The organism is Stenotrophomonas sp. 21LCFQ19 (assembly GCF_056861425.1).
In genome coordinates, this window is record NZ_JBSPUF010000007.1 from 57,672 (window position 1) to 110,671 (window position 53,000).

42 protein-coding genes are annotated in these 53,000 nt (G+C 65.1%); 30 read left to right on the forward strand and 12 right to left on the reverse strand.

What is annotated here, in order from left to right; all coding sequences use genetic code 11:
* Window positions 1-38 precede the first annotated feature (38 nt).
* Both AC13FW_RS09530 and AC13FW_RS09535 read right to left on the reverse strand, forming a co-directional pair.
* Window positions 39-1,370 (reverse strand): OmpA family protein, encoded by a 1,332-nt coding sequence (locus AC13FW_RS09530; RefSeq protein ID WP_482988898.1) that lies wholly within the window; start codon window positions 1,368-1,370, stop codon window positions 39-41.
* Between the two features lie 260 nt (window positions 1,371-1,630).
* Window positions 1,631-4,063, reverse strand: coding sequence for a TonB-dependent receptor plug domain-containing protein (locus tag AC13FW_RS09535; RefSeq protein WP_482988899.1), 2,433 nt, complete (start codon window positions 4,061-4,063; stop codon window positions 1,631-1,633).
* A 219-nt stretch (window positions 4,064-4,282) separates the two neighbouring features.
* Between AC13FW_RS09535 and AC13FW_RS09540 the strand changes: the two genes are divergently transcribed.
* The 6 genes from AC13FW_RS09540 to AC13FW_RS09565 all read left to right on the forward strand — a co-directional run bounded on the left by AC13FW_RS09540 (window position 4,283) and on the right by AC13FW_RS09565 (window position 12,591).
* The gene (locus tag AC13FW_RS09540; RefSeq protein ID WP_296252667.1) at window positions 4,283-4,756 is read left to right on the forward strand and encodes a DUF3574 domain-containing protein; all 474 of its coding nucleotides are present in this window, start codon (window positions 4,283-4,285) and stop codon (window positions 4,754-4,756) included.
* Window positions 4,757-4,811: 55 nt separating this feature from the next.
* Window positions 4,812-5,705 (forward strand): XAC2610-related protein, encoded by an 894-nt coding sequence (locus AC13FW_RS09545; protein ID WP_482988900.1) that lies wholly within the window; start codon window positions 4,812-4,814, stop codon window positions 5,703-5,705.
* Between the two features lie 63 nt (window positions 5,706-5,768).
* Window positions 5,769-7,346 carry a hypothetical protein gene (locus AC13FW_RS09550; protein WP_482988901.1) on the forward strand — a complete coding sequence of 526 codons (1,578 nt, stop codon included), beginning with the start codon at window positions 5,769-5,771 and terminating at the stop codon, window positions 7,344-7,346.
* 77 nt (window positions 7,347-7,423) lie between these two features.
* Window positions 7,424-8,236 (forward strand): DUF3014 domain-containing protein, encoded by an 813-nt coding sequence (locus AC13FW_RS09555; protein WP_482988902.1) that lies wholly within the window; start codon window positions 7,424-7,426, stop codon window positions 8,234-8,236.
* Between the two features lie 177 nt (window positions 8,237-8,413).
* Window positions 8,414-11,002, forward strand: a complete 2,589-nt coding sequence (gene clpB, locus AC13FW_RS09560) for an ATP-dependent chaperone ClpB (RefSeq protein ID WP_282269276.1) — start codon at window positions 8,414-8,416, stop codon at window positions 11,000-11,002.
* A gap of 302 nt (window positions 11,003-11,304) precedes the next feature.
* Window positions 11,305-12,591, forward strand: a complete 1,287-nt coding sequence (locus AC13FW_RS09565) for an O-acetylhomoserine aminocarboxypropyltransferase/cysteine synthase family protein (RefSeq protein ID WP_481533548.1) — start codon at window positions 11,305-11,307, stop codon at window positions 12,589-12,591.
* Between the two features lie 162 nt (window positions 12,592-12,753).
* Here AC13FW_RS09565 and AC13FW_RS09570 read toward each other — a convergent pair whose 3' ends face one another.
* Window positions 12,754-13,404: an NAD(P)-dependent oxidoreductase gene (locus tag AC13FW_RS09570; protein ID WP_482988903.1), complete on the reverse strand. Its 651-nt coding sequence runs from the start codon at window positions 13,402-13,404 to the stop codon at window positions 12,754-12,756.
* A 120-nt stretch (window positions 13,405-13,524) separates the two neighbouring features.
* Here AC13FW_RS09570 and AC13FW_RS09575 point away from each other — a divergent pair, with 120 nt between their 5' ends.
* Together AC13FW_RS09575 and AC13FW_RS09580 are read left to right on the forward strand one after the other, a co-directional pair.
* The gene (locus tag AC13FW_RS09575; RefSeq protein WP_482988904.1) at window positions 13,525-14,451 is read left to right on the forward strand and encodes a LysR family transcriptional regulator; all 927 of its coding nucleotides are present in this window, start codon (window positions 13,525-13,527) and stop codon (window positions 14,449-14,451) included.
* A gap of 44 nt (window positions 14,452-14,495) precedes the next feature.
* Window positions 14,496-15,374 (forward strand): AraC family transcriptional regulator, encoded by an 879-nt coding sequence (locus tag AC13FW_RS09580; RefSeq protein ID WP_482988905.1) that lies wholly within the window; start codon window positions 14,496-14,498, stop codon window positions 15,372-15,374.
* Here AC13FW_RS09580 and ybaL read toward each other — a convergent pair.
* The 4 genes from ybaL to AC13FW_RS09600 all read right to left on the reverse strand — a co-directional run bounded on the left by ybaL (window position 15,350) and on the right by AC13FW_RS09600 (window position 20,874).
* Window positions 15,350-17,062, reverse strand: a complete 1,713-nt coding sequence (ybaL, locus tag AC13FW_RS09585) for a YbaL family putative K(+) efflux transporter (protein ID WP_482988906.1) — start codon at window positions 17,060-17,062, stop codon at window positions 15,350-15,352. The two genes, AC13FW_RS09580 and ybaL, sit on opposite strands and share 25 nt — an antisense overlap.
* A gap of 331 nt (window positions 17,063-17,393) precedes the next feature.
* The gene (locus AC13FW_RS09590; protein WP_482988907.1) at window positions 17,394-18,614 is read right to left on the reverse strand and encodes an MFS transporter; all 1,221 of its coding nucleotides are present in this window, start codon (window positions 18,612-18,614) and stop codon (window positions 17,394-17,396) included.
* Window positions 18,611-19,663, reverse strand: coding sequence for a zinc-binding alcohol dehydrogenase family protein (locus tag AC13FW_RS09595; RefSeq protein WP_482988975.1), 1,053 nt, complete (start codon window positions 19,661-19,663; stop codon window positions 18,611-18,613). The genes AC13FW_RS09590 and AC13FW_RS09595 overlap by 4 nt, the downstream gene beginning before the upstream one ends.
* Before the next feature lie 20 nt (window positions 19,664-19,683).
* A complete protein-coding gene (locus AC13FW_RS09600) occupies window positions 19,684-20,874 on the reverse strand; it encodes a serine hydrolase domain-containing protein (protein WP_482988908.1) in 1,191 nt (396 codons plus the stop codon).
* Between the two features lie 121 nt (window positions 20,875-20,995).
* On the opposite strand from AC13FW_RS09600, the gene AC13FW_RS09605 reads away from it, so the two are divergent.
* Window positions 20,996-21,889 carry a LysR family transcriptional regulator gene (locus AC13FW_RS09605; RefSeq protein ID WP_482988909.1) on the forward strand — a complete coding sequence of 298 codons (894 nt, stop codon included), beginning with the start codon at window positions 20,996-20,998 and terminating at the stop codon, window positions 21,887-21,889.
* Between the two features lie 124 nt (window positions 21,890-22,013).
* Here AC13FW_RS09605 and AC13FW_RS09610 read toward each other — a convergent pair whose 3' ends face one another.
* Window positions 22,014-24,392, reverse strand: coding sequence for a TonB-dependent receptor plug domain-containing protein (locus tag AC13FW_RS09610; protein WP_482988910.1), 2,379 nt, complete (start codon window positions 24,390-24,392; stop codon window positions 22,014-22,016).
* Window positions 24,393-24,704: 312 nt separating this feature from the next.
* On the opposite strand from AC13FW_RS09610, the gene AC13FW_RS09615 reads away from it, so the two are divergent.
* Window positions 24,705-26,579, forward strand: a complete 1,875-nt coding sequence (locus AC13FW_RS09615; RefSeq protein ID WP_482988911.1) for an ABC-F family ATP-binding cassette domain-containing protein — start codon at window positions 24,705-24,707, stop codon at window positions 26,577-26,579.
* 267 nt (window positions 26,580-26,846) lie between these two features.
* Here AC13FW_RS09615 and AC13FW_RS09620 read toward each other — a convergent pair whose 3' ends face one another.
* Window positions 26,847-27,722, reverse strand: a complete 876-nt coding sequence (locus AC13FW_RS09620; RefSeq protein ID WP_482988976.1) for a LysR family transcriptional regulator — start codon at window positions 27,720-27,722, stop codon at window positions 26,847-26,849.
* Between the two features lie 167 nt (window positions 27,723-27,889).
* Between AC13FW_RS09620 and blaCESS the strand changes: the two genes are divergently transcribed.
* The 4 genes from blaCESS (at window position 27,890) to AC13FW_RS09640 (ending at window position 33,485) form a co-directional block, all read left to right on the forward strand.
* Window positions 27,890-28,789: a CESS family extended-spectrum class A beta-lactamase gene (gene blaCESS / locus AC13FW_RS09625; protein WP_482988912.1), complete on the forward strand. Its 900-nt coding sequence runs from the start codon at window positions 27,890-27,892 to the stop codon at window positions 28,787-28,789.
* A 71-nt stretch (window positions 28,790-28,860) separates the two neighbouring features.
* On the forward strand, window positions 28,861-30,093 hold the full coding sequence (locus AC13FW_RS09630; RefSeq protein WP_481533538.1) for a cation:proton antiporter: 1,233 nt from the start codon (window positions 28,861-28,863) through the stop codon (window positions 30,091-30,093).
* A gap of 69 nt (window positions 30,094-30,162) precedes the next feature.
* Window positions 30,163-32,811 carry a serine/threonine-protein kinase gene (locus tag AC13FW_RS09635; protein WP_482988913.1) on the forward strand — a complete coding sequence of 883 codons (2,649 nt, stop codon included), beginning with the start codon at window positions 30,163-30,165 and terminating at the stop codon, window positions 32,809-32,811.
* 26 nt (window positions 32,812-32,837) lie between these two features.
* A complete protein-coding gene (locus AC13FW_RS09640; protein WP_481533536.1) occupies window positions 32,838-33,485 on the forward strand; it encodes a hypothetical protein in 648 nt (215 codons plus the stop codon).
* Between the two features lie 50 nt (window positions 33,486-33,535).
* On the opposite strand, the gene AC13FW_RS09645 is transcribed toward AC13FW_RS09640, so the two are convergent.
* Entirely contained in the window at window positions 33,536-34,483 is a 948-nt protein-coding gene (locus AC13FW_RS09645; RefSeq protein WP_482988914.1) for a DUF3011 domain-containing protein, read from the reverse strand.
* Between the two features lie 155 nt (window positions 34,484-34,638).
* On the opposite strand from AC13FW_RS09645, the gene aspS reads away from it, so the two are divergent.
* The 3 genes from aspS to AC13FW_RS09660 all read left to right on the forward strand — a co-directional run bounded on the left by aspS (window position 34,639) and on the right by AC13FW_RS09660 (window position 37,544).
* Window positions 34,639-36,396: an aspartate--tRNA ligase gene (gene aspS / locus AC13FW_RS09650; protein WP_482986579.1), complete on the forward strand. Its 1,758-nt coding sequence runs from the start codon at window positions 34,639-34,641 to the stop codon at window positions 36,394-36,396.
* A gap of 3 nt (window positions 36,397-36,399) precedes the next feature.
* The gene (locus tag AC13FW_RS09655) at window positions 36,400-36,921 is read left to right on the forward strand and encodes a GNAT family N-acetyltransferase (protein ID WP_296251762.1); all 522 of its coding nucleotides are present in this window, start codon (window positions 36,400-36,402) and stop codon (window positions 36,919-36,921) included.
* 359 nt (window positions 36,922-37,280) lie between these two features.
* Window positions 37,281-37,544, forward strand: coding sequence for a transposase (locus AC13FW_RS09660; protein WP_296251760.1), 264 nt, complete (start codon window positions 37,281-37,283; stop codon window positions 37,542-37,544).
* A gap of 30 nt (window positions 37,545-37,574) precedes the next feature.
* On the opposite strand, the gene AC13FW_RS09665 is transcribed toward AC13FW_RS09660, so the two are convergent.
* Together AC13FW_RS09665 and AC13FW_RS09670 are read right to left on the reverse strand one after the other, a co-directional pair.
* The gene (locus AC13FW_RS09665; protein ID WP_482988915.1) at window positions 37,575-38,588 is read right to left on the reverse strand and encodes a FecR family protein; all 1,014 of its coding nucleotides are present in this window, start codon (window positions 38,586-38,588) and stop codon (window positions 37,575-37,577) included.
* Window positions 38,585-39,067 carry an RNA polymerase sigma factor gene (locus tag AC13FW_RS09670; protein ID WP_282269170.1) on the reverse strand — a complete coding sequence of 161 codons (483 nt, stop codon included), beginning with the start codon at window positions 39,065-39,067 and terminating at the stop codon, window positions 38,585-38,587. The genes AC13FW_RS09665 and AC13FW_RS09670 overlap by 4 nt, the downstream gene beginning before the upstream one ends.
* Window positions 39,068-39,322: 255 nt before the next feature.
* Here AC13FW_RS09670 and AC13FW_RS09675 point away from each other — a divergent pair, with 255 nt between their 5' ends.
* From AC13FW_RS09675 to pal, 13 genes are all read left to right on the forward strand, one after another.
* Window positions 39,323-42,346, forward strand: a complete 3,024-nt coding sequence (locus AC13FW_RS09675) for a TonB-dependent receptor domain-containing protein (RefSeq protein WP_482988916.1) — start codon at window positions 39,323-39,325, stop codon at window positions 42,344-42,346.
* A gap of 54 nt (window positions 42,347-42,400) precedes the next feature.
* The gene (locus tag AC13FW_RS09680) at window positions 42,401-43,048 is read left to right on the forward strand and encodes an esterase/lipase family protein (RefSeq protein WP_481509970.1); all 648 of its coding nucleotides are present in this window, start codon (window positions 42,401-42,403) and stop codon (window positions 43,046-43,048) included.
* Window positions 43,049-43,115: 67 nt separating this feature from the next.
* Complete coding sequence (locus AC13FW_RS09685; RefSeq protein ID WP_296251750.1) at window positions 43,116-43,847, forward strand: YebC/PmpR family DNA-binding transcriptional regulator; 732 nt, start codon at window positions 43,116-43,118, stop codon at window positions 43,845-43,847.
* 73 nt (window positions 43,848-43,920) lie between these two features.
* Window positions 43,921-44,442: a crossover junction endodeoxyribonuclease RuvC gene (ruvC, locus tag AC13FW_RS09690; RefSeq protein ID WP_282269162.1), complete on the forward strand. Its 522-nt coding sequence runs from the start codon at window positions 43,921-43,923 to the stop codon at window positions 44,440-44,442.
* Between the two features lie 10 nt (window positions 44,443-44,452).
* Window positions 44,453-45,040 carry a Holliday junction branch migration protein RuvA gene (gene ruvA / locus AC13FW_RS09695; protein WP_282269160.1) on the forward strand — a complete coding sequence of 196 codons (588 nt, stop codon included), beginning with the start codon at window positions 44,453-44,455 and terminating at the stop codon, window positions 45,038-45,040.
* 35 nt (window positions 45,041-45,075) lie between these two features.
* Window positions 45,076-47,001, forward strand: a complete 1,926-nt coding sequence (locus AC13FW_RS09700) for a potassium transporter Kup (protein WP_296251745.1) — start codon at window positions 45,076-45,078, stop codon at window positions 46,999-47,001.
* A 33-nt stretch (window positions 47,002-47,034) separates the two neighbouring features.
* Entirely contained in the window at window positions 47,035-48,081 is a 1,047-nt protein-coding gene (ruvB, locus tag AC13FW_RS09705; RefSeq protein WP_282269156.1) for a Holliday junction branch migration DNA helicase RuvB, read from the forward strand.
* Complete coding sequence (gene ybgC / locus AC13FW_RS09710; RefSeq protein WP_282269154.1) at window positions 48,071-48,496, forward strand: tol-pal system-associated acyl-CoA thioesterase; 426 nt, start codon at window positions 48,071-48,073, stop codon at window positions 48,494-48,496. The genes ruvB and ybgC overlap by 11 nt, the downstream gene beginning before the upstream one ends.
* Before the next feature lie 20 nt (window positions 48,497-48,516).
* The gene (tolQ, locus tag AC13FW_RS09715) at window positions 48,517-49,299 is read left to right on the forward strand and encodes a protein TolQ (RefSeq protein WP_296251744.1); all 783 of its coding nucleotides are present in this window, start codon (window positions 48,517-48,519) and stop codon (window positions 49,297-49,299) included.
* 38 nt (window positions 49,300-49,337) lie between these two features.
* Window positions 49,338-49,766, forward strand: coding sequence for a protein TolR (tolR, locus tag AC13FW_RS09720; protein WP_481532361.1), 429 nt, complete (start codon window positions 49,338-49,340; stop codon window positions 49,764-49,766).
* Complete coding sequence (gene tolA / locus AC13FW_RS09725) at window positions 49,756-50,823, forward strand: cell envelope integrity protein TolA (protein WP_482988917.1); 1,068 nt, start codon at window positions 49,756-49,758, stop codon at window positions 50,821-50,823. Before tolR ends, tolA begins: the two co-directional genes overlap by 11 nt.
* 155 nt (window positions 50,824-50,978) lie before the next feature.
* Window positions 50,979-52,298, forward strand: a complete 1,320-nt coding sequence (gene tolB, locus AC13FW_RS09730; protein ID WP_482988918.1) for a Tol-Pal system beta propeller repeat protein TolB — start codon at window positions 50,979-50,981, stop codon at window positions 52,296-52,298.
* A 62-nt stretch (window positions 52,299-52,360) separates the two neighbouring features.
* Window positions 52,361-52,879 carry a peptidoglycan-associated lipoprotein Pal gene (gene pal, locus AC13FW_RS09735; protein WP_282269147.1) on the forward strand — a complete coding sequence of 173 codons (519 nt, stop codon included), beginning with the start codon at window positions 52,361-52,363 and terminating at the stop codon, window positions 52,877-52,879.
* Window positions 52,880-53,000 lie beyond the last annotated feature (121 nt).

Genomic DNA, 53,000 nt, shown 5'->3' on the forward strand with positions numbered 1-53,000 from the left:
GTGAGGGCAAGCTTCTGCTCTTCACCCAATCCACAACATCACTTGGTAACCGCAAACTCGATCCGGCGGTTCTGCGCACGCCCTTCCTCGGTGTCGTTGCCGGCACGCGGCTTTTCCTGGCCGTAGCCCTTGGCGGTGAGCGTATCGGCAGCAACACCGAGTTCGGCCAACTTGGCAGCCACCGCGTCCGCGCGTTGTTGGCTCAAGGTGACGTTGGCAGCAGCATCACCGGTGTTATCGGTATGGCCGCCGACTTCGATCTTCGTGCCTGCAGGTGCCTGCTTGATCGCATTGGCCGCGCTGGTCAGTGTCTCCAGACTATCGCGGGTGATGGTGGCCGAACCTGTGTCGAAATAGATGTTCATCAGGTTCAGCGCTTTGACCAGCTCATCGCCGCTGAAGCCGGCTTTGAGTTCTGACAATGCCGCTGCCGCACGGTCCCACAAGCCACTGATCTCGAAGCCGCCGAACAGGCTGCGCAGCTTGTCACTCACCGTGAAACGATCGGCTTCGGACATGCCGCTGGTATCGATGCTGAGCTTGTCACCATCGAAGCCGAACTTCAGGCCCTTGGCTTTCAGCTCTGGCAACGCGGCGATCAGCTTGTCCAACCAACCCGCTGGCAGGGTTGCTGGATCAACGCTGATGTTGCCGGCAAGATTGCCTTCACCGAAGTTGGCTTTCAACGCATCCCACAAGCGGGTCTTGTCGGCCTCGCTGGCGAGCTGGCCACTGACCGTGATCTTGCCGTCGGTGTTGTCGAAACTGAAGCGTGTATTGGCCTGGACTACGGGGGCTGCGGGCTGTGTGCTTGCAACCGATTCGACCGGCGCTGGCGCAACCACTTCTTCTTTCTTGCAGCTGCGGAACAGCAAGAAGGCTACAAGCAGGAGAATCAGCGGGATCAACCATTTCCAGAAGCCGCCCGATGCCTTGGCGGGTACCGTGCCGCCACCGCTGTAGCCAGCGGCAGGCGTGGTGGTGCCGAACCAGCGGTCGTAATCCGCTGGACGGGAACTGGGGATGCTGCCGCCGGGCGTCAATTGACCAACGATCTTGGGGAGGAGCCATGCGCCGGCCATGTTGACTGCTGCGGCAGGAATGCCGAGTTTGCTGGCAATACCGCCGGCAAGGTTCTGGCCGAAGCCGGCGCTGAACTGGTCCGGTTGCAGGACGTTGTCGCCTGGCGTGGTGCCTATCCACGACGAGAACAGGCTGTCGAGGCCTGCGTCGGTAAAGCGTTTCTGCAGTCCGGCGAAGCCGCCGTTGGCTGGATCGAAAATAACATCGACAAGCTGGCGCACGAGGCGCCCTGCATTGTCGCCGAGATGAAAGCGGCTGGCCGCTTCGCGAATCAACGACTCGAACATATACGCCTCCGCAAGGGATGAACCGGGCTGGAATGTGCCGGCAGGCGTAAGGAGCGCCCAGCGCTGTTAAAGCTGGATGAATTCGCGGGCTTTGGGGTTCTTTAGCTAGAAGCTTCCCCTCACCCCAACCCCTCTCCCGCGCGCGGGAGAGGGGCTCAGAACGCTTGAGCTCGTAGTGCACTAGCCCCTCTCCCGCGCGCGGGAGAGGGGTTGGGGTGAGGGGAAGCTCTAAGCAAGCAATCCCGCACTAAACACCCAAATCAGAACGTAAACCGCACCCGCCCATACCAATAAGCACCATTGCTGCCAATCGGCGACAACACGTCATACGGAAGGTTGCCGAAGTAGTAGATGTCTTCGTTCGACTTGTCCGGGTAGTTGTCGGTGAGGTTCTGCCCGCCGATCGCCACGCTCCACTGCGGCGTGATGCGGTACTCGACTTCCGCATCCAACTGCCATTCGGCCTGGTAGGTCTGGGTCGGGACGTAGCCGCCACCAAAATCGAACACGCGCTTGGCGCTGCCATGACGGCTGACGCGGCTGCTCAGCGACCAGCTGTCATTGGCCCAGCTGGCGGCAAACTGCGCGCGGGTACGCGGTGCGGCGTCAGTCAGCGTATTGCTCTCCTCCACGCCGAACAGCACGTAGTCCGGGTTCAGTGCCAGCAGCTGCGAGGGCGTGGCGACGACGTTCTTCAGCTCGGTCTTGGCGTAACTCCAGGTGCCGGTCAACAGCAGCTCGCCGTCACCCAGTGATTGCCGCCAGTTGCCGACGAACTCGGCGCCGCGGGTGCGGGTATCTGCGGAGTTGACGAAGTAATGCGCGCTTTCCAGCCCACCGATGCCGAACTGCTGCTGCACGAAATCGGTCAGTGCATCGCCGGTGATGCTTTCCGACAGTGCGATACGGTCATCGATATCGATCTGGAACAGGTCCAGCGACAGGTCGAAGTGGCTGCCGATCTGGCTGGTGAAGCCCAGACTGTAGTTGATCGACTTTTCCGGCTTCAGGTCAGTAGCGCCCAAGGCACGTGCGATCGGATTGTTCACCGACAACAGGCGGCCCTGCACCAGCTGGCCACCGGCGGTGTAACCGGTCGAGGTGGACTCGTAGCCGATCTGGCTCAGCGACGGCGCGTGGAAGTTGTTGGAGACCGAACCACGCAGCGCGAATGCCGGTGCGAAGGCATAGCGCGCACCGATCTTGCCGGTCAGTTCGCCGCCGAAATCTTCGTAATGCTCATAGCGGGCGGCGATATCGGTGGAGAACTTCTCGCCGAAGGTCGAGGACAGGCTGGTGTAGGCACTGATCACATCGCGCGACAGATCGGCCTCGTCCTGCGGGGTCAGGCCGCCGCCGGCCTGCGAGCCGGTCGGGCGGTCGGTGTACGGACCGGCTGCATAACTGGCCGGATCGCCGGCGCCGGTTTCATAGCGCTCGTGACGGCCTTCGATGCCGAAGCCGAGGCTGTGGGTGTCATTGCTGCGTACGAAGAGGCGACCGAAATCGAGGTTGGCCACGGTCTGGGCGAAGCTGAAATCGGCGGTCTTGAAGCTGGTCGGGCTGGTCGGGCCGAGCGAGGCGTTGAGCGAGTTGCGCAGGCGATAGGTGAACTCGTTGCGGCCGTGGTCAAGGCTGGCGTCGTAGTTCCATTCGCCCAGCTCGCCGCGAGCACCGGCCACCAGCTGCACATCCAGGTTCTCGCCTTCGGAGATCGGGCGGTAGCCGTTCGGGTACAGCTCCTTCCAGTTGGCCTCGCCATCCGGGTAACGGAAGTAATTGGCGCCTTCGGTATCGCGCTGGTTGTAGGTGCCGAAGGCGTAGGCCTTGGAGGCGGCGCCGAACGGGATCTCGGCATTGAACCAGGCATTGAGGTCCTTGCTGGCGCCATCGCCCAGGGAGTAATTGCGCTTGCCGGCCAGGGCCAGATTGTCCGGGGTCTGCGCTTCCCACGGCGGGATCTGGTCGAAACCGGCGCGGTTGGTGGCTTCGCGGTTCTTCAATTCCAGGCCGACGCGCAGGAAGCCGCCGTCGTCCGTCAGCGCGGTGCCGACCTTGGCGCTGAAGTAGCTGGTCTGGCCATCGGTCAGGGTGCGGTCGATCGGCTTCAGGTCGGTGTGGTGCGCGCCGAAGCTGGCTTCGATGGCGCCGCCTTCCGGCGCGTCGTCGAGGATAACGTTGATCACGCCGGCCACCGCATCGGAGCCATACAGCGCGCCGGCGCCGTCACGCAGCACCTCGATGCGCTTGATTGCGCTGACCGGGATGGCATTGAAGTCGACCGGCGTGGTGCCCTTGCCGATCTTGCTGTCGGTGTTGACCAGGGCGCTGTTATGACGGCGCTTGCCGTTGATCAGCACCAGCACATGGTCGGGTGACAGGCCGCGCAGCTGGGCGGCGCGGATGTGGTCGGCACCGCCGGAGTTGGACTGGCGCGGGAAGTTGAACGAGGGCAGCAGCGCCTGCAGCGCGCTGCCCAGCTCACCGTTGACCACGCCGGCCTTGCGGATGTCCTCGGCGCTGAGCACGTCCACCGGCGAGGTGGATTCCAGCACGGTGCGGTCCACGGCGCGGGTGCCGGTGACGATCACCGTATCCAGATTGGTCGCCTGCTGGGCGTCCTGGGCAAAAGCGGGGGAAGACAGCGCCAGCGCGATGGCCAGGCCGAGCGGGGCCGAGGTGGGGCGGGACATGGGAACTCCGGAAACTGTGGGGAAAGCGGGACGTGGGGGAAGCGCGGATGGTGGAAAGGTTTCAGATAACACTTACATCCATCCGGATGAAGCGATATATTATCTTCGCGTTAACAGCGGCCGCGATGCAAGTCCTGCTGGCAATTGGCTGATAACCAAACGCGATATCCCCTGCGGTGCCTTGGATGCCACCGTGTCGTTCCTGTCCGGAGGTTTTCCATGAAGTTGCACGCTGTCCTGTTGCCCCTGCTGCTTGCCGTCGCCGCAAGTGCCCACGCCGCGCCGCCTGCTGCCGAGCCTGCACCCAGTGCCCAATTGCACGGCGATGCCGCGCGACCGGCCGAAGCCGGTGGCTGGGTGCGCAGCGAGCTGTATTTCGGCGTCGGCGAGGAAACCGGGCCATCGGCACGGGAGCAGACCGATGTGATCAGCGATGCGCAGTGGCGCGCCTTCCTCGACAAGGAAGTCACCCCGCGCTTTCCCGATGGCCTGACCGTGTTCGATGCCTACGGCCAGTGGCTGTTCCGCGGCGCCCCCGAGCCCAACCGACTGCGCACCAAGGTGCTGGTGATCCTGCATGAGGACAGCCCGCAGCGCCGCAACGACATCGAAGCCATCCGGCTGGCATGGAAGCAGGCCACCAGGCACCAGTCGGTGCTGTGGTCGCGGCAGCCGGTCGAGGTTTCGTTCTGACCGGCACTGGATCGGCTAGCCTGCGGGCAGCCTCCAACCGCAGATGAGCTTCTCGATGATGTCCCTGATATCCACGTCCCGCTGCCGTTTTGCCGCGCGCGGCTTGCTGATTGCAGCGGTTTCGCTGCTGGCCGCGCCGGCATTCGCGGCAGATGACAGCCAGATCCGCTTCGAGGTCGCAGCCGGCGTCAGCGCGCATGCGCGCTTGCTCGGCGACGGCAGCGTGGAGGTGGGCACCAGCCGCTCACCGGCCCGGCAGGTGCTGCCGGCGTCCACGGACGAGGAAGGCGGCGGCACGCGGCTGGGCCACGCCGACTACAACTTCGACGGTTACCAGGATCTGGACACCAGTGCGACGCTGGGCCAGGTCAACGAATCGGCCACGGTTTACCTGTACGAGCCGGCCAGTGGCCAGTTCCGCGCATTGGCAGCACCCGAGGGCCAGGAGATCAGCTGCGAAGGCTTCTGGTCGCTGACCCCGGACCCGGCCACACGCACGTTGAGCAGCAGCTGCCGCAGTGGGCCGATGTGGTACAGCGATATCTACCGCTTTGCGGGCGACAAGGTCTACCTGTACCGCTCGATGCGCAACGCCTTCCTCGACACCGAAGCGCTCGCGCAGGTGTTGGCGCTGGCCGAAGTGGAAGATGCGGAGATCCTCACGGTGTGGAGCACCTGGGATGCCGCAGGCAAGCGGCTCGAAACCGCCATCTGGAATGCCTTCGATCCGCCGCTGAAGGACGCCCCGATGCCGGGCCGCAGCGCATCGGTGGTGCCGGACAAGCTGCTGCTGTACAGCCGGGCCGGTGACACCTCGACCAAGCGCTACCTGCTCAAGGGCGACCGCGTCGAGCTGCTGGACGAAGCCGATGGCTGGTTGCAGCTGCGCTACCGCAATCCCAGCCGTGGCCCGGTGCTGGGCTGGGTGAAACTGCCCACGAACGAATGATCTGTTCCACTCGCACGCATTTTCCCGGCGTTACCATCGCTCCGCATTCCTGACGATATCCCCATGAATTCTTCTGCATCCGCATCCCGTCCACGTTGGTTCGTCGCCGGCGATCTCAATGGCTTCTTCGGCCTGGTGGTCGACAACCTGTCAATCCTCGGCTTCATCGCGATGGCGCTGGTCGGCATCTTCCAGTTCCCGGCCGATGTGGTGTTCGGCCGCATGTTCCCGGGCACCGCCTTCGGCGTGTTGATCGGCAACCTGATGTACACGGTGATGGCGCGCCGTCTGGCTGCCCGCACTGGCCGTGATGACGTCACCGCGATGCCGCTTGGCCTGGATGCACCGACCAGCATCGGCATGGCGCTGCTGGTGCTGGGCCCGGCCTTCGTCGGCTTCAAGCAGCTGGGCATGGACCCGCAGGCCGCGGCGATGGCGACCTGGAAGCTGGGCATGGCCTCGCTGGTGGTGATGGGCCTGCTCAAGCTGGTGCTGTCCTTCGTTGGTGATGCGGTCACCCGGCACGTGCCACGTGCGGCGCTGCTCGGTTCGATCGGTGGTGCGGCGCTGACCCTGCTTGGCTTCCTGCCGCTGATCGAGAGCATGCGCCAGCCGTTGGTTGGTCTGGTCACGCTGGGTGTGTTGCTTTATGTGCTGGTTGCGCGTGGCGTGGTGCCGCTGCGTTTGCCGGGCGTGCTGTTCGCGCTGTTGGTTGGTGTGGTGCTGTATTACGGGCTGGGCGCGGCGGGCGCACTGACCGGCTTCCAGTGGCCGCCGGCCATCTCCTTCGCCGTGGCCTTGCCGCTGCCGACGCTGGGCTTCGTCGAAGGCCTGCCGTTGACCGTGCCGTACCTGTCGCTGCTGCTGCCGTTCGGCCTGCTGATGGTGGTGGGTGGTATCAACGTGGCGGAGAGTGCACGCGCTGCCGGTGACGACTACCGCACCCGCGACATCCTGCTGGTCGAGGCCATTGCCACGCTGGTCGCCGGCGTCTGCGGCGGTGTCGCACAGACCACGCCATACATCGGCCAGCCGGCCTACAAGCGCCTGGGTGCACGCACCGGCTACACGCTGTTGACCGGCCTGTTCATCGGTATCGGCGGCATGCTCGGCGTGGTTGCCGGGTTGGTGCAGTGGCTGCCGGTGGCGGTGTTGGCACCAATCATCGTCTTCGTCGGCCTGGACATCACCGTGCAGGCCTTCCAGCAGACCAAGCGTGAGCATGCGATTGCGGTCGCGCTGGCCTTCCTGCCGGCGATTGCCTACCTGATCAACATCAAGTTCGGCACCTGGGTGGCGCCCGATGCGGCGGCTGCGCTGTATGCAGCGGTCGACGGCCATGGCCTGTCGGATGTGGCTACGCTGCAGTTGCTGGGCAATGGTTTCATCATCTCCGCGATGATCTGGGCGGCAGCACTGGTGGCCTTGATCGAGCGGCGCGCTGGCGTGGCGGTAAGCCTGCTGTTCGTGGCTGCCGCGCTGAGTGCGTTCGGCGTGATCCATTCCACCGATCCACGCGGCGGCATCTACCTGCCGTGGCAGCTGGAAGGCCTGCGCCAGGCCATCACCTTGCAGGTGAGCGCTGCCTACGCGGTGCTGGCGGTCGTTATCGGCCTGATGTCGCTGCAGAAACAGCGTTGATGCATGAGGCTTGAACCGCAGGGGAACCCGGCGGGATAAACAGGGTCACACCATCACATGCAATAAAGGTGCAAGTGATGCAGAAGCGCAAAGCAGTGTGGCCCTGGGCAGTGGTTGGCGTCGTCGCGGTTGGCGGCATTGGCTGGTGGTTGTTCCGTGATGACGTGGCGCAGCTGCGGCAGGCAACGCCAACCGTTGCTCCGCTGGTGGATAGCCCGCCTACACCGGCCATCCAACCGCCGGCTACGCCCGAGCCAGCGGCTGAGCCGAAATATCCGCTTGACGTGGCGGCCGACCCGGCCTTGCCGGCCCTGGCCGACAGCGATGCCTCCGGCTGGCAGGCCTTGAACGGTTTGTTCCCCGCAGATGCCTTGGCCGTGCTGCTGCGTGAGCAGCTGATCCAGCGCGTGGTGGTGCACGTGGACAACCTGACCCAGCCCAGTCTGCCCGGTGCGGCGATGGCCGTGCGGCCGTTGCCAGGCGCGCTGCAGGTGGAGCAGGGCAGTGCTGGCGGTGAGCAGTTGGCAGCCGCCAATGCCGCGCGCTACGCGCCTTACGTGGATGCCTTTACCTGTGCCGATGCGGGCGCGGTCGCGGCTGCTTACAAACGCTTCTATCCCTTGCTGCAGCAGGCCTACCGCGATATCGGTCATCCCGATGGCCATTTCAACGACAGGCTGGTGGTGGTGATCGACCACCTGTTGCAGACCCCCGAGCCGGCCCGCCCGCTGGCGGTGGAGCCTGACGGCAAGGGCCGCTATCGCTTCGTCGATCCGGCCCTGCAGTCGCTGTCGATCGGGCAAAAAGCCTTGCTGCGCATGGATGCCAGCCAGCAACAGGCGGTGAAGCAGCAGCTGCGGGCGCTGCGCGCGGCGATCACGCGCGGCTGAGCCGCGCTGCCGCTTGCGTTGGATCAAGGTTGCGGTGACGGCAGCTGGTGATACTGGAGCGGGATTGCGATTGCAGCTGAACAAGGGCGCTATTCACCCTTGAATCACGCCGTTGCAACCGCATCTGAATCAGTATCGCCAGCACTGCTGGCCTCCCAACTTTGAGGAAGAAGACCCATGCGGATGGACAAGCTCACCTCCAATTTCCAGAAAGCCTTGGCGGATGCCCAGTCGCTGGCGGTTGGCCGTGATAACAACATCATCGAGCCGGTGCATGTGCTCAGCGCGCTGCTCGATCAGCCCGGTGGCAGCAGCCGGCCCTTGCTGGCCCAGGCCGGCGTCAACGTGCCGGTGCTGCGCGAGCGGCTGACCGAGGCGCTCGATGCACTGCCCAAGGTGTCCGGCCAGGCCGGCAGCCTGTCGATGGGCAACGATCTCAATCGCCTGCTCAACAACACCGACAAGCTGGCCCAGCAGCACAACGACCAGTTCATCGCCAGCGAGTGGTTCCTGCTGGCGGCGGTGGACGATGGCGGCCCGGCCGGCATGGCCCTGCGTGCTGCGGGCGCTGACAAGAACAAAGTAAAAGCCGCGATCGACAAGCTGCGCGGCGGAGAAACCGTGCAAAGCGAAAACGCCGAAGAGCAGCGCCAGGCGCTGGAAAAGTACACCATCGACCTGACCGCACGTGCCGAGAGCGGCAAGCTCGACCCGGTGATTGGCCGCGACGAGGAAATCCGCCGCACCATCCAGGTGCTGCAGCGCCGTACCAAGAACAACCCGGTGTTGATCGGTGAACCCGGCGTGGGCAAGACCGCGATTGTCGAAGGTCTGGCCCAGCGCATCATCAACGACGAAGTGCCCGAGGGCCTGCGCGGCAAGCGCGTGCTCTCGCTGGACATGGGCGCGCTGATTGCCGGTGCCAAGTTCCGCGGCGAGTTCGAAGAGCGCTTGAAGGCCGTGCTCAATGACCTGTCCAAGAATGAAGGCCAGATCATCCTGTTCATCGACGAACTGCACACCATGGTCGGCGCCGGCAAGGGCGACGGTGCGATGGATGCGGGCAACATGCTCAAGCCCGCGCTTGCGCGTGGCGAACTGCATTGCATCGGCGCCACCACGCTGGATGAATACCGCCAGTACATCGAGAAGGACGCCGCGCTTGAGCGTCGCTTCCAGAAGGTATTTGTCGGTGAGCCGACGGTCGAGGACACCATCGCCATCCTGCGTGGCTTGAAAGAACGCTACGCGGTGCACCACGGCGTGGAGATCACCGACCCGGCCGTGGTTGCGGCGGCAACCTTGTCGAACCGCTACATCACCGATCGGCAGCTGCCGGACAAGGCCATCGACCTGATGGACGAGGCGGCATCGCGTATCCGCATGGAGATCGACTCCAAGCCGGAAGAGCTTGATCGTCTGGAACGTCGTCTGATCCAGCTCAAGATCCAGCGCGAAATGCTGAAGAAGGAGAAGGATGACGCCTCGCGCAAGCGCCTGGCCGATCTGGAAGCCGACATCGACACATTGGAGCGCGAGTTCTCCGACCTCAACGAAATCTGGAAGTCGGAGAAGGCCGCGCTGCAGGGCGCAACCAAGATCAAGGAGCAGGTCGAGAAGGCCAAGCTGGATCTGGAAGCCGCACAGCGTCGCCAGGACTTCGCCAAGATGAGCGAGATCCAGTACGGTCTGCTGCCGAACCTGGAGAAGCAGCTGCAGGCCGCGCAGGAGATGGAGCGCAAGGACTTCAAGCTGGTGCAGGACAAGGTGACCGACGAGGAAATCGCCGAGGTCGTCTCGCGCTGGACCGGTATCCCGGTCAGCAAGATGCTCGAAGGCGAGCGCGACAAGTTGCTGCGCATGGAAGACATGCTGCACAACCGCGTGGTTGGGCAGGAAGAAGCGATCCGCGTGGTCTCCGACGCGGTGCGGCGTTCGCGCGCCGGCCTGTCGGACCCGAATCGTCCGAGTGGCTCGTTCCTGTTCCTGGGCCCGACCGGCGTCGGCAAGACCGAGCTGACCAAGGCGCTGGCCGACTTCCTGTTCGACTCGCCCGACGCGATGGTGCGTATCGACATGAGTGAGTTCATGGAGAAGCACAGCGTGTCGCGCCTGATCGGTGCGCCTCCGGGTTATGTGGGCTACGAAGAAGGTGGCTATTTGACCGAGGCGGTGCGGCGTCGCCCGTACAGCGTGATCCTGCTGGACGAAGTGGAGAAGGCGCATCCGGATGTGTTCAACATCCTGCTGCAGGTGCTGGATGACGGTCGTCTGACCGACGGCCAGGGCCGCACCGTGGACTTTCGCAACACCGTCATCGTGATGACCTCGAACCTGGGCTCGCACCAGATCCAGGACATGAGCGGCGACGACAGCCCGGAAGCCTATACGCAGATGAAGGCGGCGGTGATGGGCGTGGTGCAGGCGCACTTCCGTCCGGAGTTCATCAACCGCCTGGACGACATCGTCGTGTTCCACCCGCTGGACAAGCAGCAGATCAAGCAGATCGCACGCATCCAGATGCGTGGACTGGAGAAGCGGCTGGGCGAGCGTGGTTTGCGCCTGGAGGTGTCGGATTCGGCCTTCGATGTGCTGGGCAATGTCGGCTTCGACCCGATCTATGGCGCGCGTCCATTGAAGCGTGCGATCCAGGCCCAGCTGGAAAATCCGCTGGCGCAGAAGATCCTGGCCGGCGAGTTCGCCAGCGGCGACACCATCAAGGTGGAAGCTGGCGGTGGCGGCCAGTTGCAGTTTGGCAAGGGCTGAGAGTCCAAAGCTTCAAAAGCTTCAAAAGCTTCAAAAGCTGTAAAAGCTGTAAAAGCTGCCCTCACCCCAACCCCTCTCCCGTAAACGGGAGAGGGGCTAGTGCACGGGCAGCTGACGCTATCTGAGCCCCTCTCCCGCCTGCGGGAGAGGGGTTGGGGTGAGGGGAAGCTTCTAGCCAGAGATGCACGCTTCAAAAAAAGCATCAGCACATAACGCCCCCTCACAAGTAACCCCTGCAACCGTCCACCGGTTGCCATCCATCCTCGGCTATCGTCAGCGGTCACTCCTTGGCGAGCACCCCGATGACCGATCCGCAGTGGAAGCCTGAAACCATCGCCGTGCACGGCGGCTATTCCCCCGATCCGACCACCCGCGCAGTCGCGGTGCCGATCTACCAGACCGTTGCCTACGCCTTCGACGACACCCAGCACGGTGCCGATCTGTTCGACCTCAAGGTCCAGGGCAATATCTATACCCGCATCATGAACCCGACCACCGATGTGCTGGAAAAGCGCATCGCGGCCCTGGAAGGCGGCATCGGTGCGTTGGCGCTGGCCTCGGGCCAGGCCGCGATCACCTACGCCATCCAGACCATTGCCGAGGCCGGCGACAATATCCTCGCCTCAAGCGCGCTGTACGGTGGCACCTACAACCTGTTCGCGCATACGCTGCCGCAGTTCGGCATCCAGACCCGCTTTGCCGACTACCGCGATCCGCAGGCGTTTGCGGCCTTGATCGACGAGCGCACCAAGGCGGTGTTCGTCGAATCCATCGGCAACCCGCGCGGCAACGTCACCGATATCGAAGCCATCGCCAAGATCGCGCATGCGCATGGTGTGCCGGTGATCGTCGACAACACTGTCGCCACGCCGTATCTGCAGCGTTCCTTCGATTTCGGCGCGGATATCGTGGTGCATTCCTTGACCAAGTATCTCGGCGGCCATGGCACCAGCCTTGGCGGCGCGATCGTGGACTCCGGTCGCTTCCCGTGGGCCGAGCACAAGGAGCGCTTCCCGCGCCTCAATACGCCGGACGTGAGTTACCACGGGGTGGTCTATACCGAAGCACTGGGGCCGGCGGCCTTCATCGGTCGTGCCCGTGTGGTGCCGCTGCGCAACATGGGCGCGGCGATTTCGCCATTCAACGCGTTCCAGATCCTGCAGGGAATCGAGACGCTGGCGCTGCGCATGGACCGGATCAACAGCAATACGCTGGCGGTGGCCAATTACCTGCAGAAGCACGCGAAGGTCGCGTGGGTGAACTACGCCGCATTGCCTGATCATCCGGAGCATGCGCTGGTGCAGAAGTACCTGCGCGGGCAGGGCTCTGGCGTGCTGACGTTTGGCTTGCCGGGTGGGCGTGAGGCTGGGGCGCGTTTCCTGGATGCGTTGCAGTTGTTTACACGTCTGGTGAATCTTGGTGATGCCAAGTCCTTGGCGACGCATCCGGCGTCCACCACGCATCGGCAGTTGGATGCGGCGGAATTGGAGAAGGCCGGGGTGACGCTGGATACCGTGCGCCTGTCGGTGGGCATCGAACATATCGATGACTTGCTGGCGGATCTGGAGCAGGCGTTGGCTGGGGCTTGAGTGGGCAAAAGCGGGGTTTGCTTGTTAGAAGCTTGCCCTCACCCCAACCCCTCTCCCGCGCGCGGGAGAGGGGCTAGCAATGCTGCGGCTCGTAGTGCACTAGCCCCTCTCCCGCATGCGGGAGAGGGGTTGGGGTGAGGGGGAGCTTCTAGCGCAAGAAACTCACCAAGCAACCGTAAACCGCTGACCAACATGCTGCGGCGCGTCCAGCTCATCCACCACCGCCACCGCCAGATCTGCGGCACTGATCGTACCCGGGCCATCGCCGGTGCTCAGCGGGGTCTCGCCGCCAACCCGGTACGTGCCGGTGCGCTCGGTCGCGCTGCCCGGATGGAAGGCCACCGGCGGGCTCAGCTGGGTCCAGTCCAACGACGTCTCGTTGCGCAGCTCGGTCAGCGCATCACGGGCCGCGCTGGCGCCGGGATAGATCGCGGCCGGGAAGCTGGGCGAGTCCACCAGCTGGGTGCCGTCCGGCGCATACAGGCTGCCAGCACCGCCAATCACGATGTAACGCTTCACGCCTGCAGCCTTGGTGCCGGCGACGATTGCACGGGTGCCTTGCAGGAACTCGTTGTACAGGTCCGGGTTGGCCCAGCCTGCGTTGTAGGCGCTGATCACGGCATCGGTACCGGCAACGGCGGCGTGCACTTCATCGGCATTGCGCACATCGGCCTTGACCACCTGCAGCTGCGGGCGGGCTTCCAGCTTGGCCGGGTCGCGGACCAGCGCGGTCACGTCATGGCCGCGGGCCAGCAGTTCGTCGAGTACGGCCTTGCCGACAAAGCCGGTGGCACCGATCAGGGCAACTTTCATGGGAACGTCCTTGGGGTGGGGAATGACGCCAGTGTCCGCCCAAGTCGGCGTCGGCGGCAGTCGCAAAAAGTCACAATCACCTTGAAGCTGTGCTTCACAATGGCGGCACGGAGGTGGCCGATGGACAGTGTCAAACGGATGGCCTTGTTCGCCCAGGTGGTGCAGCACGGTTCGATGAGTGCGGCGGCGCGGGCGCTGGGCATGAGTACCTCGGCGGTCAGTCAGCAGGTACGCGCGTTGGAGCAGGACGCTGGTGTGGCCCTGCTGCACCGCTCGACGCGGCGGCTGGCGCTGACCGATGTAGGCAGCCGCTACTACGCCGCCTGTGCGCGCCTGCTGGATGCAGCGGGCGAGGCGGAGGCCGAACTGTCGGCCGCCCGACAGGCGCCCAGCGGTGAGCTGCGCCTGTCTGCGCCGCTGGGCATGGCCGCGCACATCGGCCCAGCCTTGGGCGGCTGGCTGCAGGAAAACCCGCAGCTGCGCCTGCACCTGTTCTTCGACGATGGCTGGACCGATCTGCTGCAGGCGCGCATTGATCTTGCGCTGCGCTTCGGCCAGTTGCCGGACAGTGACTGGATGGCGCAACGCCTGGGCAGCCTGCAGCGCTGGCCGTGCGCGGCACCGGCATGGCTGCAGCGGCACGGCGTTCCCGACGATCCGCTACAGGTGCCGGCGGCCGAATGGCTGGGCATGCCGCAGGTGCCCGGTCTGGTCTGGCATCAGCGGGAGAGTGGCGAGGAGCGCCTGGTGCCCGCGCACCCGCGTATCGCCAGCCAGAACCAACCGGCGGTACTGCGCCTGTGCGAAGCCGGATTGGGGGTGGCGGTGCTGACCAGTCTGGATGCGGCGCCGCTGCTGGAATCCGGCAGCCTGCAGCGCTTGTTGCCGGAGTGGGAGGTACCGTCGTTGCCGGTGTGGGCAGTCACCCCGCATCGGCAGACCCAGCCGGCCAAGGTGCGCCAGGCCATCGTGTTGCTGCAGGATCATCTGGCGGGTCTGCCCGGTGCGGATGCCGGGTTTGCGCAAGATCGGAAACGCCGCCGCTGAGCAGGCGCGCTGCAATAGCTCCATCAGCCAACGGAGATGCCGCAATGAAAGCCAATGTCGCGCAGTTGCCACGCCTGGACCGGGTCATCGCTTGCCTGCAGCAAAGCATCGATGTCGGCGGGCCCTTGCCGGATCTGGATGCACTGGCGGCCATTGCCCATTACTCGCCGTTCCACTTCCACCGCGTGTATCGCGCGCTGACCGGCGAAACCATTGGCCGCACCGTGCAGCGGCTGCGCGTGGTCAAGGCCTTGCAGCGCCTGGCGCATAGCGATGCCAGTGTCACCGAGATCGCGCTGTTGGCGGGCTACGACACCCCGCAAGCCCTGGCGCGGGTGCTGCGCGAAACCGTGGATGCCAGCGCCAGCGAGCTGCGGGAAGATCCTAGGCGTTTGGCCGCCAGTATCGAGCAGCTGTCACGGCCATTGCCGCCAGCCGAAAAGCCCGCCCCGCTGAGTGTGGAAGTCGTCACCCTGGAACCCTTCGAAGTGGTGGCACTGCGCGCGCGCGGGGCCTTCGATGACCTGGATGGCGTGTTCGGCGAACTGTTCGGCTGGGCCGCGGAGCAGGGCCTGGTCGAGCAGCTGCAGCAGCTGATCGGCGTGCCGCTGGGCGATCACCGCGAGCTGCCCGCCGAGGAGCTGCTGTTCGATTGCGCGCTTGCGCTGGATGCGGAACTGCCGGCGTTGCCGGAATCGCTGCAGCGCCTGGTTCTTGGCGGCGGCCGCGTGGCGCGGCTGCGCCACGTCGGCAGCTACTCGCTGCTGGAAGATGCCACCGACCAGCTACTGCGTGACTGGTTGCCGGGCAGCGGCCACGCCCTGCGCGATGCACCGCTGCATTACCACTTCCTCGACGACCCGGAAGAGGTCCCCGAGGTCATCCTGCGTGCCGATATCTACGTGCCGCTGGCCGCCGGCTGAGGCATTCCCGGGCGCAGGCTGCGGTAGGGCGGGGTGGACATGATCATCTCCGCCAGCGAATAGGCCAGCTCGCGCTCGGCCATCACCGTGCCATCGGCGCCGTGGTCGAGCAGGTGCTTGACCTCGGCATCGCTGTGGGCGCGGGCGAGCAGGGTCAGGTTGGGGTTGATGGCGCGCAGCTTGGCCAGCACTTCACCCGATTCCAGCGGCTGCGGAATCGCCAGCACTGCAATCGTCGCTCGCTCGGGATGCGCCTCGGCCAGCACCTTGTCCGAGGCCGCACTGCCACGAATGCCGGGAATACCGGCAGCGTGCGCACGTTCCACATGCTCGCGGTTGTCATCGATCACCAGAACCGGCACACCGCGGTCACGCAGCACCTGCGCCAGCTCGCTGCCAACCCGGCCATAGCCGACCACGATGGCGTGGTCCTGCAGGTCCAGCGACGGGCCTGGCGGGATGTCCGGCACTTCCGGCACCGGCGTGGTGTCCTTGTGGCGCGCCTGCCAGCGGTCGAGCAGGCCGAACACCACCGGATTGAGCATGATCGACACCAGCGCGCCGGCCAGTACCAGCGATTGCCCGGCCGGCGGCAGGATCTTCAATGCCACACCGAGGCCGGCAATGATGAAGGCAAACTCGCCGATCTGTGCCAGCGACGCGGAAATGGTCAGCGCGGTGCCTTTGGAATGGCCGAAGGCGCGCACGATGAAGAAGGCGGCGGCCGACTTGCCGACCATGATGATCAACACCGTCGCCAGCACCTGCCACGGGTGCTCGACGATGATCATCGGGTTGAACAACATGCCGACCGAGACGAAGAACAGCACCGCGAACGCATCGCGCAGCGGCAGCGAATCATGCGCGGCCTTGTGGCTGAGCTCGGATTCGTTGAGCATCATGCCGGCGAAGAACGCGCCCAATGCGAACGACACGCCAAACAAGGCGGCAGCGCCGAACGCCACGCCCAGGGCAATCGCCAGCACGCACAGGGTGAACAGTTCGCGCGAGCCGGTGCCGGCCACTTTCTCCAGCACCCACGGAATGACGCGGCGGCCGACCACCAGCATCACCGCCACGAACAGGCCCAGCTGCACGAAGGTCCAGCCGATCGAGGCCAGCAGCCCGCCAATGGACAGTTCCTTGCCGCTTGCCTCCGGGCCGAACACGTCGGCGATCACCGGCATCATCACCAGTGCCAGCACACAGGCCAGGTCTTCCACGATCAACCAGCCGACCGCGATCTTGCCGCGCGTGGTTTCCAGCAGGCGGCGTTCTTCCATCGCCCGCAGCAGCACCACGGTGGAGGCGGTGGCCAGCGAGAAACCGAAGATCACGCCATGCAGCACCGGCCAGCCCATCAGCGTGGCCACGCCCCAGCCGAGCAGGGTGGCGACCAGGATCTGGCCAATCGCGCCGGGGATGGCGATGGCCTTGACCGCCATCAGGTCCTTCAGCGAGAAGTGCAGGCCTACCCCGAACATCAGCAGCATCACGCCGATCTCGGCCAGCTGGTTGGCCAGCGCCTGGTCGGCGACAAAGCCCGGCGTGAACGGCCCCACGATGACACCGGCCACCAGATAGCCCACCAGCGGCGACAGCCGCAGTTTGTTGGCCAGGGCACCAAGGACGAAGGCCAGGCCCAAACCGATGGCAATCATGTTGATCAGGGCGGTGTCATGGTGCATCAGGGCTCGCTGGGTCGGGTGGGGGTGGTTTGATTCTAAAGGGGCTGGTGGCTTGGGTGCGGGGAAATATATGAAAAATCTGGGTTTTTATGTCCCAAGGAATTGGATCGGTGGGATTTGGGGCTGGCCAGATCAAGCGCGAAGGCAAGGGCACCCCTCCCCGACCCTCCCCTTGCCTGCGGCAAAGGGAGGGGGCGGTCCGCGCGAACGGTTGGATTGCCAGCTTTGCCGTTAACTCCCTCCCTTTGCCGCAGGCAAGGGGAGGGTCGGGGAGGGGTAACGCCTTGCTCCAGCTCAGTAAAGATGCCGCGGTCTCCCGGGGCATCTTCCTTCAGGACCCGCGGCAGGTCCCAGAACAGCTGGCGTTGCTCGCGATGCTCTTGTCGCTTGTGCCGGGGAAACCATGCCGCCTTGCGGCCCATACCACGACCAAGGTCGCCACCAGCAACCCCAGTAGCGCAGGAGCAAATGCGCCGACGCCCCAGCGCCCGAGCAGTGCGCCGCCGATGATGCCGCCGCCGGCGATTGCCGCGTTCCAGGCGGTGACCAACATGGATTGAGCGACATCGGCGGCGTCTCCGGCAGTCTTTGCCAGCGCCGTCTGGAACAGGGTTGCGGCGCCGCCGAAAGCAAGCCCCCACACCGCCACTGCCGCATGGACCACAAGCGCCGTCTCACTGGCTAGCCCGAGTGCCAGTGCGGCCGCGCCGAACAGTACGGTGCTGGCAAGCGTCAACGCGCGCAGGTGCCGGTCGACCAGCACGCCGACGATCCAGATGCCCAGCAGCGAGGTCATGCCGAACACCAGCAACACCAGGTCGGTGCGCGCGCCCATGCCGGCAGCGCTCAGGAATGGCGCTATGTAGGTGTAAAGGATGTTGTGGGCCAGCACGAAGCTCAGCACCACGAACAGCACCGGGCGCACACCGGCGATGGAGAACACCTGTCGCAACGGTAGCTGCCGGTTGTTCGGCTGGCCGGCGAAGTCCGGCACCTTGAGCCGTACCCACAGCATCAGCACCAGCGCCAACAAGCTCATCGCGCCAAAACAGATCCGCCAGCCCAGCAGGTTGCCGAACAAGGTGCCGGCTGGCACACCCAGCGACAGGGCCAGTGGCGTGCCGACCATCGCGATGGCAATCGCCTTGCCTTGTTGATGTGCCGGCACCATCCGCGCCGCATAGCCCGCCAACAACGCCCACAACAGTCCGGCAGAAACACCGGCGAGCAAGCGCGCCAGCATCGTCAGTGCGTAGCTGCTGGAGAAGGTGGTGACGGTATTGGCGATGGCGAAGCCGGCGATCGCCGCCAACAGCAGCGGGCGACGGCGTACACCCTGGGTGGCGCTGGTCAGTGGAATTGCCGCCAGCAGCGAGCCGATCGCGTAGATCGTCACGGTCTGCCCGATCCATGCTTCGGACACGCTCAGACCACGTGCCATCTGTGGCAACAGGCCGGCCGGCAGTGCTTCGGTGAGGATGGTGATGAAGCCGGCCATCGCCAAAGCCAATAGCGCGCCCAGCGGCAAGCGTGTGGTGGAAGCGGTGCTCATTGACCGTCCTCCGGCGTGCGTGCAGCGCTGTCTTCCTCGTTGCGGGCCAGCACCACCTTGCCGGTAATGCCACCGGCTTCCAGCAGGCGATGGGCCTGGATCATCCTGGCGGCATCCAGTGGCTGCAGTACCTGTGTGACGGTGGAGCGCAGCACGCCGCAGTCCACCAGCGCAGCGACTTCATTGAGAATCCGGTGCTGGGCGATCTGATCCGGCGTGGCGTACAGCGGCCGGGTGAAGACCATTTCCCAATGCAAAGACACGCTCTTGGCTTTGAACGGCGCGGCATCGAGTGTGTCGTGGTCATCGATGATGGCCAGCCGACCCTGCGGCGCGATCAACTCGGCAAGCTCATGCAGGTGTTCGGCAGTGTTCGACAGCGCTGCGATGTGGTTGACCGGTGGCACCGGCAGGGCAGCGATCTGTGCAGGCAGCGGTTGCCGGTGGTCGATGACATGGTGGGCGCCCATGGCCAGGCACCAATCGCGGCTCTGCGCGCGTGAGGCGGTGGCGATAACGGTCAGGTTGGTCAGTCGCCGCGCGAGTTGGATCAGTACCGAGCCAACGCCGCCTGCGCCGCCGAGCACCAACAGGCTGCCGCTGGCAGCCGACTTGCCGCGGACGACACCCAGACGCTCAAACAGCAACTGCCATGCGGTCAACGCCGCCAATGGCAGTGCAGCAGCGTCAGTGAAGCCGAGCGTGTCGGGCATATGACCGACGATGCGCTCGTCGACCAGTTGGTATTCGGCATTGCTGCCGCTGCGATCGAAGCTGCCCGCGTAGTAAACCGCTTGTCCGGGCTTGAACAGGGTGACCGCCTCGCCAACGGCGTCGATGACTCCGGCGGCATCCCAGCCCAGCGAACGGACGGCATCAGGCACAGCGACCAGGCCAGCGCGGACTTTCACATCCAAGGGATTGACCGAGACCGCGCGCACTGCCACACGCAGATCGTGCGGTCCGGGTTGCGGGCAGTCGACATCGACGTCGAGCAGACACTGTGGATCGGCCAGGCTGGAGCCACGATGGAAGGCGATGGCGCGCATGCGTGCAGTGGAGGTCGTCATCAGCGCGCCTCCATTGCGGCGTAGACCGCATCGCGCAGATCAGTGACGAAGCGACCGGACATGCCTTCGTACAGCGTATTGGTGAAGGCCACCACGCTCAGCCCCTGTGCCCGGTCCACGAACCAGGAATGGCCGTAGGCACCTCCCCAGCGCCAGGTGCCCGGCGACTCCGGTGTGGCAGCCAGCGCCGGGTCGCGCAGCACCGAGAAGCCGAGGCCGAAGCCGAACCCCGGTGCGCTGGGCAGTTCCAGGCCGTTGGTCTGGTCGCGGCCCATTTCAGCGATCAGTTCGTCGGGCAACATGTTGTCGCCACCCATGCGCAGTGTTTCCAGCAGGCGCAACAGATCGCCGGCGGTGCCTGCCATGCCGGCGCCCGCAGATGGGAAGGCCTGCGCGTCGAAGATACGTGCCGGGCTGTAGGTGATGCCGATGGCGCCATCGAAGGGCGAAACAATCTCACCTTCGGCCAGCAGGTGTGGCTGCGGGGCGTCGCTTACATAGGCCGTTGCCACGCGTTGCGGGTCGCGGGCGACGAAGCCGGTATCGCCCATGCCCAGCGGACCGGTCAGCAACTGCTGCACGGCCTGCTGCAGCGGTGTGCCATGGATGCGTTCGATCAAGGCACCCAGCACATCGGTTGCCAGCGAGTAGCCCCAGGCGCTGCCGGGCTCGTATGCCAGCGGTACTTCGGCGATGCGACGCAGGTTGTCCTGCAGGCTGATGGCGGAGGCATCCATGCCATCGGAGACGCCGGCCCGTGCATACGGACCGTCCGCGTCTGGTTCGAAGAAGCGGTAACCCAGACCGGCGGTATGGCTCAGCAGCTGCCGCGCGCTGATCCGTGCGGGACGGCCGTCGGCCAATCGCGGCTGGAATTCCGGCAGCCAGCGTTCGATGCCGGCATCCAGCTCGAGTTTGCCCTGTGCCACCAACACCATGGCCGCAGCGGAAACGATGGGCTTGCTGACCGAAGCCAGCCGGAACACGGTGTCCACGCGCATCGGGCGCGCGCTGGCGCGGTCGGCGAGGCCGCTGGCCTGGCGGTGGATCAACGCACCGTCACGGGCGACCAGCACCACCGCGCCGACCAGGCGTTGTTCGTCCAGTGCCCGCTGTACGACGGTCTGGATGGGAGCCAAAACCGGGTCAGGCGTGGCAGTTGAAGACTGGGGGAACGCGGGGGTCGTCATTGCGACTGGCTCGGTGGAAAGGGCAGGCGGTGACGATAGGAATCCCTCGATTGAAGAAAAAGTAGGCTGCAGTTCCGTGATGCGCGGAATAAACTGTCCGCAATCAAACGGGCGGCGGATCATGGACAGCCTCAACGGCTTCGTGGTGTTTGTGCAGGTGGCCGAGACGCGCAGCTTCGTCGCGGCCGGGCGTGAGCTCGGGGTGTCGGCCTCGGCGATCGGCAAGAGCGTGGCGCGGCTGGAAGAGAAGCTGGGCGTGCGCCTGTTCCATCGCAGCACCCGCAGCGTGACCCTCACCGCCGAAGGCACGCTGTTCCTGGAGCGCAGCCGCCGCATCCTGGCCGAGATTGATGCCGCCGAGCTGGAGCTCTCGCAGGCCAGCGCGGCGCCACGCGGACGCCTGCGGGTGAGCCTGCCGTTGGTGAGCTCGCTGATGCTGCCGGTGCTCGGCGAATTCATGCGCGCCTATCCACAGATCGAGCTCGACCTGGACTTCACCGACCGCATGGTCGATGTCATCGAGGAAGGCTTCGATGCGGTGGTGCGTACCGGCGAACCAGCCGACTCACGTCTGTCGGCGCGTCGCCTGGGCAGCTTCCACATGCGGCTGGTGGCGTCGCCGGACTATCTGGCGCGCTGCGGCGTGCCGCAGACCCCGACCGACCTTGAGCAGCACAGTTGCCTGCACTATCGCTTCCCCAACAGCGGCAAGCTGGAGGCCTGGGCGCTGCGGCGCGCAGCGGGCGAGGCCGAGCTGCAACTGCCGACCTCGATGATCTGCAACAACATCGAGACGCGCGTGTGCTTCGCATTGCGCGGGCTGGGGATTGCCTACCTGCCGGATTTCGCCATTCGCGAGCCGCTGGCAGCAGGGCTGCTGCAGCCCATCCTGGTCGACCAGGTAAGCGGAGCCGGTGTTTTCAATGTGTTGTGGCCGGCCAGCAAATACCCCTCGCCGAAGGTACGGGCATTGGTGGATTTCCTCTGCGCGAGGGTGTTTCCGCAAGCTGCTTGAGGCTGTCGTCCGCGCGCATCGAGTTGCCGTCTGGCCACGTCCCGGCGACACAAAGAAAAATGCCCCGGTTTCCCAGGGCATCTTCCTTTCACGACATCAAACCGGGCACAACATCAAACCGGTATTACCAGGTGTAGCTGATACGGCCGTAGACGTAGGCGCCGTTGAAACCATACGGGGAGTAGTTGCTGTACGGCAGCATGCCCCAGGTCGAGTTCTGCAGGTCGGCGGTGCGATCCGGATACTGGTCCAGCAGGTTGTCCGCACCCAGGGTCAGCTTCCAGTTTTCGCTGGGCTTGAAGCTGGCCGAGGCATCCACTACCCAGCTGGCGTCATAGGTCTGGTCGCGGGCAGCAGTGGCCGAGTTGCGCACGGTGAAGCTGCCATAGCGGGTCGCCGACAGACCCAGCTCCCAGCGGTCCGAGCGCCAGGTGCCGCTGACGATGGCCTTGTCACGCGGGAAGCTGTCCTCGATGCGGCCGATCTCGTCGCGGCCGATCAGCGACTGGGTGATGCCCAGGCTGCCGAACACCGCCGGCGAAGCGATGAACTTCTTCACTTCGGTCTCGTTGTAGCTGTAGGCCGCGGTCAGTTCCAGGCTGCTGGCAGCAAACGGGATGGTGTAGCTGGACACCGCATCGACACCGCGGGTGCGGGTGTCCACGCCATTGGTGAAGTAGGAGAACGCGGTGACCTGCGGCAGCCCCAGCCCGGCCAACAGTGCATTGGCGGCGGCATTGGTGGTGATGTTGGTGGACAGCACGATGCGGTCGTCGATATCGATCTGGTAGGCATCGACGGTCAGGTACAGGCGGTCAACCGGCTGCAGCACCAGGCCAAGGCTATAGGAAGTGGAGCTTTCGGCCTTGAGCGGGCTTGCGCCCAGGGCCTGTGCGGCAGCGCTGGTGGTCGGGAAGGTGCCGCGGTCGACGAAGCTACCGTTGATGATGGTGCTGGTGACTGCCTGGTAGCTCTGCTGGGCCAGCGACGGTGCGCGGAAACCACTGGACGCGGTGGCGCGCAGCGCAACCTTGTCGGTGAAGGCGTAGCGCGCCGAGAGCTTGCCGGAGAACTTGTCGCCGAAGTCCGAGTAGTCCTCGTAGCGACCGGTCAGGCCAGCGGAGAACTTCTCGGTCAGGTCGGCTTCGAGCCCGGCATAGACAGCGTAGTTGTGGCGATCGTTGTGCACTTCGTTGGTCGGGGTGAAACCACCGAAGCCCTGCGCGCCGCTACCGGTATAGGAGTTCAGCTCACCGGCGTTCTGCTCCCACTTCTCACGGCGGTACTCACCACCGAAGGACAGCGTGACCGGGTAGGCCAGGCCCCAATCCAGCGACTTGGTGATGTCGGCGTTGAAGATGTCCTGCTGGTACTTCAGGGTGCCGTCGTAGAACGAGGTCGGGCTGTTGACGCCCAGGCTGTAGTTGATGCTGTTGCGGGTGTGGAAATCCAGGGTGTTCTCACCGTGGTTGACGCTGACGTCCCAGGTCCAGCCACTCTCGGTATTGCCCTTGACGCCAGCTACCAGCGAGCGGTCCTTGGAGTACTGGTTGATCTGCGGCACGAAGCCGTCCGGGTAGGTCTGCGCCAGCAGCGCGGTCTGGCCGCTGTGGTTGGGCGAGCGGTAGAACGCGAACGAAGTGATGTCGCGGTTGCTCAGCAGGGCGCTGGCATAGGCGCTGACGTTGTCGCTGAAGTTGAAGCTGGCGTTGGCCGAGGCAGCGGTGGCATCCACGCGCGGGTCGCCGACCACGAAGGTCTTCTCACCGATGGATGGGAAGTTGCCGGTATTCGGGGTGGTGCCCTGATAAGGGCCTGCGCGGTTGCTTTCGTCCTGCTGGCTGACCTGGCCGGCGAAATGCACGCTGCCACGGCCATCGGCGAAGCTGACGCCGGTGTCGCCGGAGAGCTGGTACTTGTTGCCGTCACCGGCCGAGTACTGGCCGTAGTCCACGGCCAGGCTGCCGCCCTTGCCGCTGCCCTTGAGCACGATGTTGACCACGCCGGCGATGGCGTCGGAGCCGTACTGCGCCGAGGCGCCGTCGCGCAGTACTTCGACGCGTTCGATGGCGGCGATCGGAATCGCGTTGATGTCCACCGCGGAGGAGCCACGGCCGATGCTGCCGTTGACGTTGATCATCGCCGAGGTGTGGCGGCGCTTGCCGTTGACCAGCACCAGCACCTGGTCAGGCGACAGCCCGCGCAGCTGCGCCGGGCGGATGCCGCTGGTGCCGTCGGTAAGGGCCGGGCGCGGGAAGTTCAGTGAGGGCAGGGCGCGCGACAGCGCGGTGGCCAACTCGCCGGTGCCGGTGGACTGCAGGGCTTCCGGGGTGATGATGTCGATGGGTGACTGCGACTCGGCCACGGTGCGGTCAGCCACGCGGGTACCGGTAACGATCACGGTATCCAGGGTATTGGCGCTGGACTGGGCCAAGGCGGGGAGGGCCGGTGCGCCAAGGGCGATGGCAATGGCGACGGCGAGGGTGCTGGACTTGCGGTTCATCAGGTTGCAGCTCCGGTATTGAGTGGCGGCATCGGCGGCGCGTGGGGTTCGCGGCTGTTGCGGTGCGCCATCAACGAATTAATGGAATTTTTACCTCGTGTCAAACCGGACGGTTCAGCTAAATTGTTGCTTTTGAAAGCTTTTTCAGTTCAGCAAGGGCGATTTGGCTATGCGAGTACTTGGCCCTTGTCAGGCAACGCCGTTCAGGCGCGTGCGATAACAGGGCGTGAGTCAAGTATTGGTTAACGTTAGAATTACGTCGCAGGAATGCTGCTCACATGCTCATTCCTTTTCGTTATAACGGACCCATTCATGATTTCCCTTCGTAATTTCGCCCTTCGCCGGGGCGAGCGCCTGCTGTTGTCCAACGTAGACCTCACCCTGCATGCCGGCTATCGCGTAGGCGTGGTGGGCCGTAATGGCGCAGGTAAATCCAGCCTGTTTGCCGCCGTGCGCGGTGAGCTGGAAGCCGACAAGGGCGACGTGTCGCTGCCCGGCAAGATCCGTATCGCCGACGTGGCCCAGGAAACCCCGGCGTTGCCCGACCGTGCCATCGACTTCGTGCTTGGTGGTGACGACGTGGTCGCCGCGGTGCTCGCCGAAGAAGCTGCAGCGGCTGAGCGCGAGGATTGGGAAGCGGTTGCCAACGCGCACCAGAAGATGGCCGAACTGGGCGCCTATGACGCCGAGGCGCGCGCCGGCAAGCTGCTGCATGGCCTGGGTTTCCCGGCTGAGACGCATGATCGTCCGGTGTCGGCATTCTCCGGTGGCTGGCGCGCACGCTTGAACCTTGCCCGCGCGCTGATGATGCCCAGCGACCTGCTGCTGCTCGACGAACCGACCAACCACCTGGATCTGGATGCGGTGTACTGGCTGGAGCAATGGCTGCTGAAGTATCCGGGCACCTTGCTGCTGATCTCGCATGACCGCGAGTTCCTGGACAACGTCGCCACCCACACCCTGCATCTGCACGGCGGCGGCGCCAAGCTCTATCCGGGTGGCTATACCGATTTCGAGCGCCAGCGTGCCGAGCACCTGCGCCAGCAGCAGATCGCGCACGAGAAGGAGCAGGCCGAGCGCGCGCATCTGCAGAGCTTCATCGACCGCTTCAAGGCGCAGGCCAGCAAGGCCACCCAGGCGCAGAGCCGGATGAAGCGCCTGGCCAAGATGGCCGGCACCGAGGCGGTGCGCGCCGAGCGCGAATTCCGCATCGAGTTCTCGCCGCCGGCCAAGCTGCCGTTCTCGCTGATCCGCCTCAACGACGTCACCGCTGGTTACGGCCCGGACGCGGTGATCCTGGACAACGTCGGCTTCGGCCTGGAAGCCGGCCAGCGCGTCGGTCTGCTCGGGCCGAACGGTGCGGGTAAGACCACGCTGGTGAAGTCGCTGGTCGGCGACTTGCCGTTGCTTGGCGGCGACCGCATGGCCCACCCGGACCTGCAGATCGGTTACTTCGCCCAGCACACGGTGGAATCGCTGCACGCTGGCATGACGCCGATGGATCACTTCCGCGAAATCTCGCCGGATGGCGTCAACCAGTCGTTCCGCGATTTCCTAGGCAAGTGGAACTTCCCAGGTGACCGTGCGTTCGAGACGGTGGATGGTTTCTCCGGTGGCGAGCGTGCGCGTCTGGCGCTGGCCCTGATCGCCTGGCAGCAGCCGAACGTGTTGCTGCTCGACGAACCGACCAACCACCTTGACCTGGAAATGCGCGAAGCATTGGCCGAGGCGTTGGCCTTGTTCGAAGGCGCGATCGTGATGGTGTCGCATGATCGCCATCTGATCGGCCTGGTCTGCGATACGTTCTGGCGTGTCGCCGACGGTGTGGTCGAGCCGTTTGCCGGTGACCTGGACGAGTACGCACAGTGGCTGCGTACCCGCGCCAGCGCGCAGGGTTCACGCAACAAGAGTGATCGCCAGGAAAAGCCTGCGGCCGCACCGGTTGCGCAGGTTGCCCCGGCCAAGCCGGCTTCCAACAAGAAGCCGGTCAACCCGCACAAGCTGGAAGCAGCCGAGAAGAAGGTCGAGCAGTTGGGTGCAGCGCTGGCTGAGGTGGATGCGCAGCTGGCCGATTCCGGCAACTACGCCGACGCAGCGAAGATGGCCAAGCTGGGCGGCGAACGCGAAGTGCTGGTGCAGCAGCTGGAGCAGGCCGAGGCGGCGTGGATGGAGATGTTGGAAGACTGAGCCCGGGCTCGGTCTTGCTTGTGGGAGCGGCGTCAGCCGCGAAGCTGGGAATGCCTGAAATGCCTGAAATGCCACTGTAGAGCCGAGTCACGCTCGGCTGAGGCTTTACCGGTAACGCTCCTGCCGAGCATGGCTCGGCACTACCGCCTTGGCCCCTCTCCCGCTTGCGGGAGAGGGGTTGGGGTGAGGGTAGCTTTTTGCTGGTAAAGCTCCTGCCGAGCATGGCTCGGCACTACAGGTGACGCCTCTGCCGAGCATGGCTCGGCACTACGGGGCCAATCCTTCCTGCGCCTGCAACCATAGCCGGAAGCGTCGCAGCGGCTCGCGCTCCTGTCGCGAGCGCAATCGCGTCAGCCAATACCTGCCCAACGACAAGGTCTGTGCGAAGGGCTGCAGCAGCCGGCCCTCGGCCAGGTCCTGCTCGAACATGCGCAGCGGAAGCAGCGCCACGCCGGCACCCGCGGCTGCGGCACTGGCCAGGGTCAAGGATGAATCGAACACTGCACCACGCGCTTCCACACCGCTGACACCCGCTTGCTGCAACCAGCGCGGCCATTCGTCGTTGCGGTAGGAACGCAGCAGCGCCACGTTGCCAAGATCACGCGGTTTCCGCAGTTTCCGCGCCACCGCCGGCGCGCACAGCGGCGCGAACAAGGTGTCGACGATCGGCGTGCAATCCTGCCCCTGCCAGTCGCCATCGCCGAAGCGGATCGCCAGATCCAATCCTTCCCCAGCCAGATCGATGCGGTTGTTGTGGGTCTGCACCCGCAGTTCGATATCCGGATGCGCGGCCTCGAAGTCGGGCAGCCGTGGCAACAGCCAACCGGTTGCGAAGGTGCCGACCACCCCCACGGTCAGCACCTCGCGGAAACGGCCACCGGTGAAACGGTCCAGCGCGATCGCCATGCGGTCGAAACTCTCGGTGAGCACCGGATACAACGCCGCACCCTCGTCGGTGAGGGCCACGCCGCGCGGCAGCCGATGGAACAGGCTGACCTGCAGGCGGTCCTCCAATCCACGGATCTGGTGACTCAGGGCGGCCTGACTGACACAAAGCTCCAGCGCGGCGCGGGTGAAGTTCAGATGGCGCGCGGCGGCTTCGAAGGCGCGCAGGGCGTTGAGTGGCAACTGGGGGCGGATCATGGCGTAGTCATGACGAAACTTGATGGTCGGTCGCATTATTCCCCGTCCTGCGACCGAATTTTCGCCTGAGCTGCAAATTTAACTAATGGCTTGCGATGATTATTCGCGATGGTCGCAGGCCGCAGCGGCGGGCAAGATCAGCCCGATCACGCCCAAGGAGAGTCCCCATGCTTGCTCGTCGTCAGTTCCTCACGCTTGGCGGTGCCGCCTTGGCCAGCGCCTTGATACCGGCCGCGTTTGCGCGCGCTGGTGGCGCTGCAATCCCGGTGCCGGTGGCAGTCAGTGACGCTGACTTCGCCGCACTTGAGAAAGCCAGTGGCGGCCGGCTGGGGGTCTGCCTCTGGAACCCGGCCAGTGGCGCCCGCTACGGACACCGCATCGACGAACGCTTCCCGATGTGCAGCACGGTCAAGTTTCCCTTGGCCGCAGCGGTACTGCGCAGTGCGGATGCCGGCCAGTTGTCGCTGGACCAGCGCGTGCCGGTGCGGGCGAGCGACATCCTCGACCATTCGCCGTTCACCGAGCGCCACGTCGGCAAGACTATGACCGTGCGCGATCTGTGCCGGGCGACGATGATCGTCAGTGACAACGCGGCGGCGAACCTGTTGCTGCCGCTGGTTGGCGGCCCGGCCGGGCTTACCGCCTTCCTGCGCGAGCACGGTGACCGCGTCACCGTGAGTGCGCGCAATGAGCCGGAGCTCAACCGGTTTGCCGCCGGTGACCCGCGCGATACCACCAGCCCGGCGGCGATGGCCGGCAACCTGCAGCGCTTCCTGCTTGGCGACGTGCTCGGCGAGGCCTCGCGCCAGCAACTGGCCGATTGGCTGATCGACAACCAGACCGGCGATGCACGGCTGCGCGCAGGTCTGCCACAGGACTGGCGGGTAGGCGACAAGACCGGCAGCAACGGCAGCGACACCAGCAACGACATTGCCGTGCTGTGGCCGTTGGCCGGTGGCACGCCATGGCTGCTGAGCAGCTACCTGCAGGGTTCTGCACTGGATGATGACGGCAGGAATGGCATCCTGCGCCAAGTAGGGGAGCTGGCTGGCGCCCGCCTGCGCTGACGGCTCCATCGTTGGCGCGGTGGTGACCGGTGGGCGTGACCCCGCGTAACCGGTCACAGGAAACAGGCGTCATGAGCAAGGAAGTAATCTATCTGTTGTTGATTTTCGCGTTGCTGGTCATCCCGCGCGCGTTGCAGCGTTTCAATATTCCCGCGCCATTGACCTGCCTGGTGTTCGGCATCAGCGCGATGCTGTGGCTGGGTGACGGATCGCACGATCCGGTGGTCAACCTGCTGGCCACCCTGGGTATTTCCTCGTTGTTCCTGTTTGCCGGCCTGGAAGTGGATCTGGCCGACCTGCGCAAGGGCATGTGGCCGCTGCTGACCCATCTGCTGATCCGCAGCGCGACGCTCACCGGCGTCGCCTGGTTGGCATGGCATTACGCCGGCTTGCCCTGGCAGGCGGCGGCCTTGCTGGCGCTGGCGCTGCTCACGCCCTCCACCGGCTTCATCATGGATTCGCTGTCCCAGCTCGGCCTGGATGATGCCGAGCGGTTCTGGGTCAGCAGCAAGGCCATTGCCGGCGAGTTGTTGGCGCTGGCTGCGTTGTTCGTGGTGTTGCAGGCCGGCGATCCGGTGCATATGGCACTGTCGAGCATGGCCTTGCTGGCGATGATGGTCGGCCTGCCGTTGCTGTTCATCGGACTCGGCCGCTGGGTGGCGCCGCACGCGCCGGGCTCGGAGTTCTCGCTGCTGGTGATGGTCGGCATGCTGGCCGCCTACATCACCTATGCATTGGGCGTGTACTACCTGGTGGGTGCGTTCATCGCCGGCCTGGTCGCGCGCCTGCTGCAGCAGCGCATGCCGTCGCTGGCCTCGCATGAAAACCTGCATGCGCTGCGTCTGTTCGCATCGTTCTTCGTACCGTTCTATTTCTTCAACTCGGGTACCAAGGTGCCGGCCGAAGCGCTGAGCTTCGAAGCACTGGGTCTGGGCCTGCTCATCACCCTGGTGGTGCTGCCGCTGCGTATCGCGGTGATCTGGCTGCAGCGGCGGGTGCTGTTCGGCGAGAGTTTCCGCACCAGCCTGCGGGTGGCGCTGGCGCTGTCGCCGACACTGATCTTCACCCTGGTGCTGGCGGCGATCATGCGCGAGCGCTTTGCGATCTCGCCGGTGTTGTTTGGTGCGCTGCTGTTGTATGCCGCGCTGACCACGCTGTTGCCATCACTGGTGTTCCGGCGGCCGATGGACGTGGATCCGCTCAGCAATGAAGCTGCCGAAACTGCGGATGCAGAGATCGTAAGAGAAGCCGTGCTTGATTCGGATTCGTCTTCAGCCCCCAACTCTTACGTACCGGAGCGTTGAGCGCCGCTTATCATCCCCAGGGCAACGTCGGCTTCGCAATGTAGCGGGCAGCTGGCCCAGGGGGTATAGGTGGATCGGGATAGTTGGCAACAGGTGCGAGAGCTGTTCGACGCAGTGTGTGAACTGCATCCGTCGCAATGGCGGAGCGAACTCGCGCGGCTGAGCGCTGATCCCGCCGTCGTAGCCGAAACACTGGAGCTGCTCGAAGCGCAGACCAGCGAGCTCGGCCGTGCGCTCGAGCCGATGCAGCAGTTGATGGTCGCGGCGATTCCTTCCGAATTGAGCGAAGGCGATGTCATTGGGCCTTGGCGCCTGTACGAACGGCTGGCCAGCGGCGGCATGGGGATGGTGTTCCGTGCCGAGCGTGCTGATGGCCTGTATGCGCAGGAGGTGGCGATCAAAGTGTTGCAGGGCAAGCCCGGTGCGCGTGTCGCTGAGCGCCTGGCCGCCGAGCGGCGCATTCTGGCCAGCTTGCAGCATCCCAACATCGCCCGCCTGTACGACGGTGGTACTACCCCGGGCGGGCATCCCTATCTGGTGATGGAATATGCGCGTGGTGAGCCGCTGGATGTTTACTGCGCGCGCCACCAGCTTGACCTGCGCCAGCGCCTGCAGCTGTTTCTGAAAGTGTGCAGCGCGGTGCAGGCCGCACACGCGCGGCTGGTACTGCATTGCGACCTGAAGCCGTCCAATATCCTGGTGCGTGAGGATGGCGAACCGGTGTTGTTGGACTTCGGTGTGTCGCGCGTGCTGGGCGACGAGGCCAACGACCCGGCTGCGCAATTCTTTACGCCTGCTTACGCGGCGCCAGAGCTGCAGTCAGGAAGCCTGGTGGGTGTCAGCAGTGATGTCTTCAGCCTGGCTGCGGTATTGAGCGAGCTGTTGGCAGGCAAGCGCGGCAGGCGCGGCGCAGGTGACAGCGCTGCCGCGGTGGCGGCGCCCAGCGGGTTGGCAGGAAGCGATTGTCGCTGGGCGCGATCCTTGCGCGGTGATCTGGACGCCATCGTGGTGCGGGCGGGGGCCTTGGCGCCCGGGCAGCGCTATCCGTCGGTGGAGGCGATGGCCGCGGACGTGCAGCGCTATCTGCAGCATCGGCCGGTGCAGGCACGTAATGGTGGCCGGTTCTATCGCGGTGGGCGTTGGCTGCGACGCAACTGGAAGGGGGCTGCCTTGCTGTTGCTGGTGCTGCTGCTTGCGGCCTGGTTTGTGTGGCGCCTGGCCGCCGAACGCGCCGCCGCCGAGCGCGAGGCAACGATCGCCGAGCAGGTCAGCGGGTTCCTCGTGGAAATGTTCCAGGCGGCCGATCCACGCGAGAAAGGCGTGCGCGGCGGTGAGGACATCAGTGCCCGCGAAGTGCTGGATCGGGCAGCATCGCGCATCGACGAGGAGCTGGATGCATCGCCGGAAGTACAGGCACGCTTGAAGGGCGTGATCGGCCTGGCCTACCGCAATGCGGGTGATCTGCGTCGTGCCGACCCGATGATGCTGCAAGCCGCCGAAGCGTTGGCCGCCGCTGGTGGCGACAAGAACCTGGACGAAGCCGCGCGCCTGTTCAACCTGCTGGCGGGAACCTATGCCAACAACCGCAAGGGCGTGGAAGGTGCCGCCATGGCGCGGCGGGCGCTGGCGCTGCTGGGCAGGCAGCCAGCAGACAGCTTCCGTGTTGCCCAGTCCTACAACTCGTTGGGACTGTCGTTGTTGTCCGAGCAGCGCTATGACGATGCCGAGGCTGCTTTCAAGCAGGCACTGCAGCGTCACCAGGCCGGCAAACGCGAGCAGTACATCGGCGTGACATTGGACAACCTGGGCATGATGTACCGGCGCAAGGGCGATCTGGTCGCCTCGGCCGCGGCGTTCGACCAGTCAACGCCGATGTTCCTGCGCAGCCTGGGAGAGATGTCGTATGACTACTGGGCCAGCAATACCGAACGCAACTTGATGGTGATGGATCGCGGTGAACTGGATGCGGCCATCGCCACGTTCGAGGCCAACCTGGCGCGCGCACCAACGATATTCGGACAGCGCAGCGTCTATGTGATCAGCGAGAACAACCGCCTGGCGCAGGCACTGATACGCAAAGGCGACCATGCGCGTGCACGGCCCTATGTCGAAACCGCCCTGCGGCTGTCGGCCCAGGTGCTGGGCAAGGACAGCTACAACTATTCGGTCGTCACCGAAACCGCCGCGCAGCTTGCCCAGGCGCAGGGCGAGAGCGCCGCCGCCGAAACCAGCTACCGCGAGGCGTTGGCGGTACGCGCGGCGGCGATTGGCGGCGACCATCCGGACAGCCTGGATCTGGAACTGCAGCTTGGGCTGCTGTTGGCTGCCCAAGGCAATGCTGACGGCGATGCAATGGTGCAGCGGGCGCATGACCTGTGGCTGCCGCGTATCCCAGCCGGCAGCGCCAACGGTATTCGTCTGCAGCAGGGCTGGGCCGAATGGCTGATCACCAAGCACCGACTGGATGAGGCTGCGCAGACCTTGGAAACCGTGCAGCCGCTGCTGCTCGATAGTCCTTATGCGGCGGTGCGCCAACAGGTATTGGGTGCGCGTCTGGCTGAGCAGCGCGGCAATCGCAGCGAAGCCGTGCAGTATTGGCAGGCCGCCGTCGCCGCCGCCGAGCCCTTGTACGGCAAGACATCGGCGGTGACCTTGCAGTGGCGCGGTGCCCTGCAGGCGGCGCGAGATCATGTACAAGGCGGTGGCGCGTTGCCTTGAACGGGCGCGTAGGCGAGGATCGGGGCATGAAAACCTTCTCCTTCTCGAATCTGATCTGCGTTCTGGCCCTGGCCGGCACTGCCGTCCTTCCTGTTCCGGCAATCGCTGCCAGCACCTCCCCAAAGGCAACGGCAGCGGTCGCGCCGGCCGACCAGTTCCTCGCCGATCTGGCGCGCTACTGCGGTCAGGCCTTTGCTGGCCGCATCATCGCCAACCAGCCGCAGTCCAGTGCGCCGGACCCATTCGATGGCAAGACCCTGGTGATGCATGTGCGTGGCTGTGACAGTCCGCGGCAGGAACTGCGGGTGCCGTTCCATGTGGGTGATGACCATTCACGCACCTGGGTGATCAGCCGTACCGATAGCGGCCTGCGCTTGAAGCACGACCACCGTCATGCCGATGGCAGCGCGGATGCGGTGACCATGTACGGCGGTGATACCGTCCAGGCCGGCAGCGCGGGGCGGCAGGAGTTTCCGGTCGATGCCCAATCGGTGGCGATGTTCACCGCAAATGGCATGACCGCCTCGCTGCGCAACACCTGGGCGATGGAGCTGGAGCCGGGCAAGCGCTTCGTCTACGAGCTGGCGCGCCCGGATGGGCGTTTGTTCCAGGTCGAGTTCGACCTTGGCACGCCGGTGGAACTGCCGCCGGCGCCCTGGGGCAGCGAGGCCTGACATGCAGAGGGCGCCGTTGCCGGCGCCCTCTGATCCTTCGGGCGGGGAACTCAGCGGGCGCCGAAGCGGGCGCGGCAACCGCCGTTGACCCAGATGCTGTTGCCGTTGAAGCCCCAGTTGCGGCCTTCCACGCAGCGCGTATCCGAGGCCTGCTGGACGATGACCGGGCGCCCCTGGCGGCGATCCCAGGCGCAGGTGTTCAGGCGGTTGCTGTTGCTGTGGCAATCCACGAAGTAGTTGTTGCCACCCCAGCCGCCGCCATTGCCCCAGCCGCCACCACGGCCTTCGGCGAATTCACCACGGCAGCCGCCATTGACCCAGACCGTGCCATTGCTGCTGCCCCAGTTGCGGCCTTCCACGCAGCGCGTATCGGAAACCTGGCGGACCAGCACCGCGCTGCGCCAGCCGGTATTGCAGACCACATGACGGTTGCTGTTGCTGTCGCAGCGGATGGTCTGGTTGCCGTTCCCGTGGCCCGGGCCGCCGCCCCAGCCGCCACCGCGACCTTCGGCAAATTCGGCGCGGCAACCACCGCTGACCCAGACACTGCCGTTGTTGCTGCCCCAGTTGCGGCCTTCGGTGCAGCGGGTGTCGGAGACCTGGCGGACCAGCACTGCGCTGCGCCAGCCGGTGTTGCAGACCTGCTGGCGGTTGTTGTTGCTGTCGCAGCGGATGGTGCTTCCGTTGTTGTTGCCGCCGCCGCCCCAGCCACCGCCGCGGCCCTCGGCGAATTCGGCGCGGCAGCCGCCGTTGACCCAGACGCTGCCGTTGTTGCTGCCCCAGTTGCGACCTTCGATGCAGCGCGTATCGGAAACCTGGCGGACCAGTACCGCGCTGCGCCAGCCGGTGTTGCAGACCTGTTGGCGATTGCTGTTGCTGTCGCAGCGGATGGTGTTGCCCTGGCCGCCCGGATAGCCGGATTGGGCCGAAGCGGGGGACGGGCTCATCGCCAGCCCAGACAGGGCAGCCAGGCCGGCGAGCAGGAGGGGACGGTTCATGGCGGCTTCCCTGTTCAGGTTGGGTGGCCGAACTATAGGCGCAGTCCCACTTAAGGCCGCGTGACTGATCGCCGGATTTGCTCCTGCACCCGCTGAGCGCCAAAATACGGGGCTACCCGGCACCGTTTCGTACCGGGCCCCCTGCGGAGCTTTCCATGCGTACCCATTTCTGCGGCCTGGTCGACGAGACCCTGATCGGCCAAACCGTGACCCTCGCCGGCTGGACCGACGTTGCCCGTAACCTCGGCGGTGTCTGCTTCATCGATCTGCGCGACCACGAAGGCATCGTCCAGGTCACCGTCGAGCCCGACAACGCCGAAGTGTTCGCCGTCGCCGCAAGCCTCGGCTACGAGGACGTGCTGCAGGTCGAAGGCGTGGTGCGTGCGCGCCATGCGGTCAACGACAAGATCCGCAGCGGCAAGGTGGAAGTGATCGCCACCCGCATCAGCATCCTCAACAAGGCCGCGCCGCTGCCGTTCCACGCGCACGAGAACCCGGGCGAGGAAACCCGCCTGAAGTACCGTTACCTGGACCTGCGTCGCCCGGAAATGCAGCGCATGCAGCGCACCCGCATCAAGCTGGTGCAGGCGCTGCGCCGCCATCTGGATGCACGCAACTTCCAGGACATCGAAACCCCGATCCTGACCAAGGCAACCCCGGAAGGCGCGCGCGACTTCCTGGTGCCGGCACGCATGCACCCGGGCGAGTTCTACGCCCTGCCGCAGAGCCCGCAGTTGTTCAAGCAGATCCTGATGGTGGCCGGCTTCGACCGCTACTACCAGATTGCCCGCTGCTTCCGCGATGAAGCCCTGCGTGCCGACCGCCAGCTCGAATTCACCCAGCTGGACATGGAGTTCGCCTTCGTGCGCGAGCGCGACGTGCAGGATTTCGTCGAGGACATGATCCGCTCCATCTTCAAGGAAGTGGTCGACGTCGACCTCGACGCCAGCTTCCCGCGCATGACCTGGGCCGAGGCGATGCGCCGCTACGGTTCGGACAAGCCGGACCTGCGCATCGCGCTGGAGCTGGTGGACGTGGCCGAGCTGGTCAAGGCCAGCGAGTTCCCGGTGTTCACCGCTGCCGCCAATGACGCCGATGGCCGCGTGGCCGCGCTGCGCATCCCGGGCGGTGCCAGCCTCAGCCGCAAGCAGATCGACGAATATGCCGCCCACGCCGCCAAGTACGGTGCCAAGGGCCTGGCTTACATCAAGATTGCCGAGAACGGCGAGATCAGCTCGCCGATCCAGAAGTTCTTCGCCGAAGACGCCTTCGCTGCGCTGCTCAAGCAGGTTGGTGCCGGCAATGGCGACATCGTGTTCTTCGGTGCAGGCGGCTACAACAAGGTCTCCGACTTCATGGGTGCGCTGCGCCTGAAGGCCGGCAAGGACTTCAACCTGGTTGCCGACGGCTGGGCACCGCTGTGGGTCACCGACTTCCCGATGTTCGAGTGGGACGAGGAAGAGCAGCGTTACGTTGCCCTGCATCACCCCTTCACCGCACCGGCGGTGGACGATGTGGCCGAGTTGCGCGCACACGCCAAGACCGCTGTTTCGCGCGGTTATGACATGGTGCTCAACGGCAACGAGATCGGTGGCGGTTCCATCCGTATCCATCGCCCGGAAATGCAGAGCGCGGTGTTCGAGCTGCTCGGCATCGGTGCCGAAGAGGCGCGCGCCAAGTTCGGCTTCCTGCTGGATGCGCTGAACTTCGGTGCCCCGCCACACGGTGGCATCGCCTTCGGCATCGACCGTATTGCCGCGCTGATGGCCGGTACCGAGTCGATTCGCGACGTGATCCCGTTCCCGAAGACCACCGGCGCACAGTGCCTGATGACCGATGCGCCGTCGCCGATCGCCGACGCGCAGCTGGCCGAAGTGCACGTGCAGGTGCGTCCGCGCGCCGACAAGGCCTGAGCCTTGGCAGCTGACGCCAGCATCCGTCGCGCCACGCCCGATGATGCTGGCGTGTTGTGTGCACTGGCCGAACGTACGTTCGTGGAGACGTTCGGCCACCTGTACCCAGCGCAGGACCTGGCCGATTACCTGGCCACAGCGTACCCGGTCGAGCTGCAGCGGCAACAGCTGCAGTCCGGAGATTACGCGGCGTGGTTGCTGGACGTGGCAGGCGAGGCCGTTGGCTTCGCCTTTGCCGGTCCCTGTGGCTTGCCGCATGCGGATGCCAGTGCAACCGACGGCGAGCTGAAACGCCTGTACGTGCTGGGCCAGTACCAGGGTGGTGGTCGTGGCGGCCTGTTGTTCGATGCGGCCCTGCAGTGGCTGCAGACGCCGGGGCGCACGTTGTGGATAGGCGTGTGGTCGGAGAATTTCGGCGCGCAACGCTTCTATGCACGGCATGGCTTCGAGCACGTCGGGGCCTATGAGTTCCCGGTCGGCAGCGTGCGTGACAATGAGTTCATCCTGCGGCGGCTTGCTGGTTGATTGACGCTCGGCAATGCCGATTTCAGGCGTCGCCGGGAGTGCGCTCTGCCGAGCATGGCTCGGCACTGCAGTTGTGTGCCTGCATTTGTGGGAGCGGCGTGAGCCGCGACGCTGGTAATCCAGCAGCTTGCCGATACCCTTCCTGCATGCATCAAAGTGTGCGCTGCATCGCTGCGGCCATGCTTGGCCGCTGCGTCTACACAGGAAAGGGGGGGGGCTGCGTGCGCATACGCGCGTCCTCCCGAACACCGGGCCTGGTCGCTGCGCCTTGTTGCTGCGGCCACGGTGCGGAATGTCTGGGCGTGGATACGGACGGCAATGCGGGCGTTGAGTGCCGGTGCCGGCAAGGCGAAGCAAGCATGAGAAAGCAATTTGACGAGGCTCAGGTGATCGGTTTCCTGCGCGAGCTTGATGCCGGCCAAGCCCTGCAGGTGCTCTGCAGGAAGCATGGTTTCAGTGATGCGTCGCGCGTGCTGTTGCGGCGTGCCTGCGCTGGCCTGCGCGCGCCCCGCGCAAGCCACCTGCGGCGCTTGCAGCTGGAGAACCAACGGCTCAAGGATCTGCTACACGTGCAGGCGCAGGAGCGCGTGCGGATCAGGCAGGCCCTGCGCGAGCAGTTGTGAGCGTCTGCCACGCGCCACGGAGCGGGGTGGTCAGCGGCTGAGCTCGGTCTCGCCTGCGGCATTGGTATGTGCCGAAACCTTATGCAAGGCGCTCAAGGCTTCAACGAAGCCGCTGCTGTCATTGCTGCGGAACACCCCGGAAACGCGCAGTTCCCCCAGCGCTGCATCCTTGATCCGCAACGGGCTGCCGCCATAGCGGTTGAACTCGTCTACCGCCGCCCGCAATGGCATGTCTGCAAACACCAGCTGGCCGTCGATCCATGCCGGTGTGCTGCCGCCGTGGAAGCTCTGTACCTGTGGGACCTTGCCGGCGGCCATGTGCGCGCGCTGCCCGGGAGTGAGCGTGGCCACGGCTGCGGCGCGGTCGTCGGCCGCGGCGGCGCGCAGCTGTACCTTCCCTTCGAACAGGGTTACATCAAGGCCATCGTCCAGGCGATACACCTCGAACTGGGTGCCGACCGCACGCACGCTGCCTTGTGCTGTATCCACGGTCAGTGGGCGCGCGGTGTCGGCGGCAACCTTGAAGAAGGCGCGGCCCTGGTCCAGGGCGATGCGACGCTGTTGCCTGCTGTAACGCACGCGCAGCGTGGTGCCGGTATCGAGATCAACCTGCGTACCATCGTCGAGGGTGATGCTGCGCTGCTCGCCGATCGCGCTGGCATAGCGTTGTTCGCTTATTGGTGCAGGGGTAAAGACGCGCCAGCCAATGACAATCGCAGTCAGCGCCGCTGCGCAGGCCGCCAGCCATTGCATACGGCGCGGTCTGCGCCGTTGCTGCGGCTGGGCTTGCGCCGGAACTGCTGCAGGGATCGCCGCCAGCCGCTGGCTGATCTCGGGCGCAGCGGAAAAATCGCCCAGCATCGACCACATGCGCTCGACGCGCTCGTAGGCAAGCCGATGCGCGGGCTCGGCATCCAGCCAGAGCTGGTGCTCGGCCTGCTCATCTTCACTCACTTCGTCGGCGTGCAGGCGTGCAAACCAGGCCGCAGCCTGGGTGCGGATTGGATCGGCATCTGCAACGACTTCAAGCTTGGCTTCTTTCATGGCTGCTCCAAACGCGTGCCGAAGTGCAGCAGGGCGCGCATCATCTGTTTCTCCACGGCACTGACACTGATGCCCAGTTGGCTGGCGATGGCGGCATAGGTCATGCCTTCATAGCGATGCAGCAGGAATACCTGCTGGCAACGCGGTGGTAAATCATCCAGCACCTTCAAGAACAGCTGCAGGCGTTCGCGGTCCTGGTAGACGCGCTCACCGCATACGGTTTCGGTGGGCCAGCCCTCGGTGTTCTCATCGATGGGTACATGTTGTCCAACATGGCGGGTACGGTCGCGACGGTAACGGTCGCGCAGCAGGTTGCCCGCAATCGTCATCAAATAGGCCTCGACGTTGTTGACCTTGTCCGCCTGCGGATCGCGCATCATCCGCACCAGTGTTTCCTGGGTGAGATCTTCCGCGTCTTCCACTGTACCCAGGTGGTTCCTGAAGTAGCGCATCAGGCGTGGACGGTACTGTTGCGCCATGGCGCCCGTGTCCCGGAGGCTGTCGGGCGGGGGCTGGATGGGCGGCAGGGCGGCGGTCATTGGCAGGCGTTGACAGTCTGGGGCGACACGCGCAGCTTGGGCCAGTGCCAGTGATTCTGCCAGATGAGGGGTTTTGCGCTTGCTGCGTCTGTACAGGGGGTTGCCGGTTCGGTGCCAGTCCGGTTGTCACTGGGAGAGGGGATGATTGCCAGCGCAGGTCGCGGAAATCAGCGGGTGCGGGACGGTCGGCGTGGCATGTTGCGCTGGCTGTTGCTATGCCTTGTCCTGGTGATCGTGCCTGCTTGGGCACAGGGCAGTTCCGTCATCCGCGATTACCAGCAGCCACGGCAGCCCTTGCAGCAGGCGTTGGCGCAACTGGCAACCAGCTCGGGGCTGCAGATACTGATGGCGCCGCAGATGCTCGCTGGCAGGACCGCACCTGCGTTGAACGGGCGCTACAGCGTCGCCCAGGCACTGCAGCAGCTGCTCGCTGGCAGCGGCCTGAGCTATCGGCTGACCAGCAGCGGGGTCATCACCATTGTCCAGGCGGCGACAGCGCCGGCAGCCGAAGCGCCCAAGCCAACGCAGCCGGCGACGATGCCGGCGGTGGCCAGTTCCCTGGCCTCGCTGCAGGTCACCGGCTCGCGGATACGCCGCAGCGCGTTTGAGGGCCCGGCACCGGTCACCATCATCACTGCTGAGCAGATGCAACGCGATGGCCATTTCACCTTGGCAGATGCGCTGGCCGTGAATGGCGTGAGCAACTACGGCGCCGAGTCGCTGGACGGCGGCGGGCGCTTTTCGGCGAACGCGCAGCCCTTGAACCTGCGCGGCCTGGGCCCGGGCAGGGCGCTGATCCTCGTCGATGGCCGGCGGTTGCCGGACTACCCGTTTCCCTCGAACGGACGCAGCAATTTCCAGAGCCTGGGTGGCATTCCCCTGGCCAGCGTGGAGCGTGTCGAGCTGATGACCGGTGGCGCCTCGGCCATCTACGGGGCCGATGCGATTGCCGGGGTGGTCAATATCGTGCTCAAACAACCGCGCAGCGGTTCGCAGGCCAGGGTGCGCACCGGCACCAGCAGCCAGGGCGGTGGTGATCGCTTTGATCTGCAGTGGTCCGCCGGGCATGGCGGCGAGAACTGGGGGCTGAGTTACGCCGTGCAATACTCGGCTGCCGAGTTGCTGCGCGGCGCGCAACGCGACCTGCAACGTCCAACGGACGGCACTGCAGGCGTGCCAGTGAATCCCGAACTTGGGCTGGGTTTCATGCGCGAGGGCGGTGCCGCGCAAATGCTGGTGCCGCTGCCGCGCGATGTCTGCTCGCGCTGGCAGGGTGAGTTCGTCGACTGGAATTTCCTCGCGCCAGCAAACGCGCCATCGGCGCTGCAGGGGCACGGCTGCGGAACCTGGCGCAATGCTGGCTACACATCGCTGATGGATGGCGTGCGGGAGCTGTCTGGCCAGCTGCAGGCACAGTGGGCCTTGTCGTCTCACACTCAGGCATGGGCGAGTCTGCAGCTGTGGAGCGCGCGCAGCGAACTGGCCAGCGGGTTTGAGACCATCACCGGGCCGCATTCGGTCAGCACCGGCAAGGTCAACCAGGTCTACGATCCGCGCTTCGGTTACCTCGCGCCACTGCGTGTGCTTACCCCGCAGGAAGTAGGCGGGCTGGATGCGACGGACGATGACTACCGCGAGCGGATGTGGGATCTGGCATTGGGTCTGCAAGGACGTTACGGGCAGCGCCTGGACTGGAGCCTGGCGGCCAGTCGTTCGGACTATCGGGTGCAGCGTGATCGACGGCGCTTGCTGGGCGAGAAGGTCAATGACTTTTTCTTTGCTCCCGCGATGGGGTTGACCAATGATGGCGTCATCATCCAGCCATTGAACCTGCAGCATTGGTATCGGCCGATCACGCCTGACGAATACATGGCCATGTCCGGCAATGTGCATTACGACGCGCTTACCCGGGTGGATGAGGTGTCCTATGTTGTCTCCGGTGGGATCGCTGATCTGCCTGCGGGCAGCCTGGCAATGGCACTGGTGGCGGAAGCCAGTCGACAGCGCTACCGGCTGCGCAACACGCCATCGGTACTGCCCCTGCAGATGGACACCTATAACCTTACCGGCAGCGTGGGCGAGGGGACGCGCGATCGCTACGCGTTGGGCGCAGAGCTGAGCGTTCCACTGACGACGGCGATCAAGGGCAGTCTGGCCGGCCGCGTGGACAGGTACGACGACGCGGTCGCAGTCGCCACCGCGCGCACCTGGAGTGCGGGGCTGGAATGGCGACCTGCGCACAATCTGCTGTTGCGTGCCAGCCACGCGACCAGCTTCAAGATGCCGGACATGCACTGGGTGTTCACCGATGGCGGCGGCAGTTTTGGCAGCGCCATCGATGCAAGGCGCTGCATCGTTGCCGGTGCCAATCCCGGCTGCGCTGGTTATGCATCGGAGTTTCTGACCCGGACCTATCGCAACCCTGAGCTGGGTGCGGAGACCGGCACCTCGACCACCGTCGGTGTTGTCTGGGATGCCGGCGATGCCTTGTCGATCAGCGCTGACTATTGGGATGTCAGCAATGAAGGCGGCATTGGCCGCATCTCGCCCGCGCTGCTGCTGCGTGATGAAGCCGAGTGCGCCACCGGCCTGCGCCCGGATGGGCGCCCGAGCACGCTGGATCCACACTCCTGGGAGTGTCGCAAGGCGCGTTCGCGGGTAGTGCGTAGTGGCGAGCAGGGCGATGGCCGCATCCTCATGGTCGAGTCGACGGCGGCCAACCAATCCGAGCAACGCATCCGCGGCATCGACACCGTAGCGGATTGGCGTTTCAGCAACGGCATCGGTGACTTCACCCTGCACATGGCCTGGACGCACACGTTCTGGGCCCAGCGCCGGGTGCGCTCGCCGGGCACCCTGCACGAGGAATGGCGCCAGACGCAGTGGGACTCAGGTGAAAACCTGGCATTCCGCAGCAACCTGCGTACCAGTCTGGGTTGGCAGGGACAGGGTGGCTGGTCAGCCAACCTGTTCGGCATCCGCTACGGCCGCTTGCCGCGCGTTGATGGTCAGGGCCGGATAAAGCCACTGCTGCTATGGAATGCCAATGTCAGCAAACAGGTGAGCAAGCGCGCAACGGCGAGCTTGTTCATCAACAATCTATTCAATACAGCGCCGCCGCGTGACAGCAGCAATGACGAATTTCCGTACTACTACGACGAGGTCTACAGCGCGGTGGGACGGCAGCTGGCCGTGCAGCTGGATTACAACTTCGACTGAAGGCCGGGGCGTTGCCCGTTGTGGTGGGCAAGGGCGATGACGGAAACTGAGCACATGTCATGGCAGAACTCCCCGCGTCCCCGTGTGCTGATCTTGCACGGCATCTGGAACACCCGCTCCTGGCTGTTGCCATTGGCCTGGCGGCTGCGCACGCAGGGCTTCGCAGTGGATACGTTTGGCTATGCCAGCGTGTTCGGCGGACCCGAACAGGCGGTGCCGCAGTTGGTACAACGTTTGCGCACGGGAGGGCAGGTGTCACTGGTCGGGCACAGCCTGGGTGGTCTGGTCGCGCTGGAGGCGCTGCGGCAGGCGCCGAGCCTGGAGGTGCCGCGGGTGGTCTGCCTGGGCTCCCCGCTATGCGGCAGCGGCACCGCCCGTTCAATGGCCGAGCATGGTTGGGTGGCGGCCTTGGGGCGTAGTGGCGACCTGTTGTTGCACGGTTTGCCGGATTGGCAGGGAAAGGCCGAGGTCGGCCTGATTGCTGGCTCGGTGGCGCATGGGCTGGGGGCGATGATGGGCGCGCTGGATGGCGAATCCGATGGCACCGTGGGGCTGGCGGAGACCCGTCTGCCGGGCCTGGCCGATCACTGCGTGGTGCCGGTCAGCCACAGCGGACTGGTGCTGTCGCCCGAGGTGGCCACGTTGACCGCCGGCTTCCTGCGCCAGGGGCGCTTTCCGACGGTTGCCGCCGTAACCGGCTGATGACGGGGGCCGGGCGGGGGATCAGGTAGAATTACCGTCCTGTTCCTGACAGATGTACGGTATTCCCATGGGTCGAGGTCCTTCCATCGAAGGTCGCAAAAACGCGAATGACGCGAAGCGCGGCAAGATTTTCACCAAAATCATCCGGGAGATCAGCGTTGCTGCCCGTGGTGGCGGAGGCGACCCAAACAACAACCCGCGCCTGCGCGTGGCGATGGACAAGGGCCTGGCCGCGAACATGACCAAGGATGTCATCGAGCGCGCGATCAAGAAGGCCACCGGTGAGTTGGAAGGCGTCGAGTACGAAGAAGTGCGCTACGAGGGCTATGCCCCGGGCGGCATCGCCGTGATCGTCGACTGCCTGACCGACAACCGCGTGCGCACCGTGGCCGACGTCCGCCATGCTTTCAGCAAGTGCGGCGGCAACATGGGCACCGAAGGCTCGGTGTCGTTCATGTTCAAGCGGCTGGGCGTGCTGAGCTTTGCACCGGGTGCGGATGAAGAGGCCATCACCGAGGCGGCGATCGAGGCTGGTGCCGACGATATCGCGGTCTATCCGGAAGATGGCTCCATCGACGTGATCACCGCGCCGGAAGCCTTCCAGTCGGTGAAGGACGCGATGACAGCCGCCAAGCTGGTGCCGGACCACAGCGAAATCACCTTCCGTGCCGACAACGACGTCGCCGTCGATGCCGATACCGCCGTGCAGGTGAAGAAGCTGCTGGACATGCTTGAAGACCTGGACGATGTGCAGGACGTGTATTCCAACGTCGACCAGGCAGGCCTGGAGCGGGTCTGAGGACCCGCCCGGTCCCACCGGGTGAGACGGCGTCCGGCCATGCTGGGCGCCGTTTTTTACTGATAGAGGCAGCATGACCCGCATCCTTGGCATTGATCCCGGCTCGCAACGCACCGGCGTCGGCATCATCGACATCGACGCCAACGGCCGCGCCCGCCATGTTCATCACGCGCCACTGGTGCTGTTGGGTGCGGCGGATTTCCCGCAGCGGTTGCGTTTGCTGGCGCACGGGCTGCATGCCTTGATCGAGGAATTCCAGCCGCAGGAAGTGGCGATCGAGAAGGTGTTCATGGCCAAGAACGCCGATTCGGCCTTGAAGCTGGGCCAGGCGCGTGGCGCGGCGGTGTGTGCGGTGGTGATGCGCGATCTGCCGGTCAGCGAATACGCCGCCACCGAGATCAAGCTGGCCGTGGTTGGCCGCGGCGGCGCGGAAAAGCAGCAGGTGCAGCACATGGTGGGTTTGATGCTGAACCTGCAGGGCAAATTACAGGCAGACGCCGCCGATGCATTGGCGGTGGCCATCACGCATGCGCATGTCCGCGCCACGGCCAACCGGCTGGGGGTGGACGTGCGCCAGGCTTGGAGTCGCAAATGAGGTTTTTCGCATGATCGGTCGCCTGCGCGGCATCCTCGCCTACAAGGCCCCGCCGTGGCTGGTGATCGACGTCAATGGCGTGGGTTATGAGCTGGAGGCGCCGATGAGCACCTTCTATGACCTGCCCGATGTCGGTCGGGAGGTCATCCTGTTCACCCATTACGCGCAGAAGGAAGACAGCGTCTCGCTGTACGGCTTCCTGCGTGAGGGCGAGCGCCGGCTGTTCCGCGACGTGCAGAAGGTGTCGGGCATCGGCGCCAAGATCGCGCTGGCGGTGCTGTCCGGGGCCAGCGTCGACGAGTTCGCGCGGCTGATCCAGACCGGCGATGTCACTGCGTTGACCCGTATTCCCGGTATAGGCAAGAAGACCGCCGAGCGCATGGTGGTCGAACTGCGTGACCGCGCAGCCAATTTCACCGGTGGCGGCGCACCCATTGCCGGCCAGCTGGGCACCGATGCGGTGTCCGAGGCGACAGTGGCGTTGCAGCAACTGGGCTATAAACCGGCAGAGGCGGCCAAGATGGCGCGCGATGCCGGTGCCGAGGGCGATGATGTCGCCACGGTCATCCGTAAAGCGCTGCAGGCAGCCCTGCGTTAACCCCTTCGGCAGCATGACGCCAACCCGAGATCGCCATGTCCCACGCTCCTTCCACGTCTGAATCCTCCACTCAAGGCCATGGACACGGTCACGGCGGCGCTGCCGGCGGCCTGGCATTGGTTGTCGGCGCCATCGGCGTGGTGTTCGGCGATATCGGCACCAGCCCGCTGTACACCCTGAAGGAAGCGTTCTCGCCGCATTACGGGCTCAACAGCGATCACGACACCGTGCTGGGCGTGCTGTCGCTGGCGTTCTGGGCGTTGAACATGGTGGTCACGCTCAAGTACGTGACCATCATCATGCGCGCCGACAATGACGGCGAGGGCGGCATCATGGCGCTGATGGCGCTGGCCCAGCGCACCCTGCGCAATGGCTCGCGGTCAGCCTATGTGGTCGGCATCCTCGGTATTTTCGGCGCCTCGCTGTTCTTTGGTGACGGTGTAATCACCCCGGCGATTTCGGTGTTGGGCGCGGTCGAGGGCCTGGAAGTCGCGGCGCCGGGGCTGGGCCATTTCGTGGTGCCGATCACCCTGGTGGTGCTGGCGGCGGTGTTCGCTGCGCAACGCTTTGGCACCGAGAAAGTGGGCAAGGTATTCGGCCCGGTGATGACCATCTGGTTCCTGTCGCTGGCCGCCATCGGCATCTGGAACGTGATCGCCGCGCCTGAGGTACTCAAGGCCTTCAACCCGCTGTGGGCGGCGCGCTTCTTCATGGAGCATGGCTGGCACGGCGTCTTCATCCTCGGTGCGGTGGTGCTGGCGGTGACCGGTGGCGAGGCCTTGTATGCGGACATGGGCCACTTCGGTGCGCCGCCGATCCGCCATGCCTGGTACTTCTTCGTGCTGCCATGCCTGGTGCTCAACTACCTGGGGCAGGGCGCGCTGGTGCTGCAGCGTCCCGACGCGGTGGCAAATCCGTTCTTCGAGGCGGTGCCCGGCTGGGCGCTGATCCCAATGATCATCCTGGCCACAATGGCGGCGGTGATCGCCAGCCAGTCGGTAATCACCGGTGCGTTCTCCGTATCGCGGCAGGCCATGCAGCTGGGTTACATCCCGCGCATGCGCATCCTGCATACCTCGCACGACACCATCGGCCAGATCTATATCCCGGGCATCAACTGGGGCCTGGCGGTGATGGTGTTCGGGCTGGTGCTGGCCTTCCGCAGCTCCAGCAACCTGGCGGTGGCCTACGGCATCTCGGTGTCGGGCACGATGCTGATCGACACCTTGCTGCTGGCGCTGGTCGCCCGCGTGCTGTGGCCGCGTGCGCGCCATGCCATCGTGGCCTTGTGCGTGGTGTTCATTTTCATCGACCTGGGCTTCGTGATCGCCAACGGCGCCAAGCTGCTGCAGGGCGCCTGGTTCCCGCTGGTGCTTGGCCTGGTGCTGTTCACGATGATGCGCACCTGGCGCCGTGGTCGTGAGCTGCTGCGTGACGAGATCCGCAAGGACGGTATCCGTCTGGACACATTCTTGCCTGGCCTGATGCTGGCACCGCCAGTACGGGTACCGGGTACGGCGGTGTTCCTGACCGCCGATCCGAGCGTGGTCCCGCATGCGCTGATGCACAACCTCAAGCACAACAAGGTGCTGCACGAGCGCAATGTGTTCCTGCACGTGGAAACCCTGCCGATGCCATATGCGGCCGAAGGCCAGCGCCTGCGCATCGATTCGGTGGGTGATGAGTTCTACCGCGTCCACGTGCGCTATGGCTTCATGGAAACCCCGGATATTCCGCTCGCGCTGATGCGGTCCTGTGACCACGGCGGCATCTATTTCGATCCGATGGATACCACCTTCTTTGCCAGCCGCGAGACCATCGTGGCCAGCGCCAACCGTGGCATGCCGATCTGGCGCGACAAGCTGTTCGCCTTCATGCATCGCAACGCGGCGCCTGCCACGGGCTTCTTCCGCATTCCGGGCAACCGGTTGGTGGAATTGGGCGCGCAGGTGGAAATCTGATCGGATGCGACGTGCTTGGCGCATAATTGCGAAATGACTGACGACCGCATAATCGGCGCAGGCGCGACCCGCGAGGACGACGCCGCCGACGCCAGCATCCGCCCGCGCAGCCTGGCCGATTATCTCGGCCAGGCACCGGTACGCGAGCAGATGGATATCTATATCCAGGCCGCCAAGGCCCGCCGCGAGGCGCTGGACCATGTGCTGATCTTCGGCCCGCCCGGGCTGGGCAAGACCACGCTGAGCCACGTGATCGCCAACGAGCTGGGTGTGGCGCTGCGTGTCACTTCCGGCCCGGTGATCGAGAAAGCCGGCGATCTGGCCGCGCTGCTGACCAATCTGCAGCCGCATGACGTCTTGTTCATCGACGAAATCCACCGTCTTTCGCCGGTGGTGGAGGAAGTGCTGTACCCGGCGATGGAAGACTTCCAGATCGACATCATGATCGGCGACGGCCCGGCCGCGCGCTCGATCAAGCTGGATCTGCCGCCGTTTACCCTGATTGGCGCCACCACCCGCGCCGGGCTGCTGACCGCGCCGCTGCGCGACCGCTTCGGCATCGTACAGCGGCTGGAGTTCTATTCGGCCGAGGAGCTGACCCGCATCGTGCGGCGTTCGGCAGGCATCCTTGGCATTGATTGCAGCGCCGAAGGTGCCGGCGAGATCGCCCGCCGTTCGCGCGGCACCCCGCGTATCGCCAACCGGCTGCTGCGACGCGTGCGTGACTATGCCCAGGTCAAGGCCGGTGGGCATATCGACCAGGCGGTGGCGCAGGCGGCGATGCAGATGCTCAAGGTCGATCCGGAAGGCTTCGACGAGCTGGATCGGCGCATGTTGCGCACCCTGGTGGAATATTTCGATGGCGGCCCGGTCGGGGTCGAGTCGATGGCTGCGGCTCTTTCCGAGGAGCGCGGCACTCTGGAAGACGTGGTCGAGCCGTTCCTGATCCAGCAGGGCTTCCTGGTGCGTACCGCCCGCGGGCGCATGGCCACCAGCAAGGCTTACCGCCATCTGGGCCTCAAACCGAAGGCGGCACCGGCGCCTGTGGACCTGTTCGCGGAGCAACGCGATGACGAATGAGTCTCGGTTCAGTTGGCCGACACGCATTTACTGGGAAGATACCGACGCTGGCGGCGTGGTCTACCACGCCCGCTACGTGGCCTTCATGGAGAGGGCAAGGACCGAATGGATGCGCGCCCTCGGCTATGGTCAGGAAACCATGCGTTGCGGTGACGGCCAGGTATTCGTGGTCCGTGCCATGAACCTGGATTTCCTGAAGCCGGCCAAGCTGGACGATGCGCTGACCACCACGGTGGAACTGCTGCAATGCCGGCGGGCCAGCCTGCTGATGGCGCAGGCGGTGATGCGCGATGACCAGGTGCTGGCGACGGCGCAGGTCCGCCTTGCCGCCGTCGGCGCCCGCGACTTCCGTCCGCAGGCGCTTGATGACACGCTTTACGCAGTACTGAAACCCCTTCAAACACAACCCGCTTAAGCAACACTGAGGAAGATCGGATGATCGCTTTGCTTCTGGCCCTGCAGGCCACCGTGACCGAGGTCCTGCCGGCCGACGTCAGCGCCGCCGCTGCGCAGACCGTGGCGCAGGCCAGCCATGGCGGCGGCATCAACTACCTGGACCTGATGCTCAAGGCCAGCATCCCGGTCAAGCTGATCGTGCTGCTGTTGCTGGCAGGTTCGTTCATCAGCTGGGTGATCATTTTCCGCAAGGCACGCGTGTTCAAGGCCGCCGACAACGAGGCCAGCGAGTTCGAGAACCGCTTCTGGTCCGGCGCCGATCTGGGCAAGTTGTACGCCTCGGCCACCGACCGCAACCGTCAGGTTGATGGTCTGGAAGCCATTTTCGAAGCCGGTTTCCGCGAATATTCGCGCCTGCAGGGCCGCCGCGCTTTCGATGGCCGTACCCAGCTGGAAGGTGCGCAGCGCGCCATGCGCACCACCTACGCCCGTGAAGTGGATGGGTTGGAGCGCAACCTGGAATTGCTGGCCAATATCGGTTCCACCGCCCCGTACGTGGGTCTGGTCGGCACCGTGTTCGGCATCATGGTGACCATGCACGACATGATCAGCAGCGGTGAGCAGGCCGGTATCGCCTCGGTTGCCCCGGGTATTTCCGAAGCCCTGTTCGCCACCGCGATCGGCCTGTTCGTGGCGATCCCGGCGGTGTGGGCCTATAACCGCTTCACCACCCGCGTCGAGCGGCTGTCGGTGCGCTATGAAACCTTCGCCGAGGAGTTCAGCTCCATCCTGCAGCGCCAGCAGAGCGGCAGCGACGAGTAAGTGCGCCAGCGCCTTCCTCTGACCGCAGGAGCCCATCTATGACCGCCGCCATTCCCCGCCGCAAGCGCCGCAAGCTCAAGTCCGAGATCAACGTCGTGCCGTATATCGACGTGATGCTCGTGCTGCTGATCATCTTCATGGTGACTGCGCCGCTGCTGACCCTCAGTTTCGAGGTCGACCTGCCCAGCTCCACCGCCAAGGCGCTGGAGAGCAAGCAGGACCCGATCGTGGTCTCGGTGCGCGCCGACGGCCAGATGAGCCTGAAGCTGCCCGAAGCCAAGGACCCGCAGGCCATGGACGCTGCCGCGCTGCAGGCGCAATTGAGCGCATTGGCCTCGCAGGACAAGGCGCTTCGCGTGATCGTGGCCGCCGACAAGAGCGTGGCCTATGAGAAGGTCATGGACGCCATGGATGTGATCAAGGCCGCGAAGATCGAAAAGGTGGGTCTGGCGACCGATGCACGCTGACGCACTGCCACCACCGCACGACAACCGCAACGAGTGGGGCCTGCCGGTCGTACTGGCGTTGCTGGTGCACCTGTTGGTCGCGGCGATTTTCATCATCGCCTGGATGTGGTCGCCTTCCCGCAGCACCGAGGCCGCCGCTGGCGACCCGGCGCTTGAGGCCAACATGCAGCTGTCCGCCGCCGAGGCTTCGGCTGCGCGGCAGGCCCTGCGTGCCTCGGAAAAGCTGCCGGATCTGCCCGAGCCGGTGGAAGAAGCCCAGCCCGAGCCGGTGCCGGAAGACACCGTGCCGCCGCCGCAGCCCATCCCCGAGCCCAAGCCGCAGGACGCGCCGACCCCGCAACAGCACAACGCCCAGGAGCGCATTGCCCAGCCGGACACGGTCGACCAGGAGCGCGTCAGTGCCTTGGCCATTTCCCAGGAAAAGGCCAGACAGGAGCAGGAGGCCAAGCGCCGCCAGGAACAGATCGACCTGACCGAGCGCAAGCGCGTGGAAGAGGCCGAGCAGAAGCTGCGCCTGGCCAAGCAGCAGGAAGAGGCCGATCGCAAGAAGATCGCCGACCAGCAGCGCCAGGCCAACGAAAACCAGGCCGAGCAGGAGCGTCAGCAGAAGATCGCCGAGATCCGCCGCAAGCGTGAGCAGGCCGAGCGCGAAGCCAAATTGGCCGAGCAGCGCCTGCGCCAGGTGGCCGATGCCCGCGCCCGTGCGCAGGCGGCATCGACCAGCAGTGGCAACAGCGGGCCGAGCACGCCGTCGCCGGGGCAGGGCGGCACCAGCAATGACCTGACCGCCAAATATGCTGCTGCCATCCAGCAGGCCGTGGTTGCGCAGTGGAACCGGCCGGACAATGTCGCCAATGGCACGCGTTGCCGGATCCTGATCAAGCAGCTGCCGGGCGGCGAGGTGATGAGTGCCGAGGTGCAATCGGGTTGCGCCATGGACGCGGCAGCGCGTGATTCCATCGAGCGTGCCGTGCTGAGGGCGCAGCCGCTGCCCTTCCGTGGCTATGAGACGGTGTTCCGGCGCGAGCTGATGTTTACATTCACCGCCCAGAACTGATCGATGGCTGTTCCGGGCATCCGGTTGGTTTCATTGGAAATTTATAATTTGGGGCGGTGGCTGGCGGATTTCACATGACTTTCGTTCACGATTGCGAAAATGTTCATCTGCGTGCTGCTATCCCTCTCTTATTCATTCGTACTGCTGAGCGCCTCATGAAGAATCTGTCACGCTGGCTGGTCGCCCTCACCGTTCTGCTGCTGCCTTTTGTGGCCGCGGCACAGCAGGGGGCTTTGGAAATCGAAATCACCGGTGGCAACGCCTCGGCCACGCCCATCGCGGTTGTGCCGATGGCCTACCAGGGGTCGGCCGGTGCGCCGCAGACCGACGTGGCTGCAGTGGTGCGCGCCGACCTGGACCGTTCCGGCCAGTTCCGCAACCTGCCCGAAGCGCAGATCGTCGAACGCCCCAGCCGCGGCAGCGAGGTGCAATACCCGACCTGGCGCGCGCTCAAGCAGGACTTCCTGGTCGTCGGCCGGGTGCAGGACGCCGGTGCCGGCGCCTACCGCGTGGAATACGAACTGTTCGACGTGGCCAAGGGCGAGCGCCTGCTCGGCCTGGCGATGACCGCACGTTCCAGCGCCATGCGTGACGTCGCCCACCAGATGGCCGATGCGATCTACGAGAAGATCACCGGTGTGCGTGGTGCCTTCTGGACCCGCATCGCCTACATCACTGCCAGCGGCAGTGGCGCCAACATGCGCTACGCGCTGATGGTGGCCGATTCCGACGGCTACAGCCCGCAGACCATCGTGCGCTCGGCCGAGCCGCTGCTGTCGCCGAGCTGGAGCCCGGACGGTCGCAAGCTGGCCTATGTCAGCTTCGAGCGCGGCAACTCCTCCATCTACGTGCAGGACATCGCCACCGGTGGCCGTGAGCTGCTGACCAGCTTCCGCGGCATCAACAGCGCGCCCTCGTTCTCACCGGACGGCCGTCGCCTGGCCCTGGCCCTGTCGCGCAGCGGCAACCCGGAAATCTACGTGATGGACCTGGGCAGCAAGCAGCTGACCCAGCTGACCAACCACTTCGGCATCGACACCGAGCCGACCTGGGCCGCCGATGGCAGCTCGGTCTACTTCACCTCCGATCGCGGCGGACGCCCGCAGATCTACCAGGTGCCGGCCAGCGGCGGCAGCGCCAGCCGCGTGACCTTCCAGGGCAACTACAATGCCAAGGCCAGCGTATCCTTTGACGGCAAGAAGATTGCCGTCGCCCAGGGCGCAGGCAGCAGCTACAAGATCGCGGTGATGGACAGCAGCCTGGGGGCGGCGCGCTGGAGCACGCTGTCGCCGGGTTCGTTGGACGAATCGCCCAGTTTCGCGCCCAATGCGAGCATGGTGCTGTACGCCGCTCGTGAAGGTGGGCGTGGTGTGTTGTATGAAGTATCCGCCGACGGCCGGGTGCGCCAGCGCTTGGTGCTGGCCGATGGCGACGTGCGTGAGCCAGCATGGGGTCCGTACCGCACTGCGCGTTGATAAAATGTTAATCTCTTCCCGCATTAATCCCCAACATTGGCCAGGAGCCACTAGGTATAGCCATGAACAAGTCAACTCGTGTTTTGCTCGTTTCGCTGCTGTCGGTAGCCGCGCTCGCTGGCTGCTCGAAGAAGGTCAAGGAACAGCCGGCACAGCCGCCGGTTGATACCGGTTCGACCACCCAGCCGACCGGCCCGTCCACCTCCGGCCTGTACGGCCCGGGCGACCTGGACACCGACGCCTGCCTGCGTCAGCGCGTTGTCTACTTCGACCTGGACCAGGATTCGGTCAAGCCGGAATTCCAGGCCATCATGGCATGCCACGCCAAGTACCTGCGTGACCGTCCGTCCTCGCGCATCACCCTGCAGGGCAACACCGACGAACGCGGCAGCCGCGCTTACAACCAGGCCCTGGGCGAGCGTCGTGGCAATGGCGTGAACTCGGCTCTGCAGGCCAACGGTGGTTCGGCTTCGCAGCTGACCGTCGTGTCCTACGGCGAAGAGCGTCCGGTCTGCACCGATTCGAACGAGTCCTGCTGGTCGCAGAACCGTCGCGTCGAAATCGTCTACACCGCGCAGTAATCGATGCGCATCAGTCTCAAACTGATGCTCGTGGTCGCGGGGGGCCGGGGGGGGGGGGCGCCCCCCCCCCCAACACGGGCCCGGGTGTGTGTGGCGGGTGGGGGGGGGGGGCAGAAGGGGA

What these genes read in the sequence shown, in the direction of transcription:
- AC13FW_RS09530 (WP_482988898.1), bottom strand. Translation starts at nt 1,370, where the DNA reads ATGTTCGAGTCGTTGATTCGCGAAGCGGCCAGCCGCTTTCATCTCGGC.
- AC13FW_RS09535 (WP_482988899.1), bottom strand. Translation starts at nt 4,063, where the DNA reads ATGTCCCGCCCCACCTCGGCCCCGCTCGGCCTGGCCATCGCGCTGGCG.
- AC13FW_RS09540 (WP_296252667.1), top strand. Translation starts at nt 4,283, where the DNA reads ATGAAGTTGCACGCTGTCCTGTTGCCCCTGCTGCTTGCCGTCGCCGCA.
- AC13FW_RS09545 (WP_482988900.1), top strand. Translation starts at nt 4,812, where the DNA reads ATGATGTCCCTGATATCCACGTCCCGCTGCCGTTTTGCCGCGCGCGGC.
- AC13FW_RS09550 (WP_482988901.1), top strand. Translation starts at nt 5,769, where the DNA reads ATGAATTCTTCTGCATCCGCATCCCGTCCACGTTGGTTCGTCGCCGGC.
- AC13FW_RS09555 (WP_482988902.1), top strand. Translation starts at nt 7,424, where the DNA reads ATGCAGAAGCGCAAAGCAGTGTGGCCCTGGGCAGTGGTTGGCGTCGTC.
- clpB (WP_282269276.1), top strand. Translation starts at nt 8,414, where the DNA reads ATGCGGATGGACAAGCTCACCTCCAATTTCCAGAAAGCCTTGGCGGAT.
- AC13FW_RS09565 (WP_481533548.1), top strand. Translation starts at nt 11,305, where the DNA reads ATGACCGATCCGCAGTGGAAGCCTGAAACCATCGCCGTGCACGGCGGC.
- AC13FW_RS09570 (WP_482988903.1), bottom strand. Translation starts at nt 13,404, where the DNA reads ATGAAAGTTGCCCTGATCGGTGCCACCGGCTTTGTCGGCAAGGCCGTA.
- AC13FW_RS09575 (WP_482988904.1), top strand. Translation starts at nt 13,525, where the DNA reads ATGGACAGTGTCAAACGGATGGCCTTGTTCGCCCAGGTGGTGCAGCAC.
- AC13FW_RS09580 (WP_482988905.1), top strand. Translation starts at nt 14,496, where the DNA reads ATGAAAGCCAATGTCGCGCAGTTGCCACGCCTGGACCGGGTCATCGCT.
- ybaL (WP_482988906.1), bottom strand. Translation starts at nt 17,062, where the DNA reads ATGCACCATGACACCGCCCTGATCAACATGATTGCCATCGGTTTGGGC.
- AC13FW_RS09590 (WP_482988907.1), bottom strand. Translation starts at nt 18,614, where the DNA reads ATGAGCACCGCTTCCACCACACGCTTGCCGCTGGGCGCGCTATTGGCT.
- AC13FW_RS09595 (WP_482988975.1), bottom strand. Translation starts at nt 19,663, where the DNA reads ATGCGCGCCATCGCCTTCCATCGTGGCTCCAGCCTGGCCGATCCACAG.
- AC13FW_RS09600 (WP_482988908.1), bottom strand. Translation starts at nt 20,874, where the DNA reads ATGACGACCCCCGCGTTCCCCCAGTCTTCAACTGCCACGCCTGACCCG.
- AC13FW_RS09605 (WP_482988909.1), top strand. Translation starts at nt 20,996, where the DNA reads ATGGACAGCCTCAACGGCTTCGTGGTGTTTGTGCAGGTGGCCGAGACG.
- AC13FW_RS09610 (WP_482988910.1), bottom strand. Translation starts at nt 24,392, where the DNA reads ATGAACCGCAAGTCCAGCACCCTCGCCGTCGCCATTGCCATCGCCCTT.
- AC13FW_RS09615 (WP_482988911.1), top strand. Translation starts at nt 24,705, where the DNA reads ATGATTTCCCTTCGTAATTTCGCCCTTCGCCGGGGCGAGCGCCTGCTG.
- AC13FW_RS09620 (WP_482988976.1), bottom strand. Translation starts at nt 27,722, where the DNA reads ATGATCCGCCCCCAGTTGCCACTCAACGCCCTGCGCGCCTTCGAAGCC.
- blaCESS (WP_482988912.1), top strand. Translation starts at nt 27,890, where the DNA reads ATGCTTGCTCGTCGTCAGTTCCTCACGCTTGGCGGTGCCGCCTTGGCC.
- AC13FW_RS09630 (WP_481533538.1), top strand. Translation starts at nt 28,861, where the DNA reads ATGAGCAAGGAAGTAATCTATCTGTTGTTGATTTTCGCGTTGCTGGTC.
- AC13FW_RS09640 (WP_481533536.1), top strand. Translation starts at nt 32,838, where the DNA reads ATGAAAACCTTCTCCTTCTCGAATCTGATCTGCGTTCTGGCCCTGGCC.
- AC13FW_RS09645 (WP_482988914.1), bottom strand. Translation starts at nt 34,483, where the DNA reads ATGAACCGTCCCCTCCTGCTCGCCGGCCTGGCTGCCCTGTCTGGGCTG.
- aspS (WP_482986579.1), top strand. Translation starts at nt 34,639, where the DNA reads ATGCGTACCCATTTCTGCGGCCTGGTCGACGAGACCCTGATCGGCCAA.
- AC13FW_RS09660 (WP_296251760.1), top strand. Translation starts at nt 37,281, where the DNA reads ATGAGAAAGCAATTTGACGAGGCTCAGGTGATCGGTTTCCTGCGCGAG.
- AC13FW_RS09665 (WP_482988915.1), bottom strand. Translation starts at nt 38,588, where the DNA reads ATGAAAGAAGCCAAGCTTGAAGTCGTTGCAGATGCCGATCCAATCCGC.
- AC13FW_RS09670 (WP_282269170.1), bottom strand. Translation starts at nt 39,067, where the DNA reads ATGGCGCAACAGTACCGTCCACGCCTGATGCGCTACTTCAGGAACCAC.
- AC13FW_RS09675 (WP_482988916.1), top strand. Translation starts at nt 39,323, where the DNA reads ATGTTGCGCTGGCTGTTGCTATGCCTTGTCCTGGTGATCGTGCCTGCT.
- AC13FW_RS09680 (WP_481509970.1), top strand. Translation starts at nt 42,401, where the DNA reads ATGTCATGGCAGAACTCCCCGCGTCCCCGTGTGCTGATCTTGCACGGC.
- AC13FW_RS09685 (WP_296251750.1), top strand. Translation starts at nt 43,116, where the DNA reads ATGGGTCGAGGTCCTTCCATCGAAGGTCGCAAAAACGCGAATGACGCG.
- ruvC (WP_282269162.1), top strand. Translation starts at nt 43,921, where the DNA reads ATGACCCGCATCCTTGGCATTGATCCCGGCTCGCAACGCACCGGCGTC.
- ruvA (WP_282269160.1), top strand. Translation starts at nt 44,453, where the DNA reads ATGATCGGTCGCCTGCGCGGCATCCTCGCCTACAAGGCCCCGCCGTGG.
- AC13FW_RS09700 (WP_296251745.1), top strand. Translation starts at nt 45,076, where the DNA reads ATGTCCCACGCTCCTTCCACGTCTGAATCCTCCACTCAAGGCCATGGA.
- ruvB (WP_282269156.1), top strand. Translation starts at nt 47,035, where the DNA reads ATGACTGACGACCGCATAATCGGCGCAGGCGCGACCCGCGAGGACGAC.
- ybgC (WP_282269154.1), top strand. Translation starts at nt 48,071, where the DNA reads ATGACGAATGAGTCTCGGTTCAGTTGGCCGACACGCATTTACTGGGAA.
- tolQ (WP_296251744.1), top strand. Translation starts at nt 48,517, where the DNA reads ATGATCGCTTTGCTTCTGGCCCTGCAGGCCACCGTGACCGAGGTCCTG.
- tolR (WP_481532361.1), top strand. Translation starts at nt 49,338, where the DNA reads ATGACCGCCGCCATTCCCCGCCGCAAGCGCCGCAAGCTCAAGTCCGAG.
- tolA (WP_482988917.1), top strand. Translation starts at nt 49,756, where the DNA reads ATGCACGCTGACGCACTGCCACCACCGCACGACAACCGCAACGAGTGG.
- tolB (WP_482988918.1), top strand. Translation starts at nt 50,979, where the DNA reads ATGAAGAATCTGTCACGCTGGCTGGTCGCCCTCACCGTTCTGCTGCTG.
- pal (WP_282269147.1), top strand. Translation starts at nt 52,361, where the DNA reads ATGAACAAGTCAACTCGTGTTTTGCTCGTTTCGCTGCTGTCGGTAGCC.